50 protein-coding genes (1 of these 50 cut by a window edge) are annotated in these 57190 nt (G+C 65.1%); 41 read left to right on the plus strand and 9 right to left on the minus strand.

Annotation, left to right across the window (positions count from 1 at the left end; all coding sequences use genetic code 11):
- Positions 1-183: 183 nt before the first annotated feature.
- The 8 genes from NJG22_RS19285 to NJG22_RS19320 all read left to right on the plus strand — a co-directional run bounded on the left by NJG22_RS19285 (position 184) and on the right by NJG22_RS19320 (position 7642).
- Positions 184-597 carry a GFA family protein gene (locus NJG22_RS19285; RefSeq protein ID WP_253096725.1) on the plus strand — a complete coding sequence of 138 codons (414 nt, stop codon included), beginning with the start codon at positions 184-186 and terminating at the stop codon, positions 595-597.
- Positions 598-672: 75 nt separating this feature from the next.
- A complete protein-coding gene (locus NJG22_RS19290; RefSeq protein ID WP_253096727.1) occupies positions 673-1011 on the plus strand; it encodes an FKBP-type peptidyl-prolyl cis-trans isomerase in 339 nt (112 codons plus the stop codon).
- Between the two features lie 196 nt (positions 1012-1207).
- Positions 1208-2401 (plus strand): D-amino acid dehydrogenase, encoded by a 1194-nt coding sequence (locus NJG22_RS19295; RefSeq protein WP_253096729.1) that lies wholly within the window; start codon positions 1208-1210, stop codon positions 2399-2401.
- 397 nt (positions 2402-2798) lie between these two features.
- Positions 2799-4415: a methyl-accepting chemotaxis protein gene (locus NJG22_RS19300; RefSeq protein WP_253096731.1), complete on the plus strand. Its 1617-nt coding sequence runs from the start codon at positions 2799-2801 to the stop codon at positions 4413-4415.
- Positions 4416-4652: 237 nt separating this feature from the next.
- On the plus strand, positions 4653-6095 hold the full coding sequence (locus NJG22_RS19305; RefSeq protein WP_253096856.1) for a PLP-dependent aminotransferase family protein: 1443 nt from the start codon (positions 4653-4655) through the stop codon (positions 6093-6095).
- A 60-nt stretch (positions 6096-6155) separates the two neighbouring features.
- On the plus strand, positions 6156-6641 hold the full coding sequence (locus NJG22_RS19310) for a hypothetical protein (protein ID WP_253096735.1): 486 nt from the start codon (positions 6156-6158) through the stop codon (positions 6639-6641).
- A 107-nt stretch (positions 6642-6748) separates the two neighbouring features.
- Positions 6749-7003 carry a YkgJ family cysteine cluster protein gene (locus NJG22_RS19315; protein WP_217848818.1) on the plus strand — a complete coding sequence of 85 codons (255 nt, stop codon included), beginning with the start codon at positions 6749-6751 and terminating at the stop codon, positions 7001-7003.
- 33 nt (positions 7004-7036) lie between these two features.
- Positions 7037-7642 carry an START domain-containing protein gene (locus NJG22_RS19320; protein WP_253096737.1) on the plus strand — a complete coding sequence of 202 codons (606 nt, stop codon included), beginning with the start codon at positions 7037-7039 and terminating at the stop codon, positions 7640-7642.
- A gap of 211 nt (positions 7643-7853) precedes the next feature.
- On the opposite strand, the gene gltA is transcribed toward NJG22_RS19320, so the two are convergent.
- Entirely contained in the window at positions 7854-9143 is a 1290-nt protein-coding gene (gene gltA, locus NJG22_RS19325) for a citrate synthase (protein WP_253096739.1), read from the minus strand.
- A gap of 352 nt (positions 9144-9495) precedes the next feature.
- On the opposite strand from gltA, the gene sdhC reads away from it, so the two are divergent.
- The 11 genes from sdhC (at position 9496) to NJG22_RS19380 (ending at position 23597) form a co-directional block, all read left to right on the plus strand.
- Positions 9496-9882 carry a succinate dehydrogenase, cytochrome b556 subunit gene (sdhC, locus tag NJG22_RS19330; protein ID WP_023628897.1) on the plus strand — a complete coding sequence of 129 codons (387 nt, stop codon included), beginning with the start codon at positions 9496-9498 and terminating at the stop codon, positions 9880-9882.
- The gene (gene sdhD / locus NJG22_RS19335) at positions 9876-10244 is read left to right on the plus strand and encodes a succinate dehydrogenase, hydrophobic membrane anchor protein (protein WP_011534754.1); all 369 of its coding nucleotides are present in this window, start codon (positions 9876-9878) and stop codon (positions 10242-10244) included. The genes sdhC and sdhD overlap by 7 nt, the downstream gene beginning before the upstream one ends.
- Before the next feature lie 3 nt (positions 10245-10247).
- Entirely contained in the window at positions 10248-12020 is a 1773-nt protein-coding gene (gene sdhA, locus NJG22_RS19340; RefSeq protein WP_253096741.1) for a succinate dehydrogenase flavoprotein subunit, read from the plus strand.
- 11 nt (positions 12021-12031) lie between these two features.
- Positions 12032-12736, plus strand: a complete 705-nt coding sequence (locus NJG22_RS19345) for a succinate dehydrogenase iron-sulfur subunit (protein WP_012315348.1) — start codon at positions 12032-12034, stop codon at positions 12734-12736.
- 243 nt (positions 12737-12979) lie between these two features.
- Positions 12980-15811: a 2-oxoglutarate dehydrogenase E1 component gene (locus NJG22_RS19350; protein ID WP_253096743.1), complete on the plus strand. Its 2832-nt coding sequence runs from the start codon at positions 12980-12982 to the stop codon at positions 15809-15811.
- 42 nt (positions 15812-15853) lie between these two features.
- A complete protein-coding gene (gene odhB, locus NJG22_RS19355) occupies positions 15854-17074 on the plus strand; it encodes a 2-oxoglutarate dehydrogenase complex dihydrolipoyllysine-residue succinyltransferase (RefSeq protein WP_253096746.1) in 1221 nt (406 codons plus the stop codon).
- Between the two features lie 92 nt (positions 17075-17166).
- Positions 17167-18603, plus strand: coding sequence for a dihydrolipoyl dehydrogenase (gene lpdA / locus NJG22_RS19360; RefSeq protein ID WP_102684708.1), 1437 nt, complete (start codon positions 17167-17169; stop codon positions 18601-18603).
- Between the two features lie 171 nt (positions 18604-18774).
- Positions 18775-19941: an ADP-forming succinate--CoA ligase subunit beta gene (gene sucC / locus NJG22_RS19365; protein WP_011534748.1), complete on the plus strand. Its 1167-nt coding sequence runs from the start codon at positions 18775-18777 to the stop codon at positions 19939-19941.
- Positions 19941-20825 carry a succinate--CoA ligase subunit alpha gene (sucD, locus tag NJG22_RS19370; RefSeq protein ID WP_004376004.1) on the plus strand — a complete coding sequence of 295 codons (885 nt, stop codon included), beginning with the start codon at positions 19941-19943 and terminating at the stop codon, positions 20823-20825. Before sucC ends, sucD begins: the two co-directional genes overlap by 1 nt.
- Positions 20826-21346: 521 nt before the next feature.
- Entirely contained in the window at positions 21347-22660 is a 1314-nt protein-coding gene (brnQ, locus tag NJG22_RS19375) for a branched-chain amino acid transport system II carrier protein (RefSeq protein WP_253096749.1), read from the plus strand.
- A gap of 193 nt (positions 22661-22853) precedes the next feature.
- Positions 22854-23597: a DUF599 family protein gene (locus NJG22_RS19380; protein WP_253096751.1), complete on the plus strand. Its 744-nt coding sequence runs from the start codon at positions 22854-22856 to the stop codon at positions 23595-23597.
- A 67-nt stretch (positions 23598-23664) separates the two neighbouring features.
- On the opposite strand, the gene NJG22_RS19385 is transcribed toward NJG22_RS19380, so the two are convergent.
- Complete coding sequence (locus NJG22_RS19385; RefSeq protein ID WP_134693145.1) at positions 23665-23949, minus strand: hypothetical protein; 285 nt, start codon at positions 23947-23949, stop codon at positions 23665-23667.
- A gap of 136 nt (positions 23950-24085) precedes the next feature.
- Between NJG22_RS19385 and NJG22_RS19390 the strand changes: the two genes are divergently transcribed.
- The 4 genes from NJG22_RS19390 to NJG22_RS19405 all read left to right on the plus strand — a co-directional run bounded on the left by NJG22_RS19390 (position 24086) and on the right by NJG22_RS19405 (position 27854).
- Positions 24086-24562 carry a PaaI family thioesterase gene (locus NJG22_RS19390; RefSeq protein ID WP_253096754.1) on the plus strand — a complete coding sequence of 159 codons (477 nt, stop codon included), beginning with the start codon at positions 24086-24088 and terminating at the stop codon, positions 24560-24562.
- Entirely contained in the window at positions 24559-25017 is a 459-nt protein-coding gene (locus tag NJG22_RS19395; RefSeq protein ID WP_253096757.1) for a PaaI family thioesterase, read from the plus strand. Before NJG22_RS19390 ends, NJG22_RS19395 begins: the two co-directional genes overlap by 4 nt.
- A 95-nt stretch (positions 25018-25112) precedes the next feature.
- Positions 25113-27020, plus strand: a complete 1908-nt coding sequence (gene htpG / locus NJG22_RS19400; RefSeq protein WP_253096759.1) for a molecular chaperone HtpG — start codon at positions 25113-25115, stop codon at positions 27018-27020.
- 108 nt (positions 27021-27128) lie between these two features.
- Positions 27129-27854 carry a dienelactone hydrolase family protein gene (locus NJG22_RS19405; RefSeq protein WP_253096761.1) on the plus strand — a complete coding sequence of 242 codons (726 nt, stop codon included), beginning with the start codon at positions 27129-27131 and terminating at the stop codon, positions 27852-27854.
- A 102-nt stretch (positions 27855-27956) separates the two neighbouring features.
- Here the strand turns inward: NJG22_RS19405 and NJG22_RS19410 are convergent, their stop codons facing one another.
- Positions 27957-28820: a pirin family protein gene (locus tag NJG22_RS19410; protein WP_253096764.1), complete on the minus strand. Its 864-nt coding sequence runs from the start codon at positions 28818-28820 to the stop codon at positions 27957-27959.
- Between the two features lie 115 nt (positions 28821-28935).
- Here NJG22_RS19410 and NJG22_RS19415 point away from each other — a divergent pair, with 115 nt between their 5' ends.
- A complete protein-coding gene (locus NJG22_RS19415) occupies positions 28936-29943 on the plus strand; it encodes an amidohydrolase family protein (protein WP_253096766.1) in 1008 nt (335 codons plus the stop codon).
- Between the two features lie 115 nt (positions 29944-30058).
- Positions 30059-31684: a methyl-accepting chemotaxis protein gene (locus NJG22_RS19420; RefSeq protein WP_253096769.1), complete on the plus strand. Its 1626-nt coding sequence runs from the start codon at positions 30059-30061 to the stop codon at positions 31682-31684.
- Between the two features lie 210 nt (positions 31685-31894).
- On the opposite strand, the gene fabB is transcribed toward NJG22_RS19420, so the two are convergent.
- The 5 genes from fabB to NJG22_RS19445 all read right to left on the minus strand — a co-directional run bounded on the left by fabB (position 31895) and on the right by NJG22_RS19445 (position 38763).
- Positions 31895-33112 carry a beta-ketoacyl-ACP synthase I gene (gene fabB / locus NJG22_RS19425; RefSeq protein ID WP_253096772.1) on the minus strand — a complete coding sequence of 406 codons (1218 nt, stop codon included), beginning with the start codon at positions 33110-33112 and terminating at the stop codon, positions 31895-31897.
- Between the two features lie 11 nt (positions 33113-33123).
- A complete protein-coding gene (gene fabA, locus NJG22_RS19430) occupies positions 33124-33639 on the minus strand; it encodes a 3-hydroxyacyl-[acyl-carrier-protein] dehydratase FabA (protein WP_011534736.1) in 516 nt (171 codons plus the stop codon).
- A 206-nt stretch (positions 33640-33845) separates the two neighbouring features.
- Positions 33846-35765, minus strand: coding sequence for an ATP-binding protein (locus NJG22_RS19435; protein ID WP_253096775.1), 1920 nt, complete (start codon positions 35763-35765; stop codon positions 33846-33848).
- Positions 35762-36649, minus strand: a complete 888-nt coding sequence (locus tag NJG22_RS19440) for an ABC transporter substrate-binding protein (protein ID WP_253096777.1) — start codon at positions 36647-36649, stop codon at positions 35762-35764. The genes NJG22_RS19435 and NJG22_RS19440 overlap by 4 nt, the downstream gene beginning before the upstream one ends.
- Positions 36649-38763 (minus strand): TonB-dependent receptor, encoded by a 2115-nt coding sequence (locus NJG22_RS19445; protein WP_253096780.1) that lies wholly within the window; start codon positions 38761-38763, stop codon positions 36649-36651. The genes NJG22_RS19440 and NJG22_RS19445 overlap by 1 nt, the downstream gene beginning before the upstream one ends.
- Before the next feature lie 181 nt (positions 38764-38944).
- On the opposite strand from NJG22_RS19445, the gene NJG22_RS19450 reads away from it, so the two are divergent.
- From NJG22_RS19450 to NJG22_RS19510, 13 genes are all read left to right on the plus strand, one after another.
- Positions 38945-39970 (plus strand): NAD(P)H-dependent glycerol-3-phosphate dehydrogenase, encoded by a 1026-nt coding sequence (locus NJG22_RS19450; protein ID WP_217848785.1) that lies wholly within the window; start codon positions 38945-38947, stop codon positions 39968-39970.
- Positions 39971-39982: 12 nt separating this feature from the next.
- The gene (locus tag NJG22_RS19455) at positions 39983-40330 is read left to right on the plus strand and encodes a DUF4389 domain-containing protein (RefSeq protein ID WP_253096782.1); all 348 of its coding nucleotides are present in this window, start codon (positions 39983-39985) and stop codon (positions 40328-40330) included.
- Positions 40327-40785 carry a phosphohistidine phosphatase SixA gene (sixA, locus tag NJG22_RS19460; protein ID WP_253096785.1) on the plus strand — a complete coding sequence of 153 codons (459 nt, stop codon included), beginning with the start codon at positions 40327-40329 and terminating at the stop codon, positions 40783-40785. Before NJG22_RS19455 ends, sixA begins: the two co-directional genes overlap by 4 nt.
- 176 nt (positions 40786-40961) lie before the next feature.
- Positions 40962-41750 carry an alpha/beta hydrolase gene (locus NJG22_RS19465; RefSeq protein WP_253096788.1) on the plus strand — a complete coding sequence of 263 codons (789 nt, stop codon included), beginning with the start codon at positions 40962-40964 and terminating at the stop codon, positions 41748-41750.
- Entirely contained in the window at positions 41747-42601 is an 855-nt protein-coding gene (locus tag NJG22_RS19470; RefSeq protein WP_253096790.1) for an alpha/beta fold hydrolase, read from the plus strand. Before NJG22_RS19465 ends, NJG22_RS19470 begins: the two co-directional genes overlap by 4 nt.
- A 102-nt stretch (positions 42602-42703) precedes the next feature.
- Positions 42704-43498, plus strand: a complete 795-nt coding sequence (locus tag NJG22_RS19475) for a DUF4892 domain-containing protein (RefSeq protein ID WP_253096793.1) — start codon at positions 42704-42706, stop codon at positions 43496-43498.
- Positions 43499-43510: 12 nt separating this feature from the next.
- Complete coding sequence (locus tag NJG22_RS19480; protein WP_253096795.1) at positions 43511-44554, plus strand: AI-2E family transporter; 1044 nt, start codon at positions 43511-43513, stop codon at positions 44552-44554.
- A 206-nt stretch (positions 44555-44760) separates the two neighbouring features.
- Entirely contained in the window at positions 44761-44850 is a 90-nt protein-coding gene (gene kdpF, locus NJG22_RS19485) for a K(+)-transporting ATPase subunit F (protein WP_011534724.1), read from the plus strand.
- Between the two features lie 9 nt (positions 44851-44859).
- Entirely contained in the window at positions 44860-46554 is a 1695-nt protein-coding gene (gene kdpA / locus NJG22_RS19490) for a potassium-transporting ATPase subunit KdpA (RefSeq protein WP_253096798.1), read from the plus strand.
- A gap of 10 nt (positions 46555-46564) precedes the next feature.
- Positions 46565-48619, plus strand: coding sequence for a potassium-transporting ATPase subunit KdpB (gene kdpB, locus NJG22_RS19495; RefSeq protein ID WP_253096801.1), 2055 nt, complete (start codon positions 46565-46567; stop codon positions 48617-48619).
- A gap of 13 nt (positions 48620-48632) precedes the next feature.
- Positions 48633-49196, plus strand: coding sequence for a potassium-transporting ATPase subunit KdpC (gene kdpC / locus NJG22_RS19500; protein ID WP_253096804.1), 564 nt, complete (start codon positions 48633-48635; stop codon positions 49194-49196).
- A gap of 156 nt (positions 49197-49352) precedes the next feature.
- Positions 49353-52007 (plus strand): sensor histidine kinase KdpD, encoded by a 2655-nt coding sequence (locus NJG22_RS19505; RefSeq protein ID WP_253096806.1) that lies wholly within the window; start codon positions 49353-49355, stop codon positions 52005-52007.
- Positions 52004-52696, plus strand: a complete 693-nt coding sequence (locus NJG22_RS19510; protein ID WP_217848763.1) for a response regulator — start codon at positions 52004-52006, stop codon at positions 52694-52696. Before NJG22_RS19505 ends, NJG22_RS19510 begins: the two co-directional genes overlap by 4 nt.
- A 160-nt stretch (positions 52697-52856) precedes the next feature.
- On the opposite strand, the gene lysA is transcribed toward NJG22_RS19510, so the two are convergent.
- Positions 52857-54092, minus strand: coding sequence for a diaminopimelate decarboxylase (gene lysA / locus NJG22_RS19515; RefSeq protein WP_253096809.1), 1236 nt, complete (start codon positions 54090-54092; stop codon positions 52857-52859).
- A 144-nt stretch (positions 54093-54236) separates the two neighbouring features.
- Between lysA and NJG22_RS19520 the strand changes: the two genes are divergently transcribed.
- From NJG22_RS19520 to NJG22_RS19530, 3 genes are all read left to right on the plus strand, one after another.
- On the plus strand, positions 54237-55151 hold the full coding sequence (locus NJG22_RS19520; RefSeq protein ID WP_253096812.1) for a LysR family transcriptional regulator: 915 nt from the start codon (positions 54237-54239) through the stop codon (positions 55149-55151).
- 184 nt (positions 55152-55335) lie between these two features.
- Positions 55336-56043, plus strand: a complete 708-nt coding sequence (locus NJG22_RS19525) for a winged helix-turn-helix domain-containing protein (RefSeq protein ID WP_253096858.1) — start codon at positions 55336-55338, stop codon at positions 56041-56043.
- Positions 56044-57190, plus strand: partial view of an ATP-binding protein gene (locus NJG22_RS19530; RefSeq protein WP_253096815.1) — the 5' portion only. The gene runs 140 nt beyond the window's last position; 1147 of the gene's 1287 nt are visible here — the first part of the coding sequence; its start codon is at positions 56044-56046; its stop codon lies off the right edge, out of view.

The following is a 57190-nucleotide window of genomic DNA, read 5'->3' on the forward strand; positions in this document are numbered from 1 at the left end:
GTTTTTGCCTCCTTTTGCCCGCGTGCAAAAGGAGGTCGCCGTAAAGGCGAAAAGGTGACTGTGCGTCGATATAGCCAATGAATGCGCATACAAGAATCAAAACAACCACTGCAGATCCAGATCCAGATCCACCCCCCACGACCTATACTCCAACTCCCCAAAAACAACAGCAAGGAGCCCCCCATGCCCCTGGAAAAACAAGGCACCTGCCTGTGCAAGGCCACCCACCTGAACCTCACCCTGGAAAACACCCACGTCAGCGCCTGTCACTGCAGCATGTGCCGCAAGTGGACCGGCGGCCCGCTGCTGGCGGTGCAGTGCAGCCAACCCCCTGAGATCGAAGGCCCCGCGCCCAGCGTCTACGACTCATCCGCCTGGGCCGAGCGCGGCTTCTGCGCCAAGTGCGGCACGCACCTGTTCTATCGCCTGAAGGCAACCGGCCTGTGCGTGGTCCCGGTCGGTGTGCTGGATGGTGAACAAACCTGGACCTTCACCGAGCAGATCTTCATCGACGAAAAACCCACCTGGTACTGCTTCAGCAACCAGACCGAGAACCTCACCGGCCAGCAGGTGTTCGATCAATTCGCCCCGTCCTGAACCTGCCCGCCTTGCCAAACCACGACATTCCTGAGAAAACGGCGGCCACTGAAAAACCGCTTCGAGGAACCTGCCATGAGCAGTGAGCTGCAAGTCATCGATCTCCAGCAAGGCGACGGCAAGACCGTGGTCAAGGGCGCGCTGATCACCACCCAGTACCGCGGCACCCTGGCCGACGGCAGCGAGTTCGACTCCTCGTGGGCGCGCGGCAAGCCGTTCCAGTGCGTGATCGGCACCGGCCGGGTGATCAAGGGCTGGGACCAAGGCCTGATGGGCATGCGCGTCGGCGGCAAGCGCAAGCTGCTGGTGCCGGCGCACCTGGGCTATGGCGAACGCAGCGTCGGTGCGATCCCGCCGAATTCGGACCTGACCTTCGAGATCGAACTGCTCGAAGTGCTGACCCGCGACGACTGATCGGCCGCGCAACAATTCGGCAACACAGGCGCGCTAACCTTGAGCCTGTCCACGGAACGGCACGCGTAGTCACGGACGACCCCGCCACGGATGGCGACCACGACAAGGATGCCCTGCGGCTTCGGCCGCGGGGCAATGTCGTCTTGCTGCGGTTGCTGCTACTGTCGCTGCTGACGCCCAGGACAGGAAGGCAGGGATGAACCCGCAGGTAACAGTGATCGGCGGCGGCGTGATTGGCCTGGCTACGGCCTACGCACTGGTGCGTGACGGCTGGCAGGTCGACCTGGTGGAGGCCCGCGACAGCCTGGCCAGCGCCACCAGCTTCGCCAATGGCGGGCAACTTTCCTATCGTTACGTCGCGCCGCTGGCGGATGCCGGGGTGCCCTGGCAGGCCCTCGGCTGGCTGCTGCGCGGCGACTCGCCGCTGCGCTTGCGCGTGCGCCTGGACCCGGCGCAGTGGCGCTGGCTGGCGGCCTTCCTGTTGGCTTGCCGGCGCTCGGTCAATCGCCGTCACACGGCGCAACTGCTGAACCTTGCCCTGCACAGCCAGGTGGTGTTGCAGCGTTGGCGCGAAGAGGACGGCCTCGACGGCTTTGCCTGGCGGCGCAACGGCAAGCTCGTGGCCTTTCGCACGCAAGGCGCCTTTGCTCAGGCTCGCGCCCAACTGCTCGACCCCGACAGCCAACAGGTGCTGGATGCCGTGGCGGTGCGCGGGCTCGACCCGGCGCTGGCTCAGGCGCCCTTCGTCGGCGGGGTGTTCACCGCCGCCGAGGAGGTCGCCGATTGCCACCGTTTCTGCCTGCGCCTGGCCGAGCGCCTGCAGGCCTCGGGGCGCTGCCGGACGCACTTGGGCCAGCCGGTGACACGGCTGGTCGCGCAAGATCGACGCGTGGTCGCGCTGCAGCTTGGCCAGCAGCGCCTGGCGGTGCAACGGCTGGTGCTTTGCGCCGGGCACCGCAGCGCCGGCCTGGCCCTGCCGGGGCTCAAGCTGCCGGTGTATCCGCTCAAGGGCTACAGCCTCACCGCGCCGATTGGCGCCAGCCACGAAGCACCCGAGGTCAGCCTCACCGACTACGAGCGCAAGGTTGTCTACGCCAGGTTGGATGACCAGCTGCGGGTGGCGGCGATGGTCGACATCGTCGGCTATGACGAGTCGGTCGATGCTGGCAGACTCAGGAGCATGCGCCGGCTGGCCTGGGAGACGCTGCCCCAGGCCGCCGACTACCAGCAGGCGGTGGAGTGGGCGGGGATGCGCCCGGCGACGCCGAGCGGCGTGCCGATCGTCGGCGCCACGGGCTACCGCAACCTGTGGCTGAACCTGGGGCATGGCGCCCTGGGGTTCACCCTGGCCTGCGGCAGCGCCGAGCGGCTGGCGAGGCTGTTGCGCTGAGTGCGCGGGCCTGCCCCAGGCCCCTCAAGCCATGCGAACCTGCTGGCGAACCAGGCACCGCGGTGGAGGGCAACGGCTGCGCCGGCGTTCGCCGGCGAGCCGGCTCCTACGGGTGTTTTCGGCCTGTCATTGCCCCGCTAGGAGCTTTGCTGGCGAACACTGGCGTGCCAGCAAGGCTGGTGCCGGCTGGGTCGAGGCAGGCCTCAAGCGCTGTAGTCGATCTGTAACAATTTTGTAGCAATTGCCTGAGACTATGCTGCTCAACTGTTGCGCAAGTGCTCTACCTGGCTGCTATCGATCGATGGCGGCCTTTTTTTGGCCAGCGAACGAGGACAAGGATGTCTGTCGGCGACGCGGTTGCGCGCCGTTTCCTTCCCTCCTTGTTCCGAGATCCGCGATGTTGCGTAAATCCCTCAGAGTGCAAATTCTCAGCTTGCTCGGCGCCAGCCTGGCGGCGATCTTGCTGATCGCGTTGGCGTGCTTCCAGTTCCTGTCCTCCAGCGTGCGTGGCTATGCCGAGCTGGTTGACGGCCCTCTGCGTGCCTCGCAGTTGATCGACGAGGCCAACCTGCAGTTCAAGATCCAGGTGCAGGAGTGGAAGAACGTGCTGTTGCGCGGGCGCCAGCCGGCCGAACTGGACAAGTACTGGCAGCAGTTCCAGGCACGCGAGCAGCAGGTACAACAGGTACTGGGCCAGTTGGTCGAGGGCAGTGAGCCGGCGCTCAAGGCGCGCCTGGAGCAGCTCAAGGCCAGCCACCGGCAGTTGGGCGCGGCGTATGAGCAGGGGCGTCAGGCGTTTCTGGCGGCCGCTGGCGATCCGTTGGCCGGCGACCTGGCGGTCAAGGGCGTGGACCGCGCCACCAGCGACCAGATGAGTGCCTTGGTCGAGCAGTTGCGTGCCGATGCCCGTGGCCGCGCCGCCGAGATCAGTCGCAACGCCGAGCGCACCCTGTGGTGGGGCGTACTGGTAATGTTGGCCTCGGCGCTGCTGGTCGGGTTGTTCAGCCTATGGCTGGTCAATCGCAGCCTGGTCGAGCCGATCCGGCAATTGATCGATTACGTCGCCCAGCTTAGCCAGGGTCGTTTTGCTGCGCGGGTCGAGAGTCGCCGCGAGGACGAGCTTGGCCGCCTGGCGCGGGCGGCCAATACCCTGCGTGATTTTCTTGCCGACACCGTCAGCCGGCTCAAGGACAACGCCGGCGAACTGGAGAGCGCCAGCGGCCAGTTGCGCAGTATCGCCAGCGACATGGCCCATGGCACCCAGGACCAGTTCCTGCGTACCGACCAGGTGGCCACGGCCATGCACGAAATGTCCGCCACTGCCGAAGAAGTCGCCCGTCATGCCGCCGATGCCGCGCGGGCGGCGGGCCAGGCAGACCACAGCGCCCAGGTGGGCGGGCAGGTGATGCAACAGACCATCGACATCATTGGCCTGGTCAATCGCGAGATCGCCGGCACGGCAACGGTGATCCGCCACCTGGAGAACGACAGCACGCGTATCGGCAAGGTCCTCGAAGTCATCCGCGGGATTGCCGAACAGACCAACCTGCTGGCGCTCAATGCGGCCATCGAAGCGGCCCGCGCTGGCGAGGCGGGGCGAGGTTTCGCGGTGGTAGCCGATGAAGTACGCAGCCTGGCCCAGCGCACGGCGGCGTCGATTGCCGAGATCCAGCAGATCATCGAGGCGGTGCAGTCGGGGGCGGTGCAGGCGGTCAAGGCCATCGAGAATGGCCAGCAGCGCAGCGAGGAAGGCGCCGAGCAGGTGCAGCAGGCGGGGCAGATGCTGCAGCGCATCACCACGGCGGTAGAGGCCATTCGTGACATGAACCGACAGATCGCCACCGCAGCGCAGGAGCAGACCAGCGTGGCGGAGGACATTTCGCGCAACCTGGTCGAGATTACCCGGATCGCCACGGCCAACCAGCAGGCGGTGCAGCATACCGAGCAGGCGGGTAAGCGCTTGCATGGGCTATCGGCGCAGCTTGGCGAGGTGACTTCGCGGTTGAGTGCCTGAGGGCTGAACTCATTGGCGTATGGCGGTGATTGCCAATGTCGGGTCTGGGCATCGCCATCGCAGGGGCGATCGTTCGTCGGCGTGCCGGTCCAGCTGTGCAGATTCCCTCTGTTACGTAACTGTAATCTTGACTATCCTGCGATCTGTCCCAGTACACTTCGCAACTGTTACGGTATTCTGGCTCCAGCAGTGAGCCGCACAAGAACAACGATCCCGTCCGTGCTTCGAGACAACGCCATGACCAACCTGCTGTTGTACCAGCGCATCGCCCAGCAACTGGCCGACGATATCCGGCGTGGTGTCTATCAGCCCGGCGAGCGCGTACCTTCGGTACGCAAGATGAGTGCCCAGCTCAATGTCAGTCATGCCACCGTGCTGCAGGCGTACGCCAACCTCGAAGATCAAGGCCTGATCCGCGCCCGGCCGCAGTCCGGCTATTACGTGCACCAGACCCCCGCCCTGACCGCGCAGACCCCGGACATCGCCCGCGTCGAACGGCCTGGCCTGGTCACCCGTGCCAGCATCATCCAGCAGGTACTGGTCGAGGCGCGCCGTGACGGCGTGTTCCCGTTCGGCGCGGCGGTGCCGCATGTAGATTACCTGCCGGTGCGCGCGCTGCACCAGCAACTGGCCAAGGTCACCCGTTTCCACAGCCCGCGCGCCTTCAGCTACATGTTCAGCCCAGGGTTCGAGCCGCTGCGTCGGCAGATCGCCATTCGCATGCGCGACGCTGGAGTGCTGGTCGATCCACGCGAAGTGGTGGTGACCCACGGTTGTGTCGATGCCTTGCAAATGTCGTTGCGGGTGCTGACCCGTCCCGGGGATCTGATCGCCGCCGAATCGCCGACCTACTATGGATTGCTGCAACTGGCCGACCTGCTGGGCCTGAAGGTCATCGAAATCCCCAGCGATCCGGCCACCGGTATCAGCCTCGAAGCCTTGCAGCTGGCGGCCAACCAGTGGTCGATCAAGGCCCTGGTGCTGACGCCGCGCTTGAGCAATCCGCTGGGCGGAACCATGCCGGAGGAGCGGCAGAAGCAATTGCTGCGCCTGGCCTCGGACTTCGATATCCAGATCGTCGAGGACGACATCTATGGCGAGCTGATGTTCGAGCAGGGGCGTACCAAGGCGCTCAAGGCGTTCGATCGCCTTGATCGGGTCATCTACTGCTCGAGCTTTTCCAAGACCTTGTCGCCGGGCGTGCGTGTCGGCTGGATGATCGCCGGGCGCTACCAGGACGAGATCCAGCGCCTGCAGACTTTCACTACCCACTCGGCGTGCAGCGTGACGCAAATGGGGGTGGCGGCCTACCTGGAGAACGGTGGCTATGACCGCCATCTGCGCTACATCCGCCAGGAATACCGCAAGAACCTCAGCGCCTACCAGCTAGCCGTGCAGCAGCACTTCCCCGAAGGCACGCAGATGACCCGGCCCACCGGCGGGTTCATTCTCTGGGTGAGCCTGCCGGGGCGGGTCAACACCCAGGACTTGCACGTGCGCGCGTTGGAGCAGGGTATCAGCATTGCCCCAGGGCTGATCTTCAGCAATACCGAGCAGTTCAACCACTGTATCCGGCTCAATTGCGCCATTCCCTGGAACAAGGAGGCCGAGCGCGCGGTGATCACGCTGGGCCTGCTGGCCCGGCAATTGTGCCAGGAGACCTCGCCCTCACTTTTGTAGGCTTGTCAGATGCGCGGTGAACAGGGAGCATACGCGTTTTAAAGGTTGCTCCCGGTACTCATGAACGCGCTTCGTCCTCTCGTCCTCGCCCTGTGTCTCGCCTTGCCCTGGATGCCAAGTGCAGCGGCCCAGGCCGCCGAGCCCGTGGCCAAGGCCCGGAGTGCCCAAGGCAAGGCGGCCGCCAAGGCGCCTGCCAAGCCCAAGGCGAGCGTCAAGTCCAAGGTGCCGGCAAAGCCCCAGGCCAAGCCTAAACCCAGGCCTAAGCCAAAGCCCAAGGCAAAACCGGTCGGCAAGGCGCTGCCCAAGGCCAAGGTCGACTTGAGCCTGCCCAGCGAGTTGGTCAGGCATCTCGAGCCGGACCTGGGGGAGACGCCGGTGGTACGCAAGCCCTTGCTGCCCTCGATGTTCCCCACCAAGCCTGAATCCGACAGCAGCCCTTTCCAGCTCAATGGTCGGTTGATCAGCAACGAAATGCAGTTGCAACTGCGCAACGACAGCCGCCGGGAAGTGGAAGGGGCGGCCATCGATTTCGAATTTCGCAACTGACTATTGGGTCATGCGCGATTTCATCCATCCGGTAATTTCAAACGTGTGTTTGAGCGGTTAGTATCCAGGGACGTTCGTCCCGCTTTGCTCCTGGGAGTCCTGTTGTCATGAAATGCCGCGAGGGTTGTGGTGCCTGCTGCATCGCCCCGTCCATCAGTTCGCCGATCCCGGGCATGCCCCAGGGCAAGCCGGCCGGCGAACGTTGCCTGCACCTGAATGTCGATAACCTCTGTGCGCTGTTCGGCAAGCCCGAGCGGCCGCCGGTGTGTGGCGGCTTCAAGGCGCAAGTGGACATCTGTGGCAGCGATCGCGACGAGGCCATCCGCATCATCGGGTGGCTGGAGCAGGTGACGGCGGCGTGACAGGTTGGATCTTCGACAACAAGGAACAACATGATGAGATCGATCAAGCGTATTGCCCTGCTGTGTGGCATGGGAGTGGTGCTGGCGCCGGCGGCCTGGGCCGAGAACTGGCAGGTGGCCAAGGACGAGGAGGGCATCAAGGTCTCCCTCAGCGAAGTGGCGGGCTCCAAGTACAAGGCTTATCGCGGCGTGACCGTGATCAAGGCGCCGCTGGCCAAGGTCAAGGCGTTGCAGGAAGACGTGGCGGGCGCCTGCGCCTGGATTCATGAGTGCAAGACGCAAAAGTTGCTCAAGACCGAGGGTGAGCAGAGCTGGACCTACACCCAGTTCAACACGCCCTGGCCGGTGACGCCGCGGGACTCGATCCTGCATGTGACCACGGTTCGGGAGGCTGACGGCAGCCTGACCCGCAAGCTCCAGGAGGAGCCGAAGTATCTGCCGGAGGAGAAGGGCTTCGTGCGTGTTGCCCAGGTGGAGGGCTTCTGGAAGCTGGTGCCCAAGGGTGACAGTACCGAAGTGACCTACCAGGTGCACACCGAGCCAGGCGGCAGCGTGCCGTCGTGGCTGGCCAACAAGTTCGTGGTGGATGCGCCGTTCAATACCCTCAAGGGGTTGAAAGAGCGTGCCGAGAAGAACTAAAGGCTAGCTTGCGCCCTGTCGGGCTGGTCTGCGGGAGCGGCCTTGTGTCGCGAAAGGGCCGCGCAGCGGCCCCGGCAATCGCCACGGCTGCGAAGGCCGAGGGCGCTGCGCGCCCTGTTCGCGACACAAGGCCGCTCCTACAGGAGGGGCTGGGCGAATTGGAGCAAAAAAGGCTGCCCGAGGGCAGCCTTTTTGCGTTCGGCCGGCAGGCTTACTTGCGGTCCTTCAGCTCGACGATGTCGCGCTGCTCGTGACCGGTGTACAGCTGGCGCGGACGGCCGATCTTGTAAGGGCCGGAGAGCATTTCCTTCCAGTGCGAGATCCAGCCCACGGTACGTGCCAGGGCGAAGATCACGGTGAACATGCTGGTCGGGATGCCGATGGCCTTGAGAATGATGCCCGAGTAGAAGTCGACGTTCGGGTACAGCGAGCGCTCGACGAAGTATGGGTCGGTGAGGGCGATCTCTTCCAGGCGCATGGCCAGTTCCAGCTGCGGGTCGTTCTTGATGCCCAGCTCGCCGAGCACTTCATCGCAGGTCTTCTTCATCACGGTGGCGCGCGGGTCGCGGTTTTTGTACACGCGGTGGCCGAAGCCCATGAGCTTGAACGGGTCGTTCTTGTCCTTGGCTTTGGCGATGAACTTGTCGATGTTCGAGACATCGCCGATTTCATCGAGCATGGTCAGCACGGCTTCGTTCGCACCGCCGTGGGCAGGGCCCCATAGCGCGGCGATGCCGGCGGCGATACAGGCGAACGGGTTGGCGCCCGAGGAGCCCGCCAGGCGCACGGTGGAGGTGGAGGCGTTCTGCTCGTGGTCGGCGTGGAGGATGAAGATCCGGTCCATCGCCTTGGCCAGCACCGGGCTGATCGGTTTGATCTCGCACGGGGTGTTGAACATCATGTGCAGGAAGTTTTCCGCGTACGACAGGTCGTTGCGCGGGTACATCATGGGCTGGCCCATGGAGTACTTGTAGACCATCGCCGCCAGGGTCGGCATTTTCGCGACCAGGCGCACGGCGGAGATCTCGCGGTGCTGCGGGTTATTGATGTCCAGCGAGTCGTGATAGAACGCCGACAGGGCGCCGACCACGCCGCACATCACCGCCATGGGGTGAGCGTCGCGACGGAAGCCGTTGAAGAACGACTTCAACTGCTCGTGAACCATGGTGTGGTTCTTCACGGTGCTGACGAACTGGGCCTTCTGCTCGGCATTGGGCAATTCGCCGTTGAGCAGCAGGTAGCAGGTCTCGAGGTAGTCCGATTGCTCGGCGAGCTGTTCGATCGGGTAGCCGCGGTGCAGCAGGACACCCTTGTCGCCGTCGATATAGGTGATCTTCGACTCGCACGAGGCGGTCGCCATGAAGCCGGGGTCGAAGGTGAAGTGGCCGGATGCCCCCAACCCGCGGACGTCGATAACATCGGGACCAACGGTGCCGGTTAAAATGGGCAGCTCGACGGGGGCAGCGCCCTCGATGATCAACTGCGCTTTTTTGTCAGCCATGTGGCCTCCTATTAATGCTTGAAATCATCAGACAGACCCCCCACGCAGGGCCCGCACCACTATAGAGGGATAAATTCGAATGTCAATTTGCCTAAAGGCTGGTTGAAACGCCCTCTAAGGCCTGGTTTTTCACGAAATTCTCGCCCGTTTACGCCTTTTGGTCATTAAAGGCAATGCGCTATTTGGGCGAGCCCCTCACGTTGTCATGAGCAGCCTAACTGTCTATACTCGGCAGCCGACTCCCAGGGGCTTTCCAGCCCGTCCTGCTGGGTGTCGTCGCTCTCCTGGGTGGTGGGTACCTGACCAGTACACTTACCAACAACTTTGCCCTGTTAGCTAGGGGCTCTTCAGTGTGAAAAAAGCCGTGAAAAGCCAACGACCTGTAAACCTAGACCTAAGGACCATCAAACTCCCGATCACCGCGTACACGTCCATTCTTCACCGTATCTCCGGCGTCATCCTGTTCCTCGGCCTTGCCATCATGCTTTACGCACTGGGCAAGTCGCTGGGTTCCGAGGAAGGCTTTGCCGAGGTGAAGGCGTGTCTGACCAGCCCGCTGGCCAAACTGGTGACCTGGGGCCTGCTGTCCGGCCTGCTGTACCACCTCGTGGCAGGTGTGCGCCACCTGATCATGGACATGGGTGTCGGTGAGACGCTGGAAGGCGGCAAGCTGGGCTCGAAAATCGTGATCGTCATCTCCGTGGTGCTGATCGTTCTGGCGGGAGTTTGGGTATGGTAACTAATGTCACGAACCTGTCGCGTTCGGGCCTCTATGACTGGATGGCGCAGCGCGTCTCGGCGGTCGTTCTCGCGGCTTACTTCATCTTCCTGATCGGCTACCTCGCCGCCCACCCGGGCATCGACTACGCCCAGTGGCACGGTCTGTTCTCCAACAACGCGATGCGTATCTTCAGTCTGCTGGCCCTGGTTGCCCTGGGCGCCCACGCCTGGGTCGGTATGTGGACCATTGCCACCGACTACCTGACGCCGATGTCGTTCGGCAAGTCGGCGACTGCGATTCGTTTCCTGTTCCAGGCGGTATGCGGCGTTGCGATGTTCGCTTACTTCGTCTGGGGTGTGCAGATTCTCTGGGGTATCTGATTCATGGCTAACATTCCAACCATTTCCTTCGACGCCATCATCATCGGTGGCGGCGGGGCAGGCATGCGCGCAGCGCTGCAACTGGCTCAAGGCGGCCACAAGACCGCCGTGGTCACCAAGGTCTTCCCGACCCGTTCGCACACCGTTTCCGCTCAGGGCGGCATCACCTGCGCCATCGCTTCGGCCGACCCGAACGACGACTGGCGCTGGCACATGTACGATACCGTCAAGGGCTCCGACTACATCGGTGACCAGGACGCTATCGAATACATGTGCCAGGAAGGCCCGGCCGCGGTCTTCGAGCTGGACCACATGGGCCTGCCGTTCTCCCGTACCGAAACCGGTCGTATCTACCAGCGTCCGTTCGGTGGCCAGTCCAAGGACTTCGGCAAGGGTGGCCAGGCTGCCCGTACCTGCGCCGCCTCCGACCGTACCGGTCACGCGCTGCTGCACACCCTGTACCAGGGCAACCTGAAGGCAGGCACCACCTTCCTCAACGAGTACTACGCCGTTGACCTGGTGAAGAACCAGGACGGCGCTTTCGTCGGTGTGATCGCGATCTGCATCGAAACCGGCGAAACCATGTACATCAAGTCCAAGGCCACCGTGCTGGCCACTGGCGGTGCCGGCCGTATCTACGCCTCCACCACCAACGCCCTGATCAATACCGGCGACGGTATCGGCATGGCCCTGCGTGCCGGCGTGCCGGTGCAGGACATCGAGATGTGGCAGTTCCACCCGACCGGCATCGCCGGCGCCGGTGTACTGGTCACCGAGGGTTGCCGCGGTGAGGGTGGCTACCTGATCAACGCCCACGGCGAACGCTTCATGGAGCGTTACGCGCCGAACGCCAAAGACCTGGCCGGCCGCGACGTGGTTGCCCGTTCCATGGTCAAGGAAATCATCGCCGGCAATGGCGTGGGCCCGAACAAGGACCACGTGCTGCTGAAACTGGACCACCTGGGCGAGGAAGTGCTGCACAGCCGCCTGCCAGGCATCTGCGAGCTGTCCAAGACCTTCGCCCACGTCGACCCTGTGGTCGCGCCGGTTCCGGTCGTGCCGACCTGCCACTACATGATGGGCGGCGTTGCCACCAACATTCACGGCCAGGCCATCACCATGGACGCCGAAGGCAAGGACCAGATCATTCCGGGTCTGTTCGCCGTGGGTGAAGTGGCGTGCGTATCGGTTCACGGTGCCAACCGCCTGGGCGGCAACTCGCTGCTCGACCTGGTGGTCTTCGGTCGCGCCGCCGGCCTGCACCTGGAAAAGGCGCTGAGCGATGGCGTCGAGTACCGCGATGCCAGCGACACCGATGTCGATGTTGCCCTGAACCGCCTGAACAAGCTCAACGAGCGCACCAGCGGCGAAGACGTTGCCAGCCTGAAGCGCGAGCTGCAGAGCTGTATGCAGAACTACTTCGGTGTGTTCCGTACCGGCGAATACATGCAGAAGGGTATCGAGCAGCTGGCCGGCCTGCGTGATCGCATTGCCAACGTCAAGATCAACGACAAGTCCCAGGCCTTCAACACCGCGCGTATCGAGGCGCTGGAGCTGCAGAACCTGCTGGAAGTCGCCGAAGCTACCGCCATTGCGGCCGAAGCCCGTAAAGAGTCCCGCGGCGCGCACGCCCGTGAAGACTTCGAAGACCGTGACGACGAAAACTGGCTGTGCCACACCCTGTACTACCCGGGTGAGAAGCGCGTCGCCAAGCGTGGCGTCAACTTTGCGCCGAAGACAGTTCCTGCCTTCGAACCAAAAGTCCGGACTTACTAAGGGTGGCCGCTATGTTGAAAGTCGAAGTTTATCGTTACAACCCGGACACCGACTCGGCGCCCAAGATGGAGTCGTTCGACGTCGATACCGGCGGCAAGGACCTGATGGTGCTGGACGTGCTGGCGCTGATCAAGGAGAAGGACGAGGGCTTCTCGTACCGTCGCTCCTGCCGTGAAGGCGTTTGCGGTTCCGATGGCATGAACATGAACGGCAAGAACGGCCTGGCCTGCATCACCCCGCTGTCGGGCGTGGTCAAGGGCAACAAGCTGGTGCTGCGCCCGCTGCCGGGCCTGCCGGTCATTCGTGACCTGGTCGTCGATATGAGCATCTTCTACAAGCAGTACGAGAAGGTGAAGCCGTTCCTGCAGAACGACACGCCGGCCCCGGCCATCGAGCGTCTGCAGTCGCCGGAAGATCGCGACAAGCTGGACGGTCTGTACGAGTGCATCCTGTGCGCTTGCTGCTCGACTTCCTGCCCATCGTTCTGGTGGAACCCGGACAAGTTCCTGGGCCCCGCCGCGCTGCTGCAGGCCTATCGCTTCCTGGCCGACAGCCGTGACACCAAGACTCAGGAGCGCCTGGCGTCCCTGGATGACCCGTTCAGCGTATTCCGCTGCCGCGGGATCATGAACTGCGTGAACGTGTGCCCGAAGGGTCTGAACCCGACCAAGGCAATCGGTCACGTGCGTAACATGCTGCTGCAAAGCGGCACCTGATTCACCGTTGTACCTGCAGTAAGCCGAGGTGCGGGTGGTGAGCCCGCACCGAGGTAAAACCCGAGCAAGGGCGCACGACGCCCGCGCTCATTACCTATGAAGATATGAGACCAGCAGGGGCTTCCGGGCTGGTACCCGGAAAATCAGCAGGATCCAGGTGGCGTGGTTCAGTCGCTGTGTTCGGACTTTTCCAGGTTTGCTGTGGCTCTCGCCGATCAGTCCCCTAACCGAGGGTGACCAAGCATGCAAGAAAGCGTGATGCAGCGCATGTGGGAAAGCGCCCACCTTTCAGGTGGTAACGCTGCATATGTGGAAGAGCTTTATGAGCTCTACCTGCACGACCCTAACGCTGTGCCAGAAGAGTGGCGCACTTACTTCCAGAAATTGCCCGCCGACGGCAGCACCGCTACCGATGTATCGCACTCGACGATCCGCGACCATTTCGTACTGCTGGCAAAGAACCAGCGCCGCGCCCAACCGGTTTCCGCCGGGAGCGTGAGCAGTGAACACGAGAAGAAGCAGGTTGAAGTTCTGCGACTGATCCAGGCCTATCGTATGCGCGGCCATCAGGCTGCCAAGCTCGACCCGTTGGGGTTGTGGCAGCGTCCTGCGCCCGTAGACCTGTCGATCAATCACTACGGCTTGACCAATGCCGATCTTGATACGACCTTCCGTGCCGGCGACCTGTTCATCGGCAAAGAGGAAGCGAGCCTACGCGAAATCTTCGAGGCGCTCGAGAAGACATATTGTCGCACCATTGGTGCCGAATTCACCCACATCGTCGATTCCGAGCAACGCAGCTGGTTCCAGCAGCGCCTGGAAAGCGTACGTGGCCGTCCGGAATTCTCCGCCGACGTGCAGGCTCACCTGCTCGAACGCGTCACGGCCGGTGAGGGCCTGGAGAAGTACCTGGGCACCAAGTACCCAGGCACCAAGCGTTTCGGCCTGGAAGGCGGCGAAAGCCTGATCCCGATGCTGGACGAGATGATCCAGCGCTCCGGTTCCTACGGCACCAAGGAAGTCGTGATCGGCATGGCCCACCGTGGCCGCCTGAACGTGCTCGTCAACACCTTCGGCAAGAACCCGCGCGAGCTGTTCGACGAGTTCGAAGGCAAGAAGATGAACGAGCTGGGCTCCGGTGACGTGAAGTATCACCAGGGCTTCTCCTCGAACGTGATGACCACCGGTGGCGAAGTGCACCTGGCCATGGCGTTCAACCCTTCCCACCTGGAAATCGTCTCGCCAGTGGTGGAAGGTTCGGTTCGCGCCCGCCAGGACCGTCGTAACGACACTGTGGGTGACAAGGTTCTGCCGATCTCCATCCACGGCGACGCTGCGTTCGCCGGCCAGGGTGTGGTCATGGAAACCTTCCAGATGTCGCAGACCCGCGGTTTCAAGACCGGCGGCACCGTGCACATCGTGATCAACAACCAGGTTGGCTTCACCATCAGCAACCCGCTGGACGCGCGTTCCACCGAGTACGCCACCGACGTTGCCAAGATGATCCAGGCGCCGATCCTGCACGTGAACGGCGATGACCCGGAAGCGGTGCTGTTCGTCACCCAGCTGGCCATCGACTACCGCATGCAGTTCAAGCGTGACGTGGTCATCGACCTGGTCTGCTACCGTCGTCGCGGGCACAACGAGGCCGACGAGCCGAACGGCACCCAGCCGTTGATGTACCAGCAGATCAGCAAGCAGCGCACCACGCGCGAATTGTATGCCGAGGCGCTGATCCAGGCCGGTCGCATCGACGCCGAGCGCGCCCAGGCCAAGGTCGACGAGTACCGCAACGCGCTGGACAACGGCCTGCACGTGGTCAAGAGCCTGGTCAAGGAGCCGAACCGCGAGCTGTTCGTCGACTGGCGCCCCTACCTGGGCCATGCCTGGACCGCGCGTCACGACACCCGCTTCGACCTCAAGACCCTGCAGGAACTGTCGGCCAAGCTGCTGGAACTGCCGGAAGGCTTCGTCGTCCAGCGTCAGGTCGCGAAAATCTACGAAGACCGCCAGAAGATGCAGGCCGGTGGCTTGCCGATCAACTGGGGCTATGCAGAGACCATGGCCTACGCCACCCTGCAGTTCGAAGGTCACCCGATCCGCATGACCGGCCAGGACATCGGCCGTGGCACCTTCTCGCACCGTCACGCGGTGCTGCACAACCAGAAGGACGCCAGCACCTACGTACCGCTGAAGAACCTGTTCCCGGGCCAGCCGCGCTTCGACCTGTACGACTCCTTCCTCTCGGAAGAAGCGGTACTGGCCTTCGAATACGGCTACTCGACCACCACGCCGAACGCGCTGGTGATCTGGGAAGCCCAGTTCGGCGACTTCGCCAACGGTGCGCAAGTGGTGATCGACCAGTTCATCACCAGCGGCGAGCACAAGTGGGGCCGCCTGTGCGGTCTGACCATGCTGCTGCCACACGGCTATGAAGGGCAGGGCCCGGAGCACTCCTCCGCGCGCCTGGAGCGCTACCTGCAGCTGTGCGCCGAGCACAACATCCAGGTCTGCGTACCGACCACCCCGGCACAGATCTACCACCTGCTGCGTCGCCAGGTCATCCGTCCGCTGCGCAAGCCGCTGATCGTCCTGACGCCCAAGTCGCTGCTGCGCCACAAGCTGGCCATCTCGACCCTGGAAGACCTGGCCGAAGGCTCGTTCCAGACCGTGATCCCGGAAATCGACGCGATCGATCCGGCCAAGGTCGAGCGCCTGGTGCTGTGTGGTGGCAAGGTCTACTACGACCTGCTGGAAAAACGCCGTGCCGAAGGCCGCGAAGACATCGCCATCGTGCGTATCGAGCAGCTGTATCCGTTCCCTGAGGACGACCTGGTCGAAATCCTGGCGCCGTACACCAACCTCAAGCATGCGGTCTGGTGTCAGGAAGAGCCGATGAACCAGGGCGCCTGGTACAGCAGCCAGCACCACATGCGCCGTATCCTGGGCCGCCACAACAAGGCGCTGGTCCTGGAATACGCCGGCCGCGACGCATCCGCCGCGCCAGCTTGTGGTTACGCATCGAAGCACGCCGAACAGCAGGAAAAACTGCTGCAAGACGCCTTCACTGTCTAACGCCTTCGCGCACCTGAAACCGAATTTAAGGAAACACTGCTAATGGCTATCGAGATCAAAGCCCCAACCTTCCCGGAATCGGTCGCCGACGGCACCGTTGCCACCTGGCACAAGCAGCCGGGCGACGCCGTCAAGCGTGACGAGCTGATCGTCGACATCGAAACCGACAAAGTCGTCCTGGAAGTCCTGGCCACCGCCGATGGCGTGCTGGGTGCCATCGTCAAGGGCGAGGGCGACACCGTCCTGTCCGACGAAGTCCTGGGCTCGATCGTTGAAGGTGGCGCTGCCGCCGCCGCGCCTGCTGCCGCCCCGGCCGCTGCTGCTCCGGCTGCTGCCGCCGCTGCCGACGCTGGCGAAGACGACCCGGTTGCCGCCCCGGCCGCGCGCAAGCTGGCCGAAGAGAACGGCATCGACCTGGCTACCGTTGCCGGCACCGGCAAAGGCGGTCGCATCACCAAGGAAGACGTCGTCGCCGCCGTCGCCAACAAGAAATCGGCCCCGGCGCCGGCTGCCAAGCCTGCCGCCGCCGCCGCTGCCCCGGTTGTGGTTGCCGCAGGCGACCGCACCGAGAAGCGCGTGCCGATGACCCGCCTGCGCGCCAAGATCGCCGAGCGTCTGGTCGAAGCCCAGTCGAACATGGCCATGCTGACCACCTTCAACGAAGTCGACATGACCGAAGTCATGGCCCTGCGTTCGAAGTACAAGGACCTGTTCGAGAAGACCCACAACGGCGTGCGCCTGGGCTTCATGTCGTTCTTCGTCAAGGCTGCCACCGAGGCGCTGAAGCGCTTCCCGGCCGTCAACGCCTCGATCGACGGCAACGACATCGTCTACCACGGTTATGCCGACGTCGGCGTCGCGGTCTCCAGCGACCGTGGCCTGGTGGTTCCGGTGCTGCGCAACGCCGAGTCGATGTCGCTGGCCGAAATCGAGAACGGCATCGCCACCTTCGGCAAGAAGGCCCGTGACGGCAAGCTGGCCATCGAAGAGATGACCGGCGGTACCTTCACCATCACCAACGGTGGTACCTTCGGCTCGATGATGTCGACCCCGATCGTCAACCCGCCGCAGGCAGCCATCCTGGGCATGCACAACATCATCCAGCGCCCGATGGCCATCAATGGCCAAGTGGTGATCCGCCCGATGATGTACCTGGCGCTGTCCTACGACCACCGCCTGATCGACGGCAAGGAAGCGGTAACCTTCCTGGTGACCATCAAGAACCTGCTGGAAGATCCGTCTCGCCTGCTGCTGGACATCTAATCAACTAGCTGCCTATCGTCCGGCCCCGGCCTCGCAAGAGGCGGGGCCGCACGGTTCGCGGCTTGTAGCTTGTAGCTGATAAGGAATCTTTTATGACCCAGAAATTCGACGTAGTGGTGATTGGTGCAGGTCCTGGCGGCTATGTGGCTGCCATCAAGGCTGCCCAGCTTGGTCTGAAGACTGCCTGTATCGAGAAGTACACCGACGCCGAGGGCAAGCTGGCCCTGGGCGGCACCTGCCTGAACGTGGGCTGCATTCCTTCCAAGGCGCTGCTGGACAGCTCCTGGAAATACAAGGAAGCCAAAGAGAGCTTCAACGTCCACGGCATCTCCACTGGCGAAGTGAAGATGGACGTCGCCGCGATGGTTGGCCGCAAGGCCGGCATCGTCAAGAACCTGACCGGTGGCGTCGCCACCCTGTTCAAGGCCAACGGCGTTACTTCGATCCAGGGCCACGGCAAGCTGCTGGCTGGCAAGAAGGTCGAAGTCACCAAGGCTGACGGCACCACCGAAGTCATCGAAGCCGAGAACGTGATCCTGGCTTCCGGCTCGCGTCCGATCGACATTCCACCGGCTCCGGTCGACCAGAACGTCATCGTCGACTCCACCGGCGCCCTGGAGTTCCAGGCCGTGCCCAAGCGCCTGGGCGTTATCGGTGCTGGCGTGATCGGCCTGGAGCTGGGCTCGGTATGGGCTCGCCTGGGTGCCGAAGTGACCGTCCTGGAAGCCCTGGACACCTTCCTGATGGCTGCCGACACCGCCGTGTCGAAAGAAGCCCAGAAGACCCTGACCAAGCAAGGCCTGGACATCAAGCTGGGCGCGCGCGTCACCGGCTCGAAAGTCAATGGCAACGAAGTCGAAGTGACCTACACCAACGCCGAAGGCGAGCAGAAGATCACCTTCGACAAGCTGATCGTCGCGGTCGGCCGTCGTCCGGTGACCACCGACCTGCTGGCCGCCGACAGCGGCGTGACCATCGACGAGCGTGGCTACATCTTCGTCGACGATCACTGCGCCACCAGCGTGCCGGGCGTGTTCGCCATCGGTGACGTGGTGCGCGGCATGATGCTGGCGCACAAGGCCTCGGAAGAGGGCATCATGGTCGTGGAGCGCATCAAGGGCCACAAGGCTCAGATGAACTACGACCTGATCCCGTCGGTCATCTACACCCACCCGGAAATCGCCTGGGTCGGCAAGACCGAACAGGCGTTGAAAGCCGAAGGCGTTGAGGTTAACGTGGGCACCTTCCCGTTCGCGGCCAGCGGCCGAGCGATGGCGGCCAACGACACCGGTGGTTTCGTCAAGGTCATCGCCGATGCCAAGACCGACCGCGTACTGGGTGTGCACGTGATCGGCCCATCGGCTGCCGAGCTGGTGCAGCAGGGCGCGATCGCAATGGAATTCGGCACCAGTGCCGAGGATCTGGGCATGATGGTCTTCAGCCATCCGACCCTGTCCGAAGCGCTGCATGAAGCAGCGCTGGCGGTGAATGGCGGTGCCATTCACGTCGCCAACCGTAAGAAGCGTTAATTATAAGAAACCACGGCGGGCTGCCCGTCGTGGGTCTTGCGTGCAAGACTCACCGCGGAACGTCCGCCGGACCGGATCACACGGGAAACCCGGGGTCAACGGTCACAGGTGGTGCGGCGCCAGTGATGGCGCAGCGCCGAAGCGCAGTACCTAACGAAGACGGTAAAAAGCATGAATCTTCACGAGTATCAGGGTAAGCAGCTGTTCGCTGAATACGGCCTGCCAGTTTCCAAGGGTTTCGCAGTCGATACCCCTGAGCAAGCGGCAGAAGCCTGCGACAAGATCGGCGGTTCCGAGTGGGTTGTTAAGGCCCAGGTTCACGCCGGTGGTCGCGGCAAGGCGGGCGGCGTCAAGCTGGTTCGCAGCAAGGAAGACGCCAAGGCGTTCGCTGCGCAGTGGCTGGGCAAGAACCTGGTGACCTACCAGACCGACGCCAATGGCCAGCCAGTTTCCAAGATCCTGGTCGAATCCTGCACCGACATCGCCAAAGAGCTGTACCTGGGCGCTGTCGTCGATCGTTCGAGCCGTCGCATCGTGTTCATGGCGTCCACCGAAGGTGGCGTGGACATCGAGAAAGTCGCTCACGAAACGCCAGAGAAGATCCTCAAGGCCACTATCGACCCACTGGTCGGCGCTCAGCCGTTCCAGGGCCGTGAACTGGCATTCCAGCTGGGCCTGGAAGGCAAGCAAGTTCAACAGTTCGCCAAGATCTTCGTAGGCCTGGCCAAGCTGTTCAAGGATCACGATCTGGCCCTGCTGGAAGTGAACCCGCTGGTGATCAAGGCCGATGGCGATCTGCACTGCCTCGATGCCAAGATCAACATCGACGCCAACGCCATGTACCGTCAGCCTAAGCTGAAAACCTTCCACGACCCGTCGCAGGACGACGCCCGTGAAGCCCACGCCGCCAAGTTCGAACTGAACTACGTCGCCCTCGAAGGCAACATCGGCTGCATGGTCAACGGTGCCGGCCTGGCCATGGGTACCATGGACATCGTCAACCTGCACGGCGGCAAGCCAGCCAACTTCCTCGACGTGGGCGGCGGTGCTACCAAAGAGCGCGTTACCGAAGCGTTCAAGATCATTCTGTCCGACAGCAATGTCGCGGCCGTTCTGGTCAACATCTTCGGCGGCATCGTTCGCTGCGACATGATTGCCGAAGGCATCATCGGTGCAGTGAAAGAAGTCGGCGTCAAGGTTCCGGTCGTCGTTCGCCTCGAAGGCAACAACGCCGAACTGGGCGCTAAAGTACTGGCAGAAAGCGGTTTGAACATCATTGCGGCAACCAGCCTGACCGACGCTGCTCAACAAGTTGTCAAAGCTGCGGAGGGCAAGTAATGAGCGTCCTGATCAATAAAGACACCAAAGTCATCTGCCAGGGCTTCACCGGCTCGCAGGGTACCTTCCACTCCGAACAGGCTATCGCCTACGGCACCAAGATGGTCGGCGGCGTCACCCCAGGCAAGGGTGGCACCACCCACCTGGGCCTGCCGGTGTTCAACACCGTCAAGGAAGCAGTAGAAGCCACCGGCGCCGACGCGTCGGTGATCTACGTACCGGCGCCGTTCTGCAAGGACTCGATCCTGGAAGCCGCCTTCGGTGGCATCAAGCTGATCGTTTGCATCACCGAGGGTATTCCTACCCTCGACATGCTGGACGCCAAGGTCAAGTGCGACGAGCTGGGCGTTACCCTGATCGGCCCTAACTGCCCAGGTGTCATCACCCCGGGCGAGTGCAAGATCGGCATCATGCCAGGCCACATCCACCTGCCAGGCAAGGTCGGTATCGTTTCGCGTTCCGGCACCCTGACCTACGAAGCCGTCAAGCAGACCACCGACGCCGGTTTCGGCCAGTCGACCTGCGTCGGCATCGGCGGTGACCCGATTCCGGGCTCCAACTTCATCGATATCCTGAAGCTGTTCCAGGAAGACCCGAAGACCGAAGCGATCGTCATGATCGGTGAGATCGGCGGTTCGGCTGAAGAAGAAGCCGCGGCCTACATCAAGGCCAACGTGACCAAGCCTGTCGTTTCCTACATCGCCGGTGTAACTGCACCTGCGGGCAAGCGCATGGGCCACGCTGGCGCCATCATCTCTGGTGGCAAGGGTACTGCGGACGAGAAGTTCGCCGCCCTGCAGGACGCCGGTGTGAAAACCGTGCGTTCCCTGGCTGACATCGGCAAGGCCCTGGCCGAGCTGACTGGCTGGGAAGTCAAGAAGTAAGCAACACGCAATACCCCCCACGCGCACAAAGGCCACCCTCGGGTGGCCTTTGTCGTTATTACGGCGAGAAAGAGTGATCTTGCTTGTTTTTTGTAGGAGCGGCCTTGTCTCGCGAAAGGGCCGCAGAGCGGCCCCAGGACTTCAGCTTCGATGCCAGTACCGCTGGGGCCGCTACGCGGCCCTTTCGCGACACAAGGCCGCTCCCACGCCTGCTCAGTAAGGGTTAGGAAAACTCGATCAGCCCAATCAGGATTTTCAACCAGACATCTACCCAAATGAGCAATAAATTGTCGCCTGACACGTTCAACCAGACGACAAACACATACGCACATCGGACAAGCAGCACTGTGCCAGTGCGTTTGTCAGGCAAAACAGGTACCCTACGCGTTCACTCTGTGCCCGTACCCCAAAAGGGAACGACACGCTAAACGGGTCTGGCTCACCAAGCCGGGCAGCATTTCCCTTAATCCTGTGGGAAATCCCCTCCGACTCCCGATTTCAGCAGTGTGGTATTTCCTTAAATGAAAGTGTTAAAAGGCCAGGATATCCTGGCGCTTGGCTTTATGACGTTCGCGCTGTTCGTCGGCGCCGGCAACATCATCTTCCCGCCCATCGTCGGCCTGCAGTCCGGTCCGCACGTGTGGATGGCGGCGCTTGGCTTCCTGGTCACCGCCGTGGGCCTGCCGGTCATCACCGTGGTCGCCCTGGCCAAGGTCGGTGGCGGCATGGACGCCCTGAGCAGCCCGATCGGCAAGTTCTTCGGCGGCCTGCTGGCAGCGGTGTGCTACCTGTCGGTGGGCCCGCTGTTCGCCACCCCGCGCACCGCGACCGTGTCGTTCGAGGTAGGCGTCGCGCCGCTGACCGGTGAGAGCCCGACGGCGCTGTTCATCTACAGCCTGGTGTACTTCCTGGTGGTGCTGGCCGTGTCGATGTACCCGGGCAAGCTGCTCGATACCGTCGGCCGCTTCCTCGCCCCGCTGAAGATCATCGCCCTGGCCGTGCTCGGCATCGCCGCCTTCGCGCTGCCGGCTGGCACCATTGGCCAAGCGCAGCCGCAATATGTCGCCGCGCCGTTCTCCCAAGGCTTCATCAACGGCTACCTGACCATGGACACCCTCGGTGCCCTGGTGTTCGGTATCGTCATCGTCAATGCCATTCGCTCGCGTGGTGTCGAGTCGCCGCAGTTGATCACCCGCTACGCCATCATCGCCGGCCTGATCGCCGGTGTCGGCCTGGCCCTGGTCTACATCAGCCTGTTCCGCCTGGGCGCCGGCAGCCATGACATCGCCATGGGCGCCAGCAACGGCGCGGCCGTGTTGCATGCCTACGTGCAGCACACCTTCGGTTCGCTCGGCAGCGGTTTCCTCGCCGTGCTGATCGCCCTGGCCTGCCTGGTGACCGCCGTTGGCCTGACCTGCGCCTGCGCCGAGTACTTCAGCCAGATCCTGCCGCTGTCGTACCGCGCCCTGGTAGTGATTCTCGCCGGCTTCTCGCTGCTGATCTCCAATCTTGGCCTGACCAAGCTGATCATGTTCTCGATCCCGGTGCTGACGGCCATCTACCCGCCGTGCATCGTGGTGGTGGGCCTGAGCTTCGTCAAAGAGCTGTGGAACTCGCCGGTGCGTATCCTGGCCCCGGTAATGCTGGTGTCGCTGCTGTTCGGCATGGTCGACGCGATCAAGGGCAGCAGCCTGGCGCACATGCTGCCGGACGCCATGGCCCACCTGCCGCTGAGCGACCAGGGCCTGGCCTGGCTGGTGCCTTCGGTCATCACCCTGGGCGCTGCGGTGGTTTGCGACCGCTTGCTCGGCAAGCCGCGCGAGGCGCTGGCCTGATGGATTGAAGCCGTAAGGGCAGGGTGCTGGCCACAAGCCGCAGAGCGCCTGCCCAAGGTGGATGTCGAAACCCCGCTGCCGAGAGGCGCGGGGTTTTTTGTGGCCTGGGCCCCGGCGATTTTTACTCGATGGCGTGCCTTTTGCCGAATCCAGGCGTCGAATGCGCACTGTTTCTCTTTCATGGGCTGCCTGCATGAGCTTCATCCAAAACAACCTGGGCAATCTCCTGGCGGTCTGCTGGTTCGCCATCTGCTGGGGCGGCTACACCCGCTATGCCACCTGGAAGGGGCGTGACACCGCCTGCCTGGCCAGCGTGCTGCACCTGTACCGCGAAGACTGGATGCGCCGCATGCTGCTGCGTGACAACCGCATCGCCGATGCCAGCGTGATCGGCAACCTGGAGCGCAATGCTTCGTTCTTCGCCTCCAGCACCCTGATCATCCTCGCCGGCATCCTCACCGTGCTGGGGGCCTCGGACCGCGCCTTGTCGTTGCTGGCCGACCTGCCGCTGGTGCAGCAGGCGTCCCAGGGCATGTCCGAAATCAAGCTGCTGTGCCTGGCGACGGTGTTCGTCTATGCCTTCTTCACCTTCAGCTGGTGCATGCGCCAATACAACTTCGCGGCCGTGCTGGTGGGCTCGGCCCCGATGATCGGCGAGCGCGAGGTCAACGAACTGGAGCGCAAGGCTTTCGCTTCCCGGGCGGCGAGGGTGCTGTCGCTGGCCGCCAACCAGTTCAACCTGGGCCTGCGTTCTTATTATTTCGGCATGGCCATGTTGAGTTGGTTCATCAGCCCGTGGCTGTTCATGATCATGAGTGTCGGCGTGGTATTCATTCTGTATCGCCGGGAGTTCCATTCCCATGTATTGGAAGTGATGGTATTCACCCCCACTGCAACGTCCGCGGTGGACAGGGACAGTTCCAATGGTGTCGGCTGAAGCCTTTCAGCGATAAATGCCAGGCATAAAAAAACCCGACAGCGTCGGGTTTTTTTATGCTGCGCGATTACTGCTTGGCAGGTTCGGCAGGGGTCGCTGGCGCGGTTTCTGGCGCTGGGGTAGCCGGTGCGGCTTCCTCGGCGGCCTTCTGCTGCGCTTCGGCCTGATCTTTGGCGGCTTCGGCGTTTTCCTTGGCGGCGTCGTTCAATTTATCCTGAGCTTCGCCCATCTTTTCCTGGGCCTGCTCGGCGTGTTGCTGTGCGTCCTGGGCCTTGTCTTCGCTCGCTTTATCGCAAGCAGCCAGGCCCATGGCAGCGGCCAGCATCAGAGCAAAAGCAAAAGGTTTACGCATGGGGGTGTCTCTCCTTGGTGGAATAACTTTACTTGTTCCTTCGAGTTCGCCGGGGGCGAATAAGTTCCACCCAGGTTACAGATATATAACTACCCGAGCTATATGGACTTTTCAGTGATTTCATGCGGGGTTGATAATGAACGACACTGCCTTGCAGGCCATGGCCGAACGTTTCCTGTCGGCGCTTAAACATTGCCAGGTGTTGAACATGCGTGTGCATCACGCCGATGCCCAGGGCATGACCCTGGTGTTGCCCTGGTCGCCGGCCATCGTCGGCAATCCACAGAGCGGTGCGGTGCACGGCGGGGTGCTGACCACCCTGATGGACACCACCTGCGGCATGGCCACCTTGTGTGCCTTGCCGCGCTTCGAGGTGTGCCCGACCCTGGATTTGCGTATCGACTACATGCACCCAGCCGAGGCGGGCAAGGATATCTACGGCCACGCCCTGTGCTACCGGGTGACCCGCGATGTGATCTTCACTCGCGGTACGGCCTATCAGGACGATCCGGCGCAGCCGATCTGCCAGGTGGTCGGCACCTTCATGCGCCTGGGCCAGGACATCAAGGGCGGCATCCGCTTCGGCAACAGCCTCAAGGAGCCGCGCGCATGATCCCGGCCGATATTCGCCAGCAGCTGACCCAGGCCCATGCCCGTGGCGACTACCAGCCGTTGCTGGCGTTGATTCCCTACGCCGGGTTGATTGGTATCCGCTGCGAGCGCCAGGGCGACGACCTGCTGTTCCACCTGCCGGCCAACCCCGACAACATCGGCAATCCGCTGCTGCCGGCGATCCATGGCGGGGTGATCGCCGGTTTCATGGAGCTGTCGGCGGCGCTGTACCTGCTGATCTACAGCGAAAGCGCGAGCATTCCGAAAATCATCGATTTTTCCATCGACTACCTGCGCGCCGGGCACTACCGCGACACCTTCGCCCAGTGCCAGCTGTGGCGCCAGGGGCGGCGGGTGACCAATGTCGCCATCACCGCCTGGCAGGGTGATCGCGATGCGCCGATCGCCACGGCGCGGGCGCATTTCAAGATCGAACCGGAAAAGCCCTTGAAATAGTCGGGGCTGCCCCCATCTGCTGGACATCCGCCATAAAACGCAGGCCATGACGGCCGTCGGGCGTCACCAACCAACAGATTGGAGTTTTGAAGACCATGAGCGTGGAGACTCAAAAAGAAACCCTGGGCTTCCAGACCGAGGTGAAGCAGCTGCTGCACCTCATGATCCATTCCCTGTACTCGAACAAGGAGATCTTCCTGCGCGAACTGATCTCCAACGCCTCCGACGCCGCCGACAAGCTGCGCTTCGAGGCCCTGGCCAAGCCTGAGCTGCTCGAAGGCGACGCCGACCTGAAGATCCGCGTCAGCTTCGACAAGGCCGCCAACACCGTGACCCTCGAGGACAACGGCATTGGCATGAGCCGCGAGGACGTCATCGCCCACCTGGGCACCATCGCCAAGTCCGGCACCGCCGACTTCATGAAGAACCTCACCGGTGACCAGAAGAAGGACTCGCACCTGATCGGTCAGTTCGGCGTAGGTTTCTACTCGGCCTTCATCGTTGCCGACAAGGTCGACGTGTTCAGCCGCCGTGCCGGCCTGCCGGCCGCCGAGGGCGTGCACTGGTCGTCCAAGGGCGAGGGTGAGTTCGAAGTCGCCACCGTCGACAAGCCGCAGCGTGGCACCCGCATCGTCCTGCACCTGAAGGCCGGTGAAGACGAGTTCGCCGATGGCTGGCGCCTGCGCAACATCGTCAAGAAGTACTCCGACCACATCGCCCTGCCGATCGAGTTGCCCAAGGAGCAGGCCGCTGCCGCCGAAGGCGAGGAGCAGCCGGCGCAGGAGTGGGAAACCGTCAACCGCGCCAGCGCCCTGTGGACCCGTCCGCGTACCGAGGTCAAGGACGAGGAATACCAGGAGTTCTACAAGCACATCGGCCATGACTTCGAGAACCCGCTGGCCTGGAGCCACAACAAGGTCGAAGGCAAGCTCGAGTACAGCTCGCTGCTGTACGTGCCGGCCCGCGCGCCGTTCGACCTGTACCAGCGCGAAGCGCCACGCGGCCTGAAGCTGTACGTGCAGCGTGTGTTCATCATGGACCAGGCCGAGTCGTTCCTGCCGCTGTACCTGCGCTTCATCAAGGGCGTGGTCGATTCCAACGACCTGTCGCTGAACGTCTCCCGCGAGATCCTGCAGAAGGACCCGATCATCGATTCGATGAAGACCGCGCTGACCAAGCGCGTGCTGGACATGTTGGAGAAGCTGGCGAAGAACGAGCCTGAGCAGTACAAGGGCTTCTGGAAGAACTTCGGCCAAGTGCTGAAGGAAGGCCCGGCGGAAGACTTCGCCAACAAGGAGAAGATCGCAGGCCTGCTGCGCTTTGCCTCCACCCATGACGACAGCGGCGAGCAGAGCGTCGCCCTGGCCGATTACCTGGCTCGCGCCAAGGAAGGCCAGGACAAGATCTACTACCTCACCGGCGAGTCCCACGCCCAGGTCAAGAACAGCCCGCACCTGGAAGTCTTCCGCAAGAAAGGCATCGAAGTGCTGCTGCTGACCGACCGCATCGACGAGTGGCTGATGAGCTACCTCAACGAGTTCGATGGCAAGGCCTTCGTCGATGTCGCCCGTGGCGACCTGGACCTGGGCAAGCTGGACTCCGAAGAGGACAAGAAGGCCCAGGAAGAAGTCGCCAAGGACAAGGAAGGCCTGGTCGAGCGCCTGAAGGGCGCGCTGGGTGACAGCGTGGCCGAGGTGCGCGTGTCGCATCGCCTGACCGACTCGCCGGCGATCCTCGCCATCGGCGAGCAGGACCTGGGCCTGCAGATGCGCCAGATCCTCGAGGCCAGCGGGCAGAAGGTGCCAGAGTCCAAGCCGATCTTCGAGTTCAACCCGAGCCACCCGCTGATCGAGAAGCTCGATGGCGAGCAGAGCGAAGACCGCTTCGCCGAGCTGTCGCACATCCTGTTCGACCAGGCGGCGCTGGCGGCGGGCGACAGCTTGAAGGACCCGGCGGCCTATGTGCGTCGTCTGAACAAGCTGCTGGTCGAGCTGTCCGCTTGATCTGACGCAGACAAAGCCCGCTTCGGCGGGCTTTTTTTCATTCGAGGAAAATTGCAATGGTGGGAGCATCTATCCTGTTCTGACCCGTGCAAGCCCAAGGAGAGCTGAATGAGCAAGGTCATCGTCGAGTCGCTGGTCTATCACCTGTCAGGCAAGGCCTATGAAAGCCGCCTGGTCCATATCCCGGACGCGTTGCCGCAGCCGGGCCTGGTGATGGCGCCGAACTGGATGGGTATCGGCGAGGGCGCCGTACGAATCGCCAAGGAAGTGGCGGAGCAAGGCTACGTGGTGTTGATCGCCGACCTCTATGGCCAATCGGTGCGCCCAGCCAATGCCGATGAGGCGGGCGCGGCAATGATGCCGCTGAAGAACGATCGCGCCGAGCTGCGCAAGCGCATGCAGGAGGCGTTGGCGCAACTGGTGGGGCAGTCGAAGGCGCGGCTGGCGCCGGGCAAGGTTGCCACCTTCGGTTTCTGCTTCGGTGGCTGCTGTGCCCTGGAGTTGGCCCGTACCGGCGCCGAGCTGAAGGCGGCGGTGTCGTTCCATGGCACGCTGGATACGCCGAACCCCGAGGACGGCAAGCGCATCCAGGGCTCGGTGCTGGTGCTGCATGGCGCGTCCGACCCGTTGGTGCCCAGGGAGCAACTGCCGGCGTTCGAAGAGGAAATGAATGCCGCCAAGGTCGACTGGCAGTTGCTCAGCTACGGCGGTGCGGTGCACTCGTTCACCGACCCGAATGCCAACGTGCCGGGCAAGATGCAGTATGACCGGCGCACCTCGGAGCGGGCGTTCCGCTCGATGCACAACCTGCTCAGCGAAGTGTTCCAGCGCTGAGTTTGCATGGGGCCGCTGTGCGGCCCATCGCGACACAAGGGTTACGCGTTCCCCCTGTAGGAGCGGCCTTGTGTCGCGATGGGCTGCAAAGCAGCCCCAAAATCAGCGCGGCAATTCGATTCTTGAGGTTTCCCCCGGCACCACCGGCCAATCCCCCGCAGCCCACCTCGCCCGGGCCTGTTCGATCAGCTGCGCATCACTGGCGACAAAGTTCCAGTTCATCCGCCGTGGCCCATCCAGCGGCGCGCCACCAATCAGCACCAGCTGGCAGTCACCCTGTGCATACAGCGTCACCTCTTCGCCTTCCGGCAGGACCATCAGGCTGCACGGATCCACATCCTCGTCGTTCATCATCAGCTCACCATCAAGCAGGTACAGCGCCCGCTGCACGTGCTCGTTCGGTACCTGTAGCGTGGTTGCCGGCTGCATCCGCACATGCGCGTAAAGGGTAGGGGACAGCACTGGTACCGGCGATTCCAGGCAGAATCCGCTACCGGCAATCATGCAGATGCGCACCCCCAGGCTGTCGCTGACCGGCAGGCTGGCCGCCGGGTGATGGCTGTAGCTGGGCGCGCCTTGCTCCTGTTCGCGTGGCGACGCCAGCCATACCTGCAGCCCGTGCAGGCGTGAACCATGGGCCAGGGCGTCTTCAGGCGTGCGCTCGACATGTGCCACGCCGCTGCCGGCCGTCATCCAGCTGACGTCGCCCGGCAGCACCCGCTGCGCCGAGCCGAGGCTGTCCTTGTGCAGGATTGCCCCTTCGAACAGATAGGTAAGCGTCGACAGGCCGATGTGCGGGTGCTGGCGGATGTCCATGCCATGGCCTGGGGCGTAGTCGGTTTCCAGCATATGGTCGAAGAACACGAAGGGCCCGACGCTGCGGCACTGGGCCGACGGCAACGGGCGCAGGATGGGTTGGCCCTCGACCGACTCGGCGCGTGGGCGGATGACCAGGGGGCTGCTCATGGTGAAACTCCGGGCGGGCAGGTGACGCCTGCAAGCATAGCGGTTCGCGGCCCGTGGCTGAACCGTCGGCGCCGGTGCTGGGTCTACTCTTGCGGTATCGGCAAAGGAGCCTGAGATGATCGCCCGCACATTGGCCTGCCTGTTGTTGAGCGCGGGCCTGCTCGACAGCGTGCACGCCCGCGACTACCGCTATAGCGATGCGCACCTGCATTATGTGGATTTCTTCCAGGAAACCGAAGGCATGCCAGCCTTGCTCAAGGCGATGGATGAGGCCGGGGTCGAGCAGTCGATGATCTCCGGCATCCCGGTGGCCAAGAAGTGGCACGAGGATGAGCCCAAGCGCCCGCGCTATTACGCCGGTGATGACGCCGATGCGTACTGGTACAGCGCCACCGACCTGTATGTGGCAGCGGCCCTGGAGAAACTGCCGGCCGAGCAGCGGCGGCGCTTCCATCCGTTTCTCAGCGGTTTCAATCCGGTGGACAAGAACGCCGTCAGCCATATCGAGCGCATGCTCGAACTCTACCCTGGGCTGTGGCAGGGCATCGGCGAAGTCTTCACCCGCCACGACGACCTCACCGCGCTGACCAGCGGTGATACGCCCAGGGCCAACAACGAAGCCATGACCCGCATCTACCATCTGGCCGCCGAACGCGACCTGCCGGTGCTGCTGCATTCGAACATCACCTCCAAGCGCGAGCGCAACCCGTTGTACCTGGCCGAGATCGAGGAGCCGCTGCGCAACCATCCGCACACCCGCTTCATCTGGGCCCATGCCGGCAGTAGCCTGGAGATCCACCGTCACCAGGAACAGATGGATTTTCTGCTGCCGGTACTAAGCCGGTTGCTGGAGGATTACCCGAACCTGTACGTGGATCTGTCCTGGAGCGTGCTCGAACCCTACCTGCTCGATGGCCAGGGTGTGCCGCGCAAGGCCTGGGTCGAGCTGGTCGAGCGCTTCCCGAGCCGGTTCATGCTGGGCTCCGACCTGGTCGGGCGGTTCGCCAGCCTGGGCGAACAGCTGCACGGCTTCGATCCCTTCCTCGATGCCTTGCCTGCGACGGTGGCAGAGCAGGTGAGTCGGCGGAATTTTCTCGATTTGCTGCCAAAAAGCGTGAAATAGCGCCTTTGAATCGCGGATAGCGTTTTGATATTGCCTTTTCGTCTTACGCAAATTCCAAATGGCCCGATACCTTCTTTAGGCAATGGAATCAACGCTGATGGGAGGGATCCTGGAAATGAGCCTGAGACGCTTGAATATCGCCCCGCGCGCTGGCCTTGGCTTCGGCATCATGGCGCTGCTGGTGGTGGCCCTGGGCGGTTTTGCCCTGCAACAGATGACCAACATGCGCCAACAGTCCGAACAGGTGGACAACAACTGGCTGCCCAGCGTGATCTCGGTGGGTAGCATGACCCAGGACATGTTGCGCATCCGCGCCTTGACCCTGCGTCTGCTGGTCAACACCGACCCGGCCGCCCAGCAGCAGAACCGCGCGCGCATCGATGAGATCAAAGGGGGGCTGAGCAAGGCGCAGAATCACTATGACGGGCTGATCGTGCTGCCCGAGGAACGCAGCCTGTTCGACCGCTACCAGGGCCTGGAACGCCAGTACATGGCCTTGCAGGGCCAGGTGGTGCAGCTGGCCAGCGAAAGGCGCATCGATGCGGCGGCGGCACTGGTCAATGGCGAGATGAACCAGCTGGCCGACCAGATGACCAGCACCCTCAACCAACTGATCGAGCTGAACAACCACCAGGCCAATACCGCCACCGACCTGGCCGAGGCGGTGTACAGCGGGGCCAAGGTGTGGGTTGGCGTGCTGCTGGTGGTCGCCCTGAGCTTGACCGTGGTGCTGGCCCTGGCCCTGACCCGCAGTATCGTGCGCCCGCTTGGGCAGTCGCTGCAGGTGGCCGAAACGGTGGCCACGGGCGACCTGACGCCGCAGATCACCGTGCAGGGCGATGACGAGCCGGCACGTCTGCTGGCGGCGCTCAAGAGCATGCAGCAGAGCCTGCGTGAGACCATCGGGCGGATTTCCGATTCGGCCAGCCAGTTGGCTTCAGCCTCCGAGGAACTGAGCGCGGTCACCGAAGATGCCACCCGCGGCCTGCAACAACAGAGCATGGAGATCGAGCAGGCCGCCACGGCGGTCAACCAGATGACCGCGGCGGTGGAGGAGGTGGCGAGCAATGCGGTGGCCACCTCCGAGGCGTCCCGCACCTGCGACCAGATCGCCCGCGAAGGGCGCGAGCAGGTGCGCGGCACGGTCGCCGCCATCGAGACATTGGCCAGCGGTGTGGCGGGCAATGCCGAGGAGGTCGGCCAGCTTGCGCAGCAGGTGCACGACATCAGCAAGGTGCTGGATGTGATCGGCTCGATTGCCGAGCAGACCAACCTGCTGGCGCTCAATGCCGCCATCGAGGCGGCGAGGGCCGGGGAGGCCGGGCGCGGTTTCGCCGTGGTCGCCGACGAGGTGCGGGCCCTGGCGCATCGCACGCAAAGTTCGACCCAGGAGATCGAGCAGATGATCGTCGCCATCCGCAGCGGCGCCGAGCGGGCGGTGCAGGGCATGCAGCACAGCGATGCCCAGGCGCGCTCGACACTGGACGGCGCCCATGCCGCGGGTGATGCGCTGGAGGCGATTGCCGCGGCCATCGGCCAGATCAACGAGCGTAACTTGGTGATTGCCAGTGCCTCGGAGCAACAGGCCCAGGTGGCGCGGGAGGTGGACCGCAACCTGACCACCATTCGTGACCTGGCGCATCAGTCGTCGGCCGGGGCCGAGCAAACCTCCGCCGCCAGCCAGGCGCTGTCACGCCTGGCGGTGGACCTCAATACCCTGGTGCAGCGGTTCTCTGTTTGACGTTCATCACCCTCCTGTAGGAGCGGCCTTGTGTCGCGAAAGGGCTGCGTAGCGGCCCCAGGATCTCAGCGTCACCGCGAGATTGCCGGGGCCGCTGTGCGGCCCTTTCGCGACACAAGGCCGCTCCTACAGGGGGAGAAGTTGGGCTGAAGCACAAACAAAAACGCCCGGACCTGAGGCCCGGGCGTTCTCGTTCAGCGTGTCAGCCGATCACTTGCCTTCCCAGCGCTTGAGCACCAGGGTGGCGTTGGTGCCGCCGAAGCCGAAGCTGTTGCTCATCACGGTGGTGAGCTTGGCGTCTTCGGTCTTGCGCACGATCGGCAGGTCGGCCACTTCCGGGTCCAGCTCGTCGATGTTGGCGGAGCCGGCGATGAAGTTGTTTTCCATCATCAGCAGGCAGTAGATCGCCTCGTGCACGCCAGCGGCGCCCAGCGAGTGACCGGACAGGCTCTTGGTCGAGCTGATCTTCGGTGCCTTGGCGCCGAACACTTCACGCACGCCCTTCATCTCGGCGACGTCGCCGACCGGGGTGGAGGTGCCGTGGGTGTTCAGGTAGTCGATCGGGGTGTCGACGGTGGACAGCGCCTGCTGCATGCAGCGGATCGCGCCTTCGCCGCTCGGGGCGACCATGTCGTAGCCGTCGGAGGTGGCGCCATAGCCGACGATCTCGGCGTAGATCTTGGCGCCGCGGGCCAGGGCGTGCTCGAGCTCCTCGACCACCACCATGCCGCCGCCACCGGCGATGACGAAGCCGTCACGGTCGGCGTCGTAGGCGCGCGAGGCCAGTTCCGGGGTGTCGTTGCGCTTGGTCGACAGGGCGCCCATGGCATCGAACAGGAACGACTGGCTCCAGTGCTCTTCTTCACCGCCACCGGCGAAGACGATGTCCTGCTTGCCCCACTGGATCTGCTCCAGGGCGGTGCCGATGCAGTGTGCCGAGGTGGCGCAAGCCGACGAGATCGAGTAGTTGATGCCCTTGATCTTGAACGGGGTGGCCAGGCACGCCGACACGGTGCTGCCCATGGTGCGGGTGACGCGGTACGGGCCGACACGCTTGACGCCTTTTTCGCGCAGGGTATCCAGCGCTTCCATCTGGTTCAGGGTCGAGGCGCCGCCGGAGCCGGCAACCAGGCCGGTACGCGGGTTGGAGACCTGCTCTTCGGTCAGGCCGGCGTCCTTGATCGCGTCCTGCATCGCCAGGTAGGCGTAGGCGGCAGCGTGGCCGACGAAGCGGTAGACCTTGCGGTCGATCAGTTCTTCGAGGTTGAGGTCGATGGAGCCGGAAACCTGGCTACGCAGCCCCTGTTCCTTGTATTCCGGGTTGTAACGGATACCCGGACGGCTGTTGCGCAGGTTTTCGGTGACGGTAGCTTTGTCATTGCCCAGGCACGATACGATGCCCAGACCAGTGATAACGACGCGGCGCATGCGAATAACCCTTAGAAATTGTCAGTGGAGGTGAACACGCCGACCCGCAGGCCTTCGGCGGTGTAGATCTCGCGACCGTCGACGCTGACCGAGCCGTCGGCGATGGCCATGTTCAGCTTGCCCTTGAGGACACGCTTGATATGAATGTTGTAGGTGACTTTCTTGGCGCTAGGCAGGACCTGGCCGAAGAACTTCACTTCGCCCGAACCCAGGGCGCGACCGCGGCCCGGCAGGCCTTGCCAGCCGAGGAAGAAACCGACCAGCTGCCACATGGCGTCCAGGCCCAGGCAGCCCGGCATCACCGGATCGCCTTCGAAGTGGCAGGCGAAGAACCACAGGTCCGGATTGATATCCAGCTCGGCGACCAATTCACCTTTGCCGAACTTGCCGCCTTCCTCGCTGATGTGGGTGATGCGATCGACCATCAGCATGTTCGGGGCGGGCAGTTGCGCATTACCGGGGCCGAACAGCTCACCGCGACTGCAGCGCAGCAGGTCTTCCCGGGTAAAGGCGTTTTGTTTGGTCATGCGAGCTCCTCAATAACCCCCTGTGGCAGGGGATGAATCTTCCCGGCCGATCCGAATCGCTCTGCGTTCGGGGCGGCAGCCTACAGGTAGACTATTGCGTTGTAGTGAAAGTCACAGCGCACCTGGCAAAAGAAGTACAGGTGTGCACTGAAATGTTATTTTCAGGTCCTGCGGCGGTCCTGTCCAGTCTTTAAGACTGCCGCACTTTAGCATTTATCGCCAGTCGCGGCTGTCCGGCCGGGTAGCCAGCGGCCGAGAATGCGCTGCAGATCGGTGCGTTTGAAGGGTTTGCTCAGGTAGTCGTTCATGCCGGCGGCCAGGCAGCGCTCGCGATCGCCCTCCAGGGCGCTGGCGGTCAGGGCGATGATCGGCAGCTCGGCGGCCTGGGGCAGCAGGCGGATGCGCCGGGTCGCCTCGAAACCGTCCACCTGCGGCAGGCGGCAGTCCATCAAGACGGCGGCAAAGGGTTGCTGGCTCACCAGGTCGATGGCCTGGGCGCCGTCCATGGCCAGTTTCACCTCGAAGCCCAGGCTGCGCAGCATGGCCTCGATGACGCTCTGGTTGACCGGGTTATCTTCCACCAGCAGGATGCGCCCGCCGTTGTCGTGGATCAGCGGTTGCGCAGGTTCCGCCGCAACAGGCGCGCTGGCCAGGGCCAGGGGCATCTCCAGGGTGAAGGTCGAGCCCAGGCCCTCGCGGCTTTCGCCACGCAGCTGGCCACCCATGCGTTCGGCCAGGGTGCGGGCGATCGACAGGCCCAGGCCGGTGCCGCCATAGCGCCGGGAGATCGAACTGTCGGCCTGCTGGAAGGCGACGAACATCATTTCCAGGCGATTGCTGTCGATGCCGATGCCGGTGTCGCGCACCGTGCAGGTGAGCCACAGCAACTGTCGGTCGATGGCCTGGCAATGGGCCTGCACCGCCACTTCGCCGCGCTCGGTGAATTTCAGCGCATTGCCCACCAGGTTGAGCAGGATCTGGCGGATCCGTGTCGGGTCGCCAGCCACTTGCACGTGCTCCAGGCCTGGCGCCAGGTCCAGGCGCAGGGCCAGGCCGCGTTGCTGGGCGGTGTGCTGGAACGACAGCACGCTGCTGCCGAGCAGTTCGCCGAGGTTGAAGTCGATGTGCTCCAGCTCCAGGGTGGTGCGCTCGATCCGCGAGAAGTCGAGGATATCGTTGATCACCTTGAGCAGATGGCCGGTGGACTCGCTGGCCAGCACCGTGTACTCGGCCTGTTCGTGGGTCAGCTCGGTGGTTTCCAGCAACTGCAGCATGCCCAGCACGCCGTTCATGGGCGTGCGCAGCTCGTGGCTCATCATCGCCAGGAAGTCCGATTTGGCGCGGTTGGCCTGCTCGGCCTCCTCGCGGGCCTGGATCAACTGGCCCATGGCCTGTTGCTGTTCGTGGGCCGCCTGGTCCAGGGCGCTGGCCAGGTTGTTGATGTGCCGCGCCAGGTGGCCCAGCTCGCTGTCGTCGACCACCGGCAGCGGCGCGTTGAAGTCGCCTTGCTGGATCGCCCGCACCGCGTGGCCCATGTCGCTGATCGGCTTGGACAGGCTCATGGCCAGGCGGCGGGCCAGCAGGAAGGTGAACAGCAGGGCGAACAGGGCCAGGATCGCCGCCTTGATCACGATTTCCTGCTGGCGCTGGCTGAAGGCGTCGTCGGACATGCCGACGATCACCCGCCCCAGGTAGTCGTCGCCGATGGCCGGGCGCGGTGCCTTGCCTTGCAGGAAGTCGCTGTCCAGGCGGATCTGCTGCAGGCGGATCGGTGCCTGGAACACTTCCACGCGCTGCGCGCGGTTGAGGCTCTCGTCGGGCTGCTCGACATACACCAGGATATGGTTGCGGCTGTCCTGCACCTCGAGGAAGCGCACATGGGGAATGCTCAAGGTCGCGCGCATCAGGCTGTCGAGCACTTCGTTGTTGCCCGAAATCACCCCGTATTCGGAGGCCGGCGCCAGCTGGTTGGCGATCAGTTGCCCGGTGTGATTGAGCTCCTGGCGCAAGTCCTGGATGCGCACGAAGGTGAAGAAGCTGATCAACAGCAGGGTCAGCAGCAGGGCCGGGCCCAGGCTGAGGATCTGGGTACGGGTATGAATGTCCCAGCTCAGGCGTTTGCTCATGGGGTGGCTCCTTCGCCAAGGGCCAGGGCGGCGGCGCCCGCATCGATGCTGTCCAGGCCCAGGGCACGGGCCACCTGCTGGTTGCCGCTGACACCGAAATGCGCCGGGTAGAGGCTGCGCGGCCAGCGCGCCGGGGCTTGTTCGAGCAACTGGTCGAGCACCGCGAGCCAGTCGTCCTGGTCGCTGTAGGTACTGGCCAGGGCGCCGGCGCGGACGAAGCCGACATTCGGCCCGATCAGCGCCATTTGCCGGCCATAGCTGCTGAGCAGCACGTTCTTGGCCGACTTGGAGTTGTACAGGTCGGGATCGTCCAGGCCCAGCAGCACGTCGCTGTTGTTGAGCAGGTGCTGCAGCGGGCGGCTGTCGCGCAGGTCGGGCCAGTCCTGGGCGACGATCTCCAGGCCCAGCGGCTGGGCGGCCTGGCGCAGCTCATCGAGCAGGAAGCGGCTGCGCGGGCCATACAGCACGCCAATGCGCCGCGCTTCTGGCAGCAGGTAGCGGGCCAGGCGCAGTTGGCGCTGCAGTGGCGGGTCGCTCCACAACAGGCTGAGGAACCCGGGGCGCGACTTTCCCAGGCGCTGCTCGGCCTGCACCCGGCTGACCCGCAGGGCCAGTGCCGCGGGCCCGGCGGCCTCGCTCAGGCGCCACTCCAGGGCCGGAGGATCGAGCAGGATCAGCCGGGTGTCGGCCTTGAGCTTGCCTGGGCTGGGCAACTGTTCCACGGTCTGGAAGCGCACCTGGTCGTGGGGCCGGCGCTTTTCCAGGGCGGCGGCGAAGCTGCGGATGCCCGGCTGGTCCTCGCCGCCGACCAGCAGGATCTCGCTGGCCGCCAGCGAACCCAGTGGCCAGAAGCACAGCAACAACAGCCGCAGCAGGCGCAGCATCAGAACTCCAGCTCCGCGCTGACGCTCAGGCGATGGCGGCTGTCATAGCGGTTCTGGGGAATGGTCACCGGCTCGTCGTCGAGGCGTTGCTGCCACAACGCGGCCAGCTCCAGCTGGCTGCCCTGGATCTTGAAGCGCTTGGCCAGGCGCAGGTCGATGCGCTCGTAGCGGTATTGGTTGAGCGCATCGTCGCCGTAATAGAAGAGGGCGCTGGACCACCCCTGGCCCCAGTCGCGCAGCCAGCCGGCCGAGCCACTGTTGCGCGCGCTCAGGCGGCGGTCGGCGGGGTTGCTGGCCCATGCGTCGACGTAGGCGTAGGTCAGGCGCAGGCGGTCGCGGGCGCTCAGCCGCCAGTCGAGCTGGGCCTCGCTGCCGCTGAAACGCGCCTTGTTGGCGTTGCTGGCGATGAACTGGTTGTTCTTCAGCGGCTCGCTGATCATCCCGGTGATCTCGTCGTAGAACAGCTTCACGTCGAGGTTCAGGTCCAGGTCGCTGAAGTAGCCGTTGTAGCCCAGTTCACGGGAGCGCATGCGCTCCTGGTCGAGGTCGCCGGGGCCACGGGTCTTGACGAAGTATTCGCCGTTTTGCAGGCCGTAGCGGTTGGGGCTGAGGTTCTTGACCGTGTAGCTCCAGTTGACGTTGTTCTCGAACATGTCCGGCGAGCGGATGGCCTCGGAATACACCGCGCGCAGGCCATGGCGCGGGGTAATCAGGTAGTTCAGCGCCAGGCGCGGCGTCAGTGAGCTGCCGGACAGCTGGGTGTCTTCGAACATCGCGCCGCCCTGCAGGATCCAGTGCTCGTCGGCTCGCCACTCGAGTTGGCCGAACAAGCGCCAGGTACGGTCGTCGATGCTGCCGTTGAAGTAGGTCTGCGAATCGGCCCGGTCATAGCGTAAGTTGGCGCCGCTGACCAGGCGCAGGCTGTCGGTCAGGCTCAGGGTGTCCTGGATTTCCAGGTCGTAGCGGGTTTCGCGGGTGCTTTGGTCGACGTTGCCGCAGATGGTATCGCGGCCACCGTTGGCCCATTGGTCCTGCACCTGGCCCATCAACGCACTGAGCTGTGGGTCGCTGGTGGCGGGCAGGTGGCCGGTGTACAGGTTGCGCGCGACCTTCTCGGTGAAGTTCGGGTCAAGCTGCCACATGCGGGTCAGCTCCGGGCTGAAGGCGATGGCCGCGTCACAGGCTTGCCACACCTGCTGGCGGTCGAAGTGCTGCGCCGAGCCCTGGATGTACAGGCTGTGCTCAGGGTTGATGTCGATGTTCCAGCGCACGGAACCTGCATAGTCCTTGGCGTTGACGTCGGCATCGTTGCCGGCGCGGTAGTTGCCGAACACCGGCTGGTAGGTATAGGGCCTTTGGTTGCTGCCTTCCTTGGCCGCCAGTTGCCATTCCAGGGTCTGGTTGGGTGCCAGGCTGTGCACGGCATTGATGTTGATGCGGTTGGCCCGGCGGCTGTCGCGGTAGTCGTGGCCGAACTGGTCCTGGTCGAAGCCGTCGTCCTGCTGGCCCGACAGCGACAGGCGCAGGTCGCCGCCCTCCCAGCCGAAGCCTTGGCTGGCGTAGTAGTCGTTGATGCCGTCCTGGCCGCGGGTCAGCTTCAGCCGCGTGCCATGGCTGTCGGCCGGGTTGCGGGTGAGGATGTTGACCACCGCCATCAGCGCATTGGCGCCGTAGCTGACGGTGTTGGGGCCGCGGAACACCTCGATGCGCTCGATGTCCTCGAGGGCCACCGGGATGTCGCTCCAATCCACCGTGGCCAGGCCTGCGCGGTACACCGAACGGCCATCGATCAGCACCTGCATGCGCCGGGCATCGTTGACGTTGCTGCCGTGGTAGTTGACCGTCGGCTGGTTGCCGGCGCCGTAGCCGACCATCATGCCTGGCACCAGGCGCAGCAGCTCGGGAATGTCGCGGGCGCCGCTGGCGCGGATCAGCTCGCTGTCGAGCACGGTCATGCTGCCCGGCACCGCCGCCGGGGATTGTTTCAGGCGCGTGGCGGTCAGAACCTGGGGCAGGTCCTGGTTGTCGATGAACAGGTCGTCGGCCACGGCCGGGCCGCCCAACAGGGCAGTCAGCAACAGCAGGCGCGGGTAGGGGGGCGTGCCGGGGAACACGGGAGGCCTTGTTTCACAGATGAATCAGGCATGTTAACCGACCGCGCGGCATTTGCCAGTGATCCGCGCCCGGCAGATTGCCGCAGCGCCCATGCGCGCGACTGCAGCCCTACTGGTTCTGTCGCATCGGGCCCGTATAATGCCTGGATCGCCATTTACTTCATGGGTTAACGGATTGGATATGACTGAACAGCAACCTGTTGCAGTTCTTGGCGGCGGCAGCTTCGGCACCGCCGTGGCGAACCTGCTGGCGGAAAACGGCCACCCCGTGCGCCAGTGGATGCGCGACCCAGCGCAAGCCGAGGCGATGCGCGTCAACCGCGAGAATCCGCGGTACCTCAAGGGCATTCGCCTGCACGACCGCGTCGAGCCGGTCAACGACCTGCTCGCCACCTTGCAGGGCAGCGCGTTGGTCTTCGTCGCCCTGCCGTCCAGCGCCCTGCGCAGCGTGCTGGCGCCGCATGCCGAGCTGTTGCGCGGCAAGGGCCTGGTCAGCCTGACCAAGGGCATCGAGGCGCAGAGCTTCAAGCTGATGAGCCAGATTCTCGAAGAGATCGCCCCGCAGGCCCATATCGGCGTGCTGTCCGGGCCCAACCTGGCCCGCGAGATCGCCGAGCACGCGCTGACCGCCACCGTGGTCGCCAGCGAACATGAAGCGCTGTGCCAGCAGGTGCAGGCCGTGCTGCATGGCCGCACCTTCCGCGTGTATGCCAGCAACGACCGCTTCGGCGTCGAGCTCGGCGGCGCCTTGAAGAACGTCTACGCGATCATCGCCGGCATGGCGGTGGCCTTGGGGATGGGCGAAAACACCAAGAGCATGCTGATCACCCGCGCCCTGGCCGAGATGACCCGCTTCGCCGTGAGCCAGGGCGCGAACCCCATGACCTTCCTTGGCCTGGCTGGGGTCGGCGACCTGATCGTCACCTGTTCCTCGCCCAAGAGCCGCAACTACCAGGTTGGCCACGCCCTGGGCCAGGGCCTGAGCCTGGACGAGGCGGTCAGCCGCCTGGGCGAGGTGGCCGAGGGCGTCAACACGCTCAAGGTGCTCAAGGCCAAGGCCCAGGAAGTCGGGGTGTACATGCCGCTGGTGGCGGGCTTGCACGCCATCCTGTTCGAGGGCCGCACCTTGAACCAGGTGATCGAGCACCTGATGCGCGCCGAGCCCAAGACCGACGTCGATTTCATTTCCACCAGCGGTTTCAACTGAAGGAGCGTCTCCATGAACGATACCCCCGAGCGCGCCCAGCGCGAGTCGATCATCCTGCGCGTACTGTGGATGCTGGTGTTGCTGATTGCCTGGCAACTGGCCGAGATCCTGCTCGGCGGCCTGGTGCTGGTGCAGCTGATCTACCGCCTGGTGTACGGCGCACCCAGCGCCAGCCTGATGAACTTCGGCGACAGCCTCAGCCAGTACCTGGCGCAGATCGGCCGTTTCGGCACCTTCCACACTGACCAGAAACCCTGGCCATTCGCCGACTGGCCGGCACCCCGCGCCCCCGAGGGCGAAACGCCCCACGCCGTGGCCGCGGCGGCGCACCCGGTGCGTGACCAGGAGCCCAAGCTGTGAAGCTGTGGGTGCTGCGCCACGGCGAGGCCGAGCCGCGGGCCAATACCGACGCCGAGCGGCGCCTGACCGCCCATGGTCGCGAGCAGGTGCTGCACAGCGCCGCGCGGCTGCTGGGCCAGCCGTTGCAGGCGATCCTGGCCAGCCCCTACGTGCGCGCCCAGCAGACCGCCGCCCTGGTGCACGGCGCCCTGGGCTTCGCCGAGCCGGTGCGCACGGTGCCCTGGCTGACCCCGGAAAGCGATGTGCAACAGGTGATCGGCGAAATCGAACGGCTGGGCCTGGAGCAGGTGTTGCTGGTCAGCCACCAGCCGCTGGCGGGCACCCTGGTAGGGAGGCTCGAGCATGGCCACGGCCAGCAGCCAGCGCCGCTGAGCACGGCCAGCCTGGCCGAACTAGAAGGCGATTGGCCACTGGCCGGGTTGATGACCTTGCGTGGCCTGCATCACGCAGGCTGAAGCGTATCCAGCGCGCTGTATGGCACCGGCGCGCCGCTGTGCGCCGCCGGCTCCTGCAGGTTCAGATCCGCCAAGGCTTGACCTGATCGCCCTTGGCGATGACCTTTCCGAACGTTGCCACCCCCACGACCCTTGTCGACAATGGGCCATCCATCCCCCGTGCAGAGCAGGCGGCCATGTCGCAGCAGATCTTCTTCGCCCATGCCAATGGCTTCCCTTCGGCCACCTACGGCAAGCTGTTCGCCGCGCTGGCGCCGGACTACCAGGTGCAGCACCTGGCACAGCACGCCCATGACCCGCGCTTTCCGGTGAACGACAACTGGCAAGGCCTGGTGGACGAGCTGCTGCACCACCTTGAACAGCAGGACGCGCCGGTATGGGGTGTCGGCCATTCCCTGGGCGGCGTGCTGCACCTGCACGCCGCCTTGCGCCACCCGGAGCTCTACCGGGGGGTGGTGATGCTCGACTCACCGGTGCTGACCCGCGCCGACGAATGGCTGATCCAGGCCGCCAAGCGCCTGGGCTTGATCGACCGCATCACCCCGGCCGGGCGCACCCTGGGCCGCCGCGAGGCCTTCCCCGACCGCGACAGCGCGCGCCGCTATTTCGCCGGCAAGACCCTGTTCCGTCACTTCGATCCGGACTGCCTGGAGGCCTACCTCGAGCATGGCCTGGAAGCGGTTGGCGACGGCCTGCGCCTGCGTTTCGACCCGGCCACCGAGATCAGCATCTTTCGCAGCATCCCCCATGTCAGCCCGGCGCGGCCGCGCCAGTTGCAGGTGCCGCTGGCCATGGTCCGCGGCGCCCACAGCCGGGTGATCCGCAAGCACCATGCCCTGGCCGTGCGCGGCATGCCCAGGGGCGAGTACCACAGCCTGCCGGGCGGGCACATGTTCCCGCTGGAGCGGCCAGGCGCGACCGCTACCTTGATCCGCGACCTGTTTGCACGCTGGAGCCAGGCATGAGCGCCCAGGTCGAGGAGATCCGCCTGACCCTGGGCCATATCGAGCTGGCCGCGCACCTGTTCGGCCCGGCCGACGGCCTGCCGCTGATCGCCCTGCACGGCTGGCTCGACAACGCCAACAGCTTCGCCCGCCTGGCGCCGCAGTTGCGTGGGCTGCGTATCGTCGCCCTGGACCTGGCCGGGCATGGCTATTCGGCGCACCGCCCGCTGGGGGCCGGCTACGCCTTGGCCGACTACGCCCATGATGTGCTGCGGGTGGCCGAGCAACTGGGCTGGCAGCGCTTCGGCCTGCTTGGCCATTCGCTGGGGGCGATCATCGCCGTGCAACTGGCCGGCGCCTTGCCCGAGCGCATCAGCCACCTGGCGCTGATCGACGGGGTGGTGCCGCCCACGCTCGGCGAGCAGGACGCCGCCGAGCGCCTGGGGCTGGCGTTGCAGGCGCAACTGCGCCTGGAGGGCAAGCGCAAGTCGGTGTACCCGACCCTGGAGCAGGGCGTGGAGGCGCGGATGAAAGGCATGGTCGCGGTCAGCCGCGAAGCGGCCGAGCTGCTGGCCCAGCGCGGCCTGATGCCGGTACCCGGCGGCTACAGCTGGCGCAGCGACAGCCGCCTGACCTTGCCCTCGCCAAGCCGCCTGCACCCGGACCAGGCCATGGCCTTCGTCAAGCGCATCGCCTGCCCGACCTGCCTGGTGGTGGCCGCCGACGGCATGCTCGCGCGCCACACGGCGTTGCTGGAGCAGCTACCCTTCGAGCAGGTGACCCTGCCGGGGGGGCATCACCTGCACCTGAACGACGCCGAGGGCGCGGCCCTTGTCGCAGACTGTTTCAATCGCTTTTTTGGCATTCCTTGACTTGCACCGGACAAGTGTCGAGGCTTGGCGGGTTGAAAGGGAGACAACCATGTACATGCCAGACATCCACGCGCCACGCCCCGCCCTTTGCGAGGGCGGCCGATGAGCGCACCTGTGTTCGTTCGCGGCGCCGTCGCCGCTTGCCTGGCGATCGCCAGCCCATGGCTGTGGGCCGGCAGCCTGCCGGTGCCGGTCGATGCCAAGGTCGTCGACCAGCGCCCCGCCGTGGCGCAGGAGCGCGTCTACCCCATGGGCCCGCTGCGCAAGATCAGCGGCCGCCTGCGGGTCGAGGACAAGGTCGAGAGCCGCGGCCAGGTCAGCTCGGTCACCTATGAACTGCCGGTAGAGCGCAGTGCCCGCGAAGCTTTCACCAGCGCCCGCGAGGCCTTGCAGCGCGATGGTGGCTACCCGCTGTTCTGGTGCCAGGGCCGCGACTGCGGCGAAGCCAGCCTGTGGGCCAACGACGTGTTCGCCAATGCCCGCTTGAACGGCGGCGACGAACAGCAGGCGTTCATCCTGCTGCGCCGTTCGGCCGAGCAGGCCGACACCCTGGTGGCCTTGTACAGCGTCACCCGCGGCAACCGCCGCGCCTACCTGCATGTCGAGGAGTTCGTCGCCGGCAGCCCGCTGGGCGAGCTGCTGCCGACCGCGGCCACGGTACTGCGCGAGCTGCGCGACACCGGCAAGCTCGACTACCCCGACCTGGCCGAGCCCCAGACCACCTGGGCAACCTTGCTGGCGCGCAGCCTCAACCTCGACAGCACCCTGCGCGTGAGCCTCAGCGGCAAGGGCGCCGAGGCCTGGCGCGAGCAGTTGGTCAAGGCCGGCGTGCGCAACAACCGGCTTGAAGTGGGCAGCGCCCCGACCGATGGCCTGCACCTGGAACTGATCCGTTGAGTGAGCGCCACCATGGCCAACAATGACCGCCTGTTGATCCAGATCCTGCTGCTGACGCTGCTGGGCGCCGCGCTGTGGGTGATGGCGCCGTTCATCTCGGCCTTGCTGTGGGGCGCCATCCTGGCCTTCGCCAGCTGGCCGCTGATGCGCCTGCTGACCCGCCTGCTCGGTGGCCGCGAAACCCTGGCGGCGAGCCTGCTGACCACGGTGTGGATCTTGCTGGTGGCCTTGCCGCTGGTGTGGCTGGGCTTCAACCTGGCCGACCATATCCGCGATGCCACCGCCTTCGTGCGCGATATCCAGGTCGACGGCCTGCCCGACGCACCGGCCTGGGTGGCTGGGATACCGTTCTTCGGCGAGCGCCTGGTCAACGGGTGGCAGTCCCTTGACCAGCAAGGCGCGGCGCTGCTGGCGTCGGCCAAGCCGTACCTCGGCCAGGTCGGCAACTGGTTGCTGGCGCGCAGCGCGCAGATTGGCAGCGGGGTGCTGGAGCTGACCCTGAGCCTGGTGTTCGTGTTCTTTTTCTACCGCGACGGGCCGCGCCTGGCGGCCTTCGTCCAGCGCTTGCTGGAGCGGCTGGTGGGCGAGCGTGCCGAGTACTACATCGAGCTGGTGGCCGGTACCGTGCAACGGGTGGTCAACGGCGTGATCGGCACCGCCGCGGCCCAGGGCCTGCTGGCGCTGATCGGCTTCCTGATCGCCGGGGTGCCCGGGGCCATCGTGCTGGGCCTGGTGACCTTCATGCTCAGCCTGATCCCCATGGGCCCGCCGCTGGCCTGGATACCGGCCACCGCCTGGCTGGTCTGGAAGGGCGACTACGGCATGGCGGTGTTCCTCGGGGTGTGGGGCACCTTCATCATCAGTGGCGTGGACAACGTGCTCAAGCCCTACCTGATCAGCCGGGGCGGCAACCTGCCGCTGGTGATCGTGCTGCTCGGGGTGTTCGGCGGGCTGCTCGCGTTCGGCTTCATCGGGTTGTTCATCGGGCCGACCTTGCTGGCTGTCGGCTATAGCCTGTTGCTGGACTGGAGCCGCAATTCCGCGCCGCAGCATTGAAGTCCGGTTCGCCGGCAAGCCGGCTCCTACTGTGATCACCCCGTAGGAGCCGGCTTGCCGGCGAACAGGCCGGTACAGGCACCGCAATACCTGATCTTTACGCATTCTTTATGCCCCGGCCCCGCTGCCGATCTCGCCCCTTTACGCACCTCCCTCGGACAATTTCCGCAAAGCGGCCCTCACGCCGCAACTAGGGGAGATTGCACATGTACATGCTCGACGGACTGTCACTGCTCTTGGCGGTGGCGTTGGCGGTTTACCTGCTGGTGGCGCTGCTGCGCGCCGATCGCGGCTAAGGGGCGACCATGCACAGTTACGATTACCTGCTGCTGCTGGCGTTCTTCGCCATCGTGCTGTTGCCGGCGCCTTGGCTCGGGCGCTTCTACTACAAGGTGATGGAAGGCCAGCGTACCTGGCTGTCGCCGCTGCTCGGGCCGCTGGAGCGGGGCTGCTACCGCCTGGCTGGGGTGAACGCCGACCAGGAGCAGAACTGGAAGCAGTACACCCTGGCCCTGCTGGCCTTCAACCTGGCCGGCTTCCTGCTGCTGTTCGCCGTGCTGCTGCTGCAAGGCTCGCTGCCGCTCAACCCGCAGCACCTGCCGGGCCAGGAGTGGTCGCTGGCGTTCAATACCGCGGTCAGCTTCATGACCAACACCAACTGGCAGTCCTACAGCGGCGAGGCGTCGGTCAGCTACCTGACCCAGATGCTCGGCCTGACCGTGCAGAACTTCGTCAGCGCCGCCACCGGCCTGGCCGTGCTGGTCGCCCTGAGCCGGGGTATCGCCCGTCGTTCGGCCGGCACCCTGGGCAACTTCTGGGTCGACCTGACCCGCGCCACCCTCTACGGCTTGCTGCCGCTGTGCCTGGTGCTGGCGCTGATGCTGGTGTGGCAGGGCGTGCCGCAGACCTTCGCCGACTATGCCCAGGCGCTCACCCTGCAGGGCGCCGAGCAGACCATCCCGCTGGGCCCGGCCGCCAGCCAGATCGCCATCAAGCAACTGGGCACCAACGGCGGTGGCTTCTTCGGCGTCAACTCGGCGCACCCGTTCGAGAACCCCACGGCCTGGAGCAACCTGTTCGAGGTGGCCTCGATCATCCTGATCCCGGTGGCGCTGGTGTTCACCTTTGGCCATTACGTCAAGGACCTGCGCCAGAGCCGTGCGATCATCGCCTGCATGCTGGCGCTGTTCCTGGTCGGCGGCAGTACCGCGCTGTGGTCGGAGCACCAGCCCAACCCGGCGCTGGAAAGCGCCCAGGTGCTACAGAGCGCGCCATTGGAAGGCAAGGAGAGCCGCTTCGGCACCACCGGTTCCGTGCTGTGGACGGTGACCACCACTTCCGCCTCCAACGGTTCGGTCAACGCCATGCACGACAGCCTCAACCCGCTGACCGGCATGGTGGCGATGGTCAACATGATGCTTGGCGAGGTGATTTTCGGCGGAGTAGGCGCCGGCCTCTACGGCATGCTGCTGTTCGTGCTGATCGCCGTGTTCCTGGCCGGCCTGATGATCGGCCGCACCCCGGAATACCTGGGCAAGAAGCTCCAGGCCCGGGAAGTGCAGTTGCTGGTGGCGACCCTGCTGGTGATGCCGGTGGGTGTGCTGGTGCTCGGCGCCATCGCCGCCAGCCTGCCCGGGCCTGCCGGCGCGGTGACCAACCCCGGTGCCCATGGCTTCAGCCAACTGCTGTACGCCTACACCTCCGGCACCGCCAACAACGGCTCGGCTTTCGCCGGCTTTGGCGCCAACACCACGTTCCACAACGTGATGATCGGCCTGGCGATGCTTATCGGCCGCTTCGGCTACATCCTGCCGGTGCTGGCCCTGGCTGGCAGCCTGGCGGCGAAAAAAAGCGCGCCGCAGGGCCTCAACAGCTTCCCCACCCATGGCCCGCTGTTCACCGGTCTGTTGCTGGTGACCATCCTGCTGGTCGGTGGCCTGACCTTCCTGCCGACCCTGGCCCTTGGGCCGATCGCCGAACACCTGAGCCTGGGATTCTGAGGAATACACCATGAACATGCCCATTGCAGACGTGAAGGCGCGTCATAGCGCCAAGGACCAGACCCGCTTCGCCGCGCTGTGGCGCCCGGCGCTGGTGCAGGCTTTCGTCAAGCTCGACCCGCGCCAGCTCAAGCGCTCGCCGGTGATGCTGGTGGTGGCCCTCACCGCCGTGCTGACCACCGTGCTGTGCTTCGCCCCTGGCAGCGGCGTGAGCACCGCCGTGGCGGTACAGATCGCTGTCTGGCTGTGGTTCACCGTGCTGTTCGCCAACTTCGCCGAAGCCCTGGCCGAAGGCCGCGGCAAGGCCCGCGCCGACAGCCTCAAGGCCGGCAGCCAGGGCCTGACTGCCAAGCGTCGCAAGCACGACGGCAGCTTCGAAACCGTTGTCGCGACTCAATTGCGCAAGGATGATGTGGTGCGCGTGGTGGCCGGTGAACTGATTCCCGGTGACGGCGAGGTGCTCGAAGGCATCGCTGCTGTCAACGAGGCGGCCATCACCGGCGAGTCCGCCCCGGTGATCCGCGAGTCCGGCGGCGACCGCTCGGCTGTCACCGGCAACACCCGGCTGGTTTCCGACGGGTTGCTGATTCGTATCACCAGCAACCCGGGCGAGTCGACCCTGGACCGCATGATCGCCCTGGTCGAGGGCGCCAAGCGGCAGAAGACCCCCAACGAGATCGCCCTGGACATCCTGCTGATCGGCCTGACCCTGATCTTCCTGATCGTGGTGGTGACCCTGCAGCCGTTCGCCCGCTTCGCCGGCGGTGAGCTGCCGCTGATCTTCCTCGCCGCGCTGCTGGTGACCTTGATCCCCACCACCATCGGCGGCCTGCTGTCGGCCATCGGCATCGCCGGCATGGACCGCCTGGTGCGCCTCAACGTGATCGCCCGTTCCGGCCGCGCGGTGGAGGCAGCCGGCGATGTGCACACGCTGATGCTCGACAAGACCGGCACCATCACCTTCGGCAACCGCCGTTGCAGCGCCCTGCACGCAGCCTCGGGCGTGACCGCCAAGGAGCTGGGAGCGGGCGCCTTGCTCGCCTCGCTGGCCGACGACACTGCCGAGGGCAAGTCGATCGTCGAGTACCTGCGTCAACTGCATGACTTCGACGAGCCCGCGGCCAGCCAGTACCAAGCCATCGCCTTCAGCGCCGAAACGCGGCTGTCGGGCATCGACTTCCAGCAGCGCCGCTACCGCAAGGGCGCCGTCGATGCGGTGCTGGCCTTCTGCGGCCTGCAACGCCTGGAGTTGCCCGCCGCCCTGGCCCGTGAAGTGGAGCGCATCGCCCAGAGCGGCGGCACGCCGTTGCTGGTGTGTGTCGACCAGCGCCTGCTCGGCGTGATCCACCTCAAGGACGTGGTCAAGCCCGGCATCCGCGAGCGCTTCGCCGAGCTGCGCAAGCTGGGCATTCGTACCGTGATGGTCACCGGCGACAACCCGCTGACGGCCGCCGCCATCGCTGCCGAGGCCGGGGTCGACGATGTGCTTGCCGAAGCCACCCCGGAGAAGAAGCTGGCGCGCATCCGCCAGGAGCAGAACGACGGGCGCCTGGTGGCCATGTGCGGCGACGGTGCCAACGACGCCCCGGCCCTGGCCCAGGCCGACGTGGGCATGGCCATGAACGACGGCACCCAGGCCGCCCGCGAGGCCGCCAACATGGTCGACCTGGACAGCGACCCGACCAAGTTGCTGGACGTGGTGCAGGTGGGCAAGGAACTGCTGGTGACCCGCGGCGCACTGACCACCTTCTCCATCGCCAACGACGTGGCCAAGTACTTCGCCATCCTGCCGGCGCTGTTCGCTGCCATCTACCCACAACTGGGCGTGCTCAACCTGATGCACCTGGCCAGCCCGCAGAGCGCGATCCTCTCGGCCATCGTGTTCAACGCGCTGATCATCATCGTGCTGATCCCCCTGGCGCTGCGTGGGGTGCGGGTGCAGGCCGCCAGCGCCGCCCACCTGCTGCGGCGCAACCTGCTGATCTACGGCCTGGGCGGGATCCTCGTGCCGTTCGCTGGGATCAAGTTGATCGACGTTGTGCTCAATGCCCTGCACCTGGTCTGAAGGAGAGACGAACATGACTGCATACGTACGCCCGGCCCTGAGCCTGATCCTGCTGATGACCCTGGTCACCGGCGCCTTGTACCCGCTGGCCGTGACCGGCATCGCCCAGGTCGCCTTCCCCGAGCAGGCCAATGGCAGCCTGGTGCGCGACGAGCGCGGCCAGGTGCGCGGCTCGGCGCTGATCGCCCAGGCGTTCAAGGGCGATGGCTGGTTCCAGTCGCGGCCCTCGGCCGGTGACTACGCCACCGTCTCCAGCAGCGCGAGCAACCTGGCGCCGAGCAACCCGGCCCTGGCCGCGCGCGTCGAAGGCGCGGCCAGCGCGCTGTACCAGGCGCAGCAGGGGCCAGTGCCGCTGGCGCTGCTGACCACCTCGGGCAGCGGGCTGGACCCGCACCTGCCGCCGGACGCCATCGCCTATCAGCTGCCACGGGTGGCGGCAGCGCGGCAGGTGCCGGTCGAGCGCTTGCAAGTGCTGGTGAATGACGCCACCCTGCGGCCATTGATCGGGCCGCCGGTGGTCAATGTGCTGGCGCTGAACCAGGCGCTTGAGCGCCTGGCGCCGCTCGCCGTGAATTGACCCCTGTAGGAGCGGGCTGGTGTCGCGAAAGGGTCGCGCAGCGGCCCCAGGATCTGAGCGGTGTCGCTTAAATTGCCGGGGCTGCTTTGCAGCCCTTTCGCGACACCAGGCCGCTCCTACAGGGATCGTGATATTGCCGAGAACTAAGGATCGAACATGAGCAACCCCTCCCGCGCCGACGCGCTGCTGGCCGGCCTGCCCCGCGAAGGCCGGGGCCGGCTCAAGGTGTTCCTCGGCGCCGCGCCCGGGGTCGGCAAGACCTTCGCCATGCTCCAGGCCGCCCACGCCCAGCAGCGCCAGGGCGTGCAGGTGGTGGCCGGGGTGGTCGAAACCCACGGCCGCAGCGAAACCGAGGCCCTGCTCGGCGGCCTGCTCCAGCAACCGTTGCTGCGCTGCGAATACCGCGGCGTGACCCTCGAGGAAATGGACCTCGACGGCCTGCTCAAGGCCGCGCCGCCGCTGGTGCTGGTGGACGAGCTGGCCCACAGCAACGCCCCCGGCAGCCGCCACGCCAAGCGCTGGCAGGATGTGCAGGAGCTACTCGCCGCCGGCATCGACGTGTACACCACGGTCAACGTCCAGCACCTGGAAAGCCTCAACGACAAGGTCCGCGACATCACCGGCGTGCAGGTGCGCGAAACCCTGCCGGACTGGGTGTTGCAGGAAGCCTTCGAGCTGGTGCTGATCGACCTGCCGCCGCGCGAGCTGCTCGAGCGCCTGCGCGAGGGCAAGGTCTATGTGCCCGAGCAGGCGAGGGCGGCCATCGAGGCGTATTTCTCCCAGACCAACCTCACCGCCCTGCGCGAGCTGGCCATGCAGACCGCCGCCGCACAGGTGGACGCCGACCTTGCCAGCGGTTATCGCCAGCGCGGCCAGGAAGCGCCGGCCTTGCGTGGCCGGCTGCTGGTCGGCATCGACGGCGACGAGCAGGCCGAACGCCTGGTGCGCCACGCCAGCCGGGTTGCCCAGCGTCGCCATTTGCCGTGGAGCGTGGTGCACGTGGACAACGGCCGGCTGCGTGACGAAACCGCCCGCCATCGCCTGCAGGCCGCCCAGCAGCTGGCCGAGCGCCTGGGGGGCGAGGTGGTGCTGCTGCGCGCCGGAGAGGTGGCGCGCACGCTGATCCAGCATGCCACCGAGCGCCGTGCCAGCCTGGTGCTGGTGGGCCAGTCCCGCGATCTGCTGCGCCGACGGGTGCTAGGTGCTGGCGTGGCGACCCGCCTGCTGCGCGAAAGCCATGGCCTGGAAATCAACGTGCTCGACCGCGACGCCCAGCCGCAACCCGCGCGCACGGCGGTCAAGCGCGTGTGGGTGTGGCGTCATTACCTGCTGGCGCTGCTGGCCACGGTGCTGGCCGCTGGTTTGTCGTGGGCGGTGTCCAGCGTGCTGGCGCTGCCCAATATCTCCCTGGTGTTCCTCGCCGCCGTGCTGCTGGTGGCGGTGCGCAGCAGCCTGGGCCCGGCACTGGCTTGCGCGGCGTTGTCGTTCCTGACCTACGATTTCCTGTTCATCCCGCCGAACTTCTCGTTCAGCATCCAGCGCGAAGAAGACGTGCTGACCTTGGTGTTCTTCCTGCTGATGGCCGCGCTCACCGGCAACCTGGCCGCGCGCCAGCGCCGCCAGTTGCAGGCATTGCGCGAAACCCAGGCGCAGACCAACCAGTTGCTCGACCTGTCGCGCCGGCTGACCGTGGCCACCGACCGCCAGGCGGTATTCAGCGCCGCCGGCCAGCACCTGGACGGCTGGCAGGACGTGCAAGTATGCCTGCTCGAGCGCAGCGCCGATGGCCTGCTGCAAGTGGCCAGCGGCGGCGCCCCGGCTTTCACCGACAACGAACGCGCCGCCGCCGAATGGGCCTGGCAGCACGGCCAGGCTGCCGGCTTTGGCAGCGATACCTTGCCCCATGGCCGCTGGTGGTGGTGGCCGCTGGCGGTGGAGGAGCAGCCCCTGGCATTGCTCGGCGTGCGCCCGCGCAGCGGCGAGCCGTTGACTGCCCAGCGCCGGCGCCTGCTGATGGCCCTGGCGCAGCCCCTGGCCCAGGCCCTGGCCCGCGCCCGCCTCGGCGAGCAACTGGAGGCCGCGCGCCTGCACGGTGAAACCGAGCAACTGCGCAGTGCCTTGCTCGCCTCGGTGTCCCACGACCTGCGCACGCCGCTGACGGCGATGCGCGGCAGCATCGACAGCCTGTTGGCGCTGGGCGAGGCGATCCCCGCGGACGACCGCCGCGACCTGCTCGAAGGCACCCGCGACGAGGCCGAGCGCCTGGACCGCTACATCCAGAACCTGCTGGACATGACCCGCCTGGGCCATGGGGGGCTCAAGCTCGCCCGTGACTGGGTGGCGCCCGGCGATATCGTCGGCAGCGCGCTGAACCGCCTACGCGTGGTGCTGGCGCCGCTGCGGCTGCACACCGAGGTTCCGGGCGAGCTGCCGCTGCTGTTCGTGCATGCCGCGCTGATCGAGCAGGCGCTGGTCAATGTGCTGGAAAACGCCGCGCGTTTCTCCCCCGCCCAAGGGCGCCTGGCGTTGCAGGTGCAGGTGCGCGACGAGCAGCTGTGCTTCGCCGTCAGCGACCAGGGCCCGGGTATTCCGGTGGATGAGCGCGCGCAGATCTTCGACATGTTCTACACCGCCGCCCGTGGCGATCGCGGCGGGCAGGGCACCGGCCTGGGCCTGGCCATCTGCCAGGGCATGATCGGTGCCCATGGCGGGCACATCCTGGTGGGCGACGGCATCGATGGCCAGGGCACCTGCATCACTCTATGCTTGCCGCTGCCAACCCAACCCGATACTGAAAGTGAAGCGCCATGAGCCAAGCCGCCACCTTGCTGGTCATCGACGACGAGCCGCAGATCCGCAAGTTCCTGCGCATCAGCCTGGCGTCCCAGGGCTACAAGGTGCTCGAGGCCGCCAGCGGCGGCGAGGGCCTGGCCCAGGCTGCGCTGGGCAAGCCCGACCTGGTGGTGCTTGACCTCGGCCTGCCGGACATGGACGGCCAGCAGGTGCTGCGCGAGCTGCGGGAATGGAGCGCGGTGCCGGTGATGGTGCTGTCGGTGCGGGCCAGCGAGGTGCAGAAGGTCGATGCGCTGGATGGCGGGGCCAACGACTACGTGACCAAGCCGTTCGGCATCCAGGAGTTTCTGGCGCGGGTGCGGGCGTTGTTGCGCCAGGTACCTCAGGCCAGCGGGGCGGCCGCGGTGGCGAGCTTCGGGCCGCTGGTGGTGGACCTGGCCTTTCGCAAGGTGACCCTGGACGGCGTCGAGGTGGCGCTCACGCGCAAGGAGTACGCACTGCTGGCGCAGTTGGCCGGGCACCCGGGGCGGGTGATCACCCAGCAGCAACTGCTCAAGGACATCTGGGGGCCGACCCATGTCGACGACACCCATTACCTGCGGATCGTGGTGGGGCACCTGCGGCAGAAGCTGGGCGATGACCCCACGGCGCCACGGTTCATCATCACCGAGGCGGGGGTAGGGTATCGCCTGGTGACGCCGGCCTGAGAGCGCCAGGGCGCCGCGCCTCCTGTAGGCGCGGCCTTGCGTCGCGATGGGGCGCGTAGCGGCCCCAGATGTCAGCTGCGCCGCGTAGCACGCCGGGGCCGCTGCGCGGCCCTTTCGCGACACAAGGCCGCTCCTACAAGGGATGCGGTGTGTTTGTGGGTCAGATATCCAGTTCCAGGGCCAGCAGTTCCTGCACGCTCTGGCGGCGGCGGATCATCCGCAGCTTGTCCTGCTCGATCAGAAACTCCGGCAGCAGCGGCCGGCTGTTGTAGTTCGACGACATCGAGGCGCCATAGGCCCCGGCGTCGTGAATCACCAGCAGGTCACCCACCTTGGCCTGGGGCAGTTGCTGCGGGGTCAGCTCCTGGTCGTTCTGGGTAAACACATCACCCGACTCGCACAGCGGCCCGGCCACTACCGTGGCTTGCAGCGGGCCTGCCAGTGCCTGGCCGTCGGCGGCGCACAGGCTCATGCGGTGATAGGCGCCGTACATCGCCGGGCGCATCAAATCGTTGAAGCCGGCGTCGACCAGCACGTAGTGCTTGTCGCCCATCTGCTTGACCGCCCGTACCTCGGCCACCAGGTAGCCTGATTCCGCCACCAGGTAGCGCCCCGGCTCGATCTCCATGCGCACGGGATGGCCGAGCATCGCCTCGATTTCCGTGCGCGCCAGCGCCCAGGTGCGGGCATAGCGCTGCAAATCCACCGGCTGGTCGCCATCGCGGTACGGCGTGGACAAGCCTCCGCCGATGGAGAACGCCTCGATGTCCATGCCCAGCTGGCCGATCAGTTCGACCATGGCGCTGGCGACCTGCTCCAGGTGCTGGTAGTCCACCCCCGAGCCGATATGCATGTGCACGCCCACCAGGTGCAGGCCGTACTGGCGCACGCAGGCCAGCGCCTCGGGCAGTTGCGCGTGCCAGATACCATGCTTGCTGTTTTCGCCACCGGTGTTGGTCTTGCGGCTGTGGCCATGGCCGAAGCCGGGGTTGATGCGCAGCCACACCCGATGGCCGGGCGAGCGCTCGCCCAACTGGCGGAGCATGTCGATGGAACCGGCGTTGACTTCGATGCCGGTCTCGACCACCCGCGCCAGGGTCGGCTGGTCCAGCACATCGCAGGTCAGCACCACGCCTGCCGGCTCACCGCCCACCGAAGCGCCGGCGGCGAAGGCCCGCTCCATTTCCCCCAGGGATACCGCGTCGAGCACCAGGCCGCGTTCGCGGATCAGGCGCAGCACGTGCAGGTTGGGGTTGGCCTTTTGCGCGAAGCGCACGCTGTCGAAGTGCTGCTTGAGCTGATCGATGCGTTGGCCGATGGTCTGTGCGTCGTAGGCCCAGAGTGGCGAGCCGTGTTGGCGGACGGCCTGGGCCAGGAGCGGGGCAGGGGTGGGCATGGTGGTGTTCCTTGTTTGCGATGCACCGATGGTGAGGCAATCAGGTAATCCAGAAAAATATCTATTCTTGGCCTAGCTATTCATATTTGATATGCAGGCCAGTCGTTATAGCGCCAGCCTAGCCACCACAACCCAGAGTCAACCGTGAAACTGTCCATCCGTCACATCGAAGTGTTCCGCGCCATCCTCACCGCCGGCAGTGTCACTGGCGCCGCACGCCTGTTGTTCACCTCCCAGCCCACCGTCAGCCGCGAACTGGCGCGCATGGAGCAGGTCACCGGGCTGACCCTGTTCGAGCGCGAAGGCGGGCGCCTGGCCCCCACCGCCCAGGCCCTGTTGCTGATCGAGGAAGTCGAACGTGCCTTCGTCGGCCTCGAGCGCATCGACCGTTTCGCCCAGGCCATTCGCAACTTCGAGCAGGGCCGGCTGGCCATCACCTGCCTGCCGCTGTTCTCGCAAACCCTGCTGCCCAAGGCCTGCCAGCGCTTCCATCAGCAGCATCGCGGCGTCAGCGTGAGCATTACCGCGCAGGAGTCGCCGCTGTTGGAAGAGTCGCTGGTGGCCCAGCAGCATGACCTGGGCCTGACCGAAGTCGAGCAGGTGCCCAGGGGGGCAATGGGCGAGCTGCTGTTCAACGCCGACATGGTCTGCGTACTGCCCCAGGGGCACCCGCTGCAGGCCAAGGCGGTGCTGGCGCTGGACGACTTCCACGAGGTCGACTTCATCAACCTGGCCAGCCTCGACACCTACCGACAACAGCTCGACCAGCACTTTCGCGCCGCTGGGGTGAACCGCCGCACGGTGATCGAGACCACCAGCGCGGCATCGGTATGCGCCATGGTTCGCCAGGGGCTGGGGGTGGCAATCATCAACCCGCTCAGTGGGCTCGAGGCGCAGCAGGGCGGCTTGGCCATGCGCCGCCTGAGCCTGTCGGTGCCGTACCGGGTGATGCTGATCCGGCCCGAGCACCGCCCAGCCTCGGTGGTGGTCGAGCCGTTCTGCCAGGCGCTGCGCGAGCAGGCGCGGGCGATGCAAACCGTCCTGGCGACCCTGCGCTGAGGGCGCAAGCTGTCCCGCACTTGCTGCAAGGCCTCGTGGTGCCACGGCCAGGCCATTCGATCTGCTGGTTGCTCCAGCTGGCCAAGCACTGCGTTGCCTGCTGCGCAGGCCGCATTGACATGGTAGCGACACCGGCGCGAAGGCATAATGCGTGGCTCTGTACTCAGGATCGGAACGCGTGACGATGGAAGGCTCAAGCCCAGGCAAGGTGCTGTTGGTGGAAGACGACGAGAAGCTCTCGGGGTTGATCGCGCATTTCCTCTCACAACATGGTTTCGAGGTGCGCGAGGTGCATCGCGGCGACCTGGCACGCCAGGCGTTCGTCGAGTTCCAGCCGTCGATGGTGGTGCTCGACCTGATGCTGCCGGGGCAGGATGGCTTGCAGGTGTGCCGGGAAATCCGCGCCCTGAGCGATACGCCGATCGTGATCCTCACCGCCCGCGAGGACGACCTGGACCATATCCTCGGCCTTGAGTCGGGGGCCGACGACTACGTGATCAAGCCGATCAAGCCGCCAGTGCTGCTGGCCCGCCTGCGCGCCCTGCAACGGCGCCATGCGCCGCAGGCCAGCCCAGGTGGTGCGCTGGTGTTCGGCGAACTGAAGATCGACCCGGTGTGCCGCGAGGTGACGCTGGAGGGCGAGGCGCTCGAGTTCACCACCATGGAATTCGACCTGCTCCAGCTGCTGGCCGACAACGCCGGGGTGATCCTGTCCCGTGACGATATTCTCAACAAGATGCGTGGCATCGACTTCGATGGCATGAACCGCAGCGTCGACGTGTACATCAGCAAGCTGCGCAACAAACTCAACGACACCCCGCGCGAGCCGGTACGCATCAAGACCGTATGGGGCAAGGGCTACCTGTTCAACCCGTTCGCCTGGGAGCGCTAGATGCTGCGCCTGTTCCTGGGCCTGTACCTGATCCTGGCGGTGGGCCTGGTGGTGGCGCTGCAGACCGTCGAACACACCCTCGACGCACTGCTCGCCCCACAGATGGAAGCCGCCAGCCGCGAGACCTTCCGCGGCACGGTGCATGCGCTGGTCGAGCAATTGCGCGGGGTTCAGGCAGAGCAGCGCGCCCAGCGCCTGGAACGGCTGCGCCCCGACTATGGCTTGGGGCTGGCACTGGTGCGCGCCGACCAGCTGGCGCTGAGCGCGCGTGAACAGGCGCAGTTGGCGCAGGGCCAATTGGTGTTGCGCGAACAGTACACCCAGCTGTACAGCCGCATCGATGACGGCAAGCAACTGCTGAGCGTGACGCTGCCCCGCGAGCCCAATTTCATGCCGGTCTACATCGCCACGGCCTATGCGATGCTGGCGTTGCTACTGGGCGTGGTGTTGTTCTTCTGGGTGCGCCCGCACTGGCGTGACCTGGAAAAACTGCGCCTGGCCGCCCAGCGCTTCGGCGACAACGACCTGTCGGCACGGGTGCGCATGTCGCGGCGCTCGAGCATCAGCGATGTGGCGGGGCATTTCGACCTGATGGCCGCGCGTATCGAAGGGCTGATCGCCAACCAGCGCGAGTTGACCAACGCTGTGTCCCACGAGCTGCGCACGCCCATCGCGCGCCTGAATTTCGAGCTCGATCAGCTCGGCAAGCAACAGGATCCGGTCAAGGCGCGCCAGCTGATCAGCGACATGTATGCCGACCTGGGCGAGCTGGAAGACATGGTGTCCGAGTTGCTCACCTACGCCAGCCTGGAGCACGGTGCGGCCGCCATCAGCCTGCAAGCGGTCGAGGCCGGCAGCTGGCTGGACAGCGTGGTTGCCAGCGTGACCCTGGAGGCTGAGGCCAATGGCATCGAGATTCACCTGGCGCCGAGCGCCGTCGAGACGTTCAGTATCGAGCCGCGGTTCATGGCCAGGGCGGTGATCAACCTGTTGCGTAACGCGATCCGCTATGCCGAAGGGCATATCCAGGTTTCCCTGGCATGCAGTGACGGCCAGTTCCGGCTGCAGGTCGACGATGACGGGCCGGGGGTGCCGGCGGCGGGGCGCGACCGGATCTTCGAGCCCTTCTCGCGGCTCGACAGCAGCC

Source organism: Pseudomonas sp. VA159-2, from assembly GCF_024126635.1.
GTDB lineage: Bacteria > Pseudomonadota > Gammaproteobacteria > Pseudomonadales > Pseudomonadaceae > Aquipseudomonas > Aquipseudomonas muyukensis.

Coding starts and splice junctions, on each gene's coding strand:
- NJG22_RS19285 (WP_253096725.1), top strand. CDS start 184: ATGCCCCTGGAAAAACAAGGCACCTGCCTGTGCAAGGCCACCCACCTG.
- NJG22_RS19290 (WP_253096727.1), top strand. CDS start 673: ATGAGCAGTGAGCTGCAAGTCATCGATCTCCAGCAAGGCGACGGCAAG.
- NJG22_RS19295 (WP_253096729.1), top strand. CDS start 1,208: ATGAACCCGCAGGTAACAGTGATCGGCGGCGGCGTGATTGGCCTGGCT.
- NJG22_RS19300 (WP_253096731.1), top strand. CDS start 2,799: ATGTTGCGTAAATCCCTCAGAGTGCAAATTCTCAGCTTGCTCGGCGCC.
- NJG22_RS19305 (WP_253096856.1), top strand. CDS start 4,653: ATGACCAACCTGCTGTTGTACCAGCGCATCGCCCAGCAACTGGCCGAC.
- NJG22_RS19310 (WP_253096735.1), top strand. CDS start 6,156: ATGAACGCGCTTCGTCCTCTCGTCCTCGCCCTGTGTCTCGCCTTGCCC.
- NJG22_RS19315 (WP_217848818.1), top strand. CDS start 6,749: ATGAAATGCCGCGAGGGTTGTGGTGCCTGCTGCATCGCCCCGTCCATC.
- NJG22_RS19320 (WP_253096737.1), top strand. CDS start 7,037: ATGAGATCGATCAAGCGTATTGCCCTGCTGTGTGGCATGGGAGTGGTG.
- gltA (WP_253096739.1), bottom strand. CDS start 9,143: ATGGCTGACAAAAAAGCGCAGTTGATCATCGAGGGCGCTGCCCCCGTC.
- sdhD (WP_011534754.1), top strand. CDS start 9,876: ATGGTAACTAATGTCACGAACCTGTCGCGTTCGGGCCTCTATGACTGG.
- sdhA (WP_253096741.1), top strand. CDS start 10,248: ATGGCTAACATTCCAACCATTTCCTTCGACGCCATCATCATCGGTGGC.
- NJG22_RS19345 (WP_012315348.1), top strand. CDS start 12,032: ATGTTGAAAGTCGAAGTTTATCGTTACAACCCGGACACCGACTCGGCG.
- NJG22_RS19350 (WP_253096743.1), top strand. CDS start 12,980: ATGCAAGAAAGCGTGATGCAGCGCATGTGGGAAAGCGCCCACCTTTCA.
- odhB (WP_253096746.1), top strand. CDS start 15,854: ATGGCTATCGAGATCAAAGCCCCAACCTTCCCGGAATCGGTCGCCGAC.
- lpdA (WP_102684708.1), top strand. CDS start 17,167: ATGACCCAGAAATTCGACGTAGTGGTGATTGGTGCAGGTCCTGGCGGC.
- sucC (WP_011534748.1), top strand. CDS start 18,775: ATGAATCTTCACGAGTATCAGGGTAAGCAGCTGTTCGCTGAATACGGC.
- sucD (WP_004376004.1), top strand. CDS start 19,941: ATGAGCGTCCTGATCAATAAAGACACCAAAGTCATCTGCCAGGGCTTC.
- brnQ (WP_253096749.1), top strand. CDS start 21,347: ATGAAAGTGTTAAAAGGCCAGGATATCCTGGCGCTTGGCTTTATGACG.
- NJG22_RS19380 (WP_253096751.1), top strand. CDS start 22,854: ATGAGCTTCATCCAAAACAACCTGGGCAATCTCCTGGCGGTCTGCTGG.
- NJG22_RS19385 (WP_134693145.1), bottom strand. CDS start 23,949: ATGCGTAAACCTTTTGCTTTTGCTCTGATGCTGGCCGCTGCCATGGGC.
- NJG22_RS19390 (WP_253096754.1), top strand. CDS start 24,086: ATGAACGACACTGCCTTGCAGGCCATGGCCGAACGTTTCCTGTCGGCG.
- NJG22_RS19395 (WP_253096757.1), top strand. CDS start 24,559: ATGATCCCGGCCGATATTCGCCAGCAGCTGACCCAGGCCCATGCCCGT.
- htpG (WP_253096759.1), top strand. CDS start 25,113: ATGAGCGTGGAGACTCAAAAAGAAACCCTGGGCTTCCAGACCGAGGTG.
- NJG22_RS19405 (WP_253096761.1), top strand. CDS start 27,129: ATGAGCAAGGTCATCGTCGAGTCGCTGGTCTATCACCTGTCAGGCAAG.
- NJG22_RS19410 (WP_253096764.1), bottom strand. CDS start 28,820: ATGAGCAGCCCCCTGGTCATCCGCCCACGCGCCGAGTCGGTCGAGGGC.
- NJG22_RS19415 (WP_253096766.1), top strand. CDS start 28,936: ATGATCGCCCGCACATTGGCCTGCCTGTTGTTGAGCGCGGGCCTGCTC.
- NJG22_RS19420 (WP_253096769.1), top strand. CDS start 30,059: ATGAGCCTGAGACGCTTGAATATCGCCCCGCGCGCTGGCCTTGGCTTC.
- fabB (WP_253096772.1), bottom strand. CDS start 33,112: ATGCGCCGCGTCGTTATCACTGGTCTGGGCATCGTATCGTGCCTGGGC.
- fabA (WP_011534736.1), bottom strand. CDS start 33,639: ATGACCAAACAAAACGCCTTTACCCGGGAAGACCTGCTGCGCTGCAGT.
- NJG22_RS19435 (WP_253096775.1), bottom strand. CDS start 35,765: ATGAGCAAACGCCTGAGCTGGGACATTCATACCCGTACCCAGATCCTC.
- NJG22_RS19440 (WP_253096777.1), bottom strand. CDS start 36,649: ATGCTGCGCCTGCTGCGGCTGTTGTTGCTGTGCTTCTGGCCACTGGGT.
- NJG22_RS19450 (WP_217848785.1), top strand. CDS start 38,945: ATGACTGAACAGCAACCTGTTGCAGTTCTTGGCGGCGGCAGCTTCGGC.
- NJG22_RS19455 (WP_253096782.1), top strand. CDS start 39,983: ATGAACGATACCCCCGAGCGCGCCCAGCGCGAGTCGATCATCCTGCGC.
- NJG22_RS19465 (WP_253096788.1), top strand. CDS start 40,962: ATGTCGCAGCAGATCTTCTTCGCCCATGCCAATGGCTTCCCTTCGGCC.
- NJG22_RS19470 (WP_253096790.1), top strand. CDS start 41,747: ATGAGCGCCCAGGTCGAGGAGATCCGCCTGACCCTGGGCCATATCGAG.
- NJG22_RS19475 (WP_253096793.1), top strand. CDS start 42,704: ATGAGCGCACCTGTGTTCGTTCGCGGCGCCGTCGCCGCTTGCCTGGCG.
- NJG22_RS19480 (WP_253096795.1), top strand. CDS start 43,511: ATGGCCAACAATGACCGCCTGTTGATCCAGATCCTGCTGCTGACGCTG.
- kdpF (WP_011534724.1), top strand. CDS start 44,761: ATGTACATGCTCGACGGACTGTCACTGCTCTTGGCGGTGGCGTTGGCG.
- kdpA (WP_253096798.1), top strand. CDS start 44,860: ATGCACAGTTACGATTACCTGCTGCTGCTGGCGTTCTTCGCCATCGTG.
- kdpB (WP_253096801.1), top strand. CDS start 46,565: ATGAACATGCCCATTGCAGACGTGAAGGCGCGTCATAGCGCCAAGGAC.
- kdpC (WP_253096804.1), top strand. CDS start 48,633: ATGACTGCATACGTACGCCCGGCCCTGAGCCTGATCCTGCTGATGACC.
- NJG22_RS19505 (WP_253096806.1), top strand. CDS start 49,353: ATGAGCAACCCCTCCCGCGCCGACGCGCTGCTGGCCGGCCTGCCCCGC.
- NJG22_RS19510 (WP_217848763.1), top strand. CDS start 52,004: ATGAGCCAAGCCGCCACCTTGCTGGTCATCGACGACGAGCCGCAGATC.
- lysA (WP_253096809.1), bottom strand. CDS start 54,092: ATGCCCACCCCTGCCCCGCTCCTGGCCCAGGCCGTCCGCCAACACGGC.
- NJG22_RS19525 (WP_253096858.1), top strand. CDS start 55,336: ATGGAAGGCTCAAGCCCAGGCAAGGTGCTGTTGGTGGAAGACGACGAG.